Genomic DNA, 41,705 nt, shown 5'->3' with positions numbered 1-41,705 from the left:
CGAAGTCACCCGCCGCCACCACGCCGCCCTCGCCTGACCCACGGGGCGCGGAGCCCGCACCGCGCCGATGCTCCCCACCGGCAGCCCGTCGGCCCAGCGCTGTCGGAGCGGCGGCAAGACCGACACGGTCGACACGACCGACATCACGTAGAGGATCGCCTGCAGCGCCCCGAGGCGGAGACGAGCGTGCTCACCGAGGCCCTGGTGGACGTCGGACTGCTCGTCTCCCCCGCGCCCCGCCGGTACGCCTACCCCCACGACCTGCTCCGCCGCTACGCCCGCGGCCTCGCCGCCGGACGCCGACCGCCCTCCTGAGCCGGTGCACTGATGGACCCGGGGTGACGGGCACTGTCACACTGCTGCTGTCACAGCAGGAGTGTGCCAGCGCGGGAGGCGGCGGGTGGGGGAGCACGGCGGGGTGGGGGTCGGGTTGCGGCTGACGGTGGACGAGCTGGCGGCGCGGGCCGGAGTGACGGTGCGGACGGTGCGGTTCTACGGGACGAAGGGGCTGCTGCCGCCGCCGGAGCTGGGGCCGCGGCGGGTGGGGCTGTACGGGGCGGCGCACCTGGACCGGCTGGAGCTGATCGAGGAGTTGCAGCGGCAGGGGCTGACGCTGGCGGCGATCGAGCGGTACCTGGCGCGGTTGCCGCAGGACAGCTCACCGCTGGACCTGGCGATCCACCGTGCGCTGGTGGCGTCCTGGACGCCGGAGGCCCCGGAGGAGGCCACCAGGGCTCAGCTGGAGCGGCGGGCCGGGCGGGGGCTGACGGAGGAGCAGGTCGGGCGGCTCGCCGCGATGGGGGCGCTGGAGCGGACGGGGGATCCGGAGGTGTTCCGGGTGGATCCCGGACTGCTGCCGCTGGGCGTGCGGATCCTGGACGTGCCGATCCCGTTGGAGACGCTGCTGGCCGCCCGGTCGGTGGTCGTGGAGCACAGCCGGGCGACGGCCCGGGAGTTGCAGCGGCTGTTCCGCGAGACGGTGTGGAAGCCGTACCGGGAGAGCGAGCCCGCGCCCCAGGAGCTGGCCCGGATGCGGGCGCTGACGGACCACATCCAGCCGATGGTGGCGCAGGCGCTGGTCACGGCCTTCCAGCGGTACCTGCGGGAGGAACTGGGCGAGGAACTGCGCCAGGAGCAAGGGCAGGAACAGGAGCAGGTACAGGCCCAGGAGCAGGTACAGGCGTAGGGGTACGGGTAGGGGCGGAGGCCCGGTGGGGCCGTGCGGCGCACGGCCCCACCGGGATCCGAGCAGGTCGGCGGCCGGTCAGTCCGTGAAGGTCCTGCCCTCGGCCGCCACCCGCTCCAGCAGCGCCGGGGGCGCGAACCGCTCGCCGTACGCGGCGGCGAGTTCGCGGGCGCGGGCCGCGAAGCCGGCCGGGCCGCCCTCGTAGCCGTTGATGTACTGGAACACGCCGCCCGTCCAGGCCGGGAAGCCGATGCCGAGGATCGAGCCGACGTTGGCGTCGGCGACCGAGGTCAGCACGCCCTCCTCCAGGCAGCGCACCGAGTCCAGCGCCTCGCTGAACAGCATCCGCTCCTTGAGGTCCTCGAAGGGGACGTCCGCCGCCCCTGCGGGGAAGTGCTCCAGCAGCCCCGGCCAGAGCCGCCCGCGCCTGCCGTCCTCGCCGTACTCGTAGAAGCCCGCGCCACCGCTGCGTCCGGGGCGGCCGAACTCGTCGACCATCCGGTCGACCACCGCGTCCGCCGGGTGCGGCGTCCAGGTGCCGCCGACGGCCTCGACCGAGCGCCGGTACTCGTCCCGGATCTTGCGCGGCAGGGTGAGCGTGAGCTCGTCCATCAGGGAGAGCACCTTGGCGGGGTAGCCGGCCTGGGCGGCGGCCTGCTCGATGCTGGACGGGTGGACGCCCTCGCCGACCATGGCGACGCCCTCGTTGAGGAACTGGCCGATCACCCGCGAGGTGAAGAAGCCGCGCGAGTCGTTGACCACGATCGGGGTCCGGTCGATCTGCCGGACCAGGTCGAAGGCGCGGGCCAGCGCCTCGTCCCCGGTCCGCGGGCCGCGGATGATCTCGACCAGCCGCATCTTGTCGACCGGCGAGAAGAAGTGCAGCCCGATGAAGTCGCCCTGGCGCTCGACGCCTTCGGCGAGCACGCCGATCGGCAGGGTGGAGGTGTTGGAGCAGAGCAGCGCGTCGGCGTCGACCACGCCCTCGATCTCCCGGAACACCTTGTGCTTGAGCTCGGTGTTCTCGAAGACGGCCTCGATCACCGCGTCGCAGCCGGCCAGGTCGGCGGCCTCGGCGGTGGGGGTGATCCGGGCCAGCAGCTCGTCGCGCCCGGCCTCGGTGGAGCGCCCGCGCGCGACGGCCTTGTTCAGCAGCCCCTCGGAGTAGGCCTTTCCGCGTTCGGCGGCCTCGACGCTGACGTCCTTGAGCACGACGTCGATGCCGGCCTTGGCGCAGGCGTAGGCGATGCCCGCGCCCATCATCCCGGCGCCGAGCACCGCGACCTTGCGGACCGGCCGCTTCTCGACGTCCTTCGGGCGTCCGGCGCCGGAGTTGACCGCCTGCATGTCGAAGAACAGCGCCTGGATCATGTTCTTGCTGGTCTGTCCGCAGACCAGCTCGGTGAAGTAGCGGGCCTCGACGGACATCGCGGTGTCGACGTCCACCTGGGCGCTCTCCACGGCGGCGGCCAGGACGTTGCGCGGGGCCGGGTAGGGCGCGCCGTTCAGCTGCTTGCGCAGGTTGGCCGGGAAGGCGGGGAGGTTGGCCGCGAAGGCCGGGGTGGCCGGGGTGCCGCCGGGGATCCGGTAGCCCTTGACGTCCCAGGGCTGGACGGCGCTCGGGTTGGCCTCGATCCAGGCGCGCGCCCGGGCGGCCAACTCCTCGGGGGTGTCGACCAGTTCGTGCACCAGTCCGTGCTCCAGCGCCTGCGCCGGACGGTACTGGCGGCCCTGGAGCAGGAACTTCAGCAGGGCGTCGGTGATGCCGAACAGCCGGACCGTACGGACCACGCCACCGCCGCCCGGCAGCAGGCCGAGGGTCACCTCGAGCAGGCCGATCCGGCCGGCGGGGGTGTTCAGCGCGATCCGGTGGTGGCAGGCGAGGGCGATCTCCAGACCGCCGCCGAGCGCGCTGCCGTTGAGCGCGGCGACGACCGGCTTGCCGAGGGTCTCCAGCGTGCGCAGCGAGCGCTTGATCCGCATCGACTTCTCGAAGACGGCCGCGGCGCCCTCGGGGCGGGCGGCGGAGAGCATCCGCAGGTCTCCCCCGGCGAAGAAGGTCTTCTTGCCGGAGGTGATCACCACGCCGCGCAGCGCGTCCGAGGACGCCAGGGCAGCCAGCCGCGCGACGACGGTCTCGAAGTCGGCGGCGAAGGCCTCGTTCATGGTGTTGACGGACTGGGCGGGGTCGTCGAGGACGAGGGTGACCACGCCGTCCTGGTCCTGCTCCCAGCGGATGGTGGTGGTGTCGCTCATGGGTTCACGGTCTCCAGGTCTACCGGTCTGCGGAGGAGGTGCCACGCCCGGCGTGTCCCAGGAGGGGTGGCGGCGGGCGACGGGCGGGCTCAGATGCGCTCGACGATGGTGGCGATGCCCATGCCGCCGCCCACGCAGAGGGTGATCAGGCCGTAGCGCAGGTCGCGCCGCTCCAGTTCGTCGATCACGGTGCCGAGCAGCATCGCGCCGGTGGCGCCGAGCGGGTGGCCGAGCGCGATCGCGCCGCCGTTGACGTTCACCTGGTCGTGGCGGAAGCCGAGTTCGCGGATGAAGCGGAGCGCGACCGCGGCGAAGGCCTCGTTGATCTCGACCAGGTCGATGTCGGCGGCGGTGAGCCCGGCCTTGGCGAGCGCCTTGTGGGTGGCCGGGGCGGGGCCGGTGAGCATGATGGTCGGCTCGGAGCCGGAGACGGCCGCGGAGACGATCCGGGCGCGCGGGCGCAGCCCGTACCGTTCGCCGACCTCGCGGTTGCCGATGGCCACCAGCGCCGCGCCGTCCACGATGCCGGAGGAGTTGCCCGCGTGGTGGACGTGGTCGATGGCCTCGACCCAGTGGTACTTCTGGAGGGCGACGGCGTCGAAGCCGCCGGCCTCGCCGATGGCGGCGAAGGAGGGCTTGAGGCCGGCCAGGGTCTCGACGGTGGTGCCGGGGCGGATGAACTCGTCGCGTTCCAGCACGACCAGGCCGTTGCGGTCGCGCACCGGGACGACCGAGCGGTCGAACAGGCCGTCCGCCTGGGCCTTGGCGGCGCGGGCCTGGGACTCGGCGGCGAAGGCGTCCACGTCGGTGCGGGAGAGGCCCTCGATGGTGGCGATGAGGTCGGCGCCGATGCCCTGGGGGGCGAAATTGGTCTCGTAGGCGGTCATCGGGTCGGCGAACCAGGCACCGCCGTCGGAGGCCATCTTCACCCGGGACATCGACTCCACGCCGCCGGCCAGGACGAGGTCCTCCCAGCCGGAACGGACCTTGGCGGCGGCCAGGTTGACGGCTTCCAGGCCGGAGGCGCAGAAGCGGTTCTCCTGGACGCCGGCGACGGTGTCGGGCAGGCCGGCCGCGATGGCGGCGATCCGGGCGATGTCGGAGCCCTGGTCGCCGACCGGGCTGACCACACCGAGCACGATGTCGTCGATCGCGGCCGGGTCCAGCCCGGGGTAGCGGTTGCGCAGTTCGTGGATCAGTCCGACGACCAGGTCGATCGGCTTGGTGCCGTGCAGCGAGCCGGAGGCCTTGCCCCGGCCGCGCGGGGTGCGGATCGCGTCGTAGACGTACGCTTCGGTGGTCACGGTGGAACGCCTTTCAGCGGGTTTCGGGGCAGGGGGTGAGCGGGGTCGCCCAAAAGCTCGGGGGTGGAACGGTCAGCCGAGGAGGGAACGGCCGACGATCTCCTTCATGATCTCGGTGGTGCCGCCGTAGATGGTCTGGATGCGGCCGTCGGTGAACGCCCGGGCGACCGGGAACTCGCTCATGTAGCCGTAGCCGCCGTGCAGTTGGAGGCAGCGGTCGGCGGTGCGCTTCTGCAGCTCGGTGGCCCACCACTTGGCCATCGAGGCGTCCGTCGGGGTGAGCGCCCAGCGGTTGTGCTCGGTGATGCAGCGGTCCACGAAGGCCCGGGTGACGGCGCACTCGGTGGCCAGTTCGGCGATCTCGAAGCGGACGTGCTGGAGCTTGGCGAGCGGACGGCCGAAGGCCTCGCGCTGCTTGACGTAGTCGGTGGTGATCTCGACCAGGTACTCGGCGCCGGCGATCGCCGCGGCTGCGATGGTGAGCCGCTCCTGGGCGAGGTTCTGCATCAGGTGGACGAAGCCGCCGTTGAGTTCGCCGATCAGGTTCTCCTTCGGCACCCGGACGTCCTCGAAGAACAACTCGGCGGTGTCCTGGGCCTTCTGGCCGATCTTGTCGAGGTTGCGGCCGCGCTCGAAGCCGGGCGTTCCGCGCTCGACGGCCAGCAGGCTCAGCCCGTGCGCGCCGCCCTCGGGGGTGGTGCGGGCGACCACGATCACCAGGTCGGCGAGGATGCCGTTGGAGATGAAGGTCTTGGCGCCGTTGAGCAGGTAGTGGTCCCCCTCGTCGACCGCCTGGGTGCGGATGCCCTGGAGGTCGGAGCCGGTGCCGGGCTCGGTCATCGCGATCGCGGTGATCAGCTCGCCCGAGCAGAAGCCGGGCAGCCAGCGGCGCTTCTGCTCCTCGGTGGCGAGCGAGGTGAGGTACGGGCCGATGATGTCGTTGTGCAGGCCGATCGCCAGGCCGGAGGCGCCGGCCCGGGCGAACTCCTCGGCCAGCACCGCGGCGTAGCGGAAGTCCGGTGTTCCGCCGCCGCCGTACTCCTCGGGGACGGCGAGGCCGAGCAGGCCCTGGCGGCCGGCCGCGAGCCAGGCGGAGCGGTCGACGATGCCGGCCTTCTCCCAGCGGTCGTAGTGCGGCAGCACCTCCTTGGCCAGGAAGGCCCGCACGGTGGCCCGGAAGTCGTCGTGCTGCTCGGTGAAGATCTCGCGCCGCAACGCTACTCTCCTTGCTCTGCCGAAGGGTTGGGGGACGGGATGCCGGGGCCGAGTGGTGGGACGCCGGGTTCCAGGGAGGGGACGCCCCAGTCGCGGGCCACCTCGCCGGTGTCCGCGCCCGGGCGGGCCGGCGGGCGGCGCAGGGCGCCGGGGGTCGCGGAGAAGCGTGGGGCCGGGGCGGGCTGGGTGACACCGTCCGCCTCGACGTACGTCCCGCGCGCCGACAGGTGTCCGTCCACGGCGGCCTGACGCATCGTCAGCACCGGTTCCACGCAGGCGTCCGAGCCCGCGAAGACGGCCTCCCACTCGGCCCTGGTCCGGGTGGCGAAGCGGGCGGCGATCAGGGCCCGCAGCTCGGGCCAGCGGGCCGGGTCGTACTGGCCGGGCGCGTCCGGGCCCAGCTCCAGCAGCCGGGCGAACTCGGCGTAGAAGCGCGGCTCCAGCGCGCCGACGGCCAGGTGCCCGCCGTCGGCCGCCCGGTAGAGCGCGTAGAACGGCGCGCCGCCGTCGAGCAGGTTGACGCCCCGGCGGTCCTGCCAGTGACCGGCCGCCAGCAGGCCCCACAGCATGCTGCCGAGGTGCGCCGCGCCGTCCACGATCGCGGCGTCCACCACCTGGCCCGTGCCGGTGGCCCGGGCGTGGTGCAGACCGGCGAGCAGGCCGACGGCCAGGTAGAGCGAGCCGCCCGCGTAGTCGCCCAGCAGGTTGGCCGGGATGCCGGGGGCCTCCTCGGCCCCGCCCGGCGCGGCCACCATCCCGAGCACCCCGGCGACCGCCGCGTACCCGAGGTCGTGCCCGGCGGTCGCCGCCCGGGGCCCGTGCTGCCCCCAGCCGGTCATCCGCCCGTACACCAGCGCCGGGTTGCGCGCCAGGCACGCCTCCGGCCCGACGCCGAGGCGCTCCGCGACACCGGGCCGGTAGCCCTCGATCAGCAGGTCCGCCCGCTCGACCAGGTCCAGCACCCGCCCGGGGCCCTCGGGGGACTTCAGGTCGATCAGCACCGAGCGCTTGTTGCGGTTGCTGAGGTCGTACGCCGGATCGGTGCCGAGCGGCGAGGGCTCCGGCCGGTCCACCCGCACCACGTCCGCCCCGAGGTCCCCCAGCAGCATCGCCGCGAAGGGCCCCGGCCCGATCCCGGCGAGCTCCACCACCCGCACACCCGCCAGCGGCCCCCCGGCCTCCGGCGCACCGCTCGCGTCACCCACTGGCAGCTGAACCCTTCCCGACGGGTTTGACAGTAAAGCTGTAACACTCGGGATGATAGGCAAGCGACTCGCCGGTAACAAGACCTCCGCCCTCGCGCCGAACCGCCAATTCCCCCTCGGCCGCGCCCCGCTGAGACCGGCCACTCCCCGCACACCCGGAATGACGGAGGGTGGGTCAGTGCACTGACGGTGCCCCCCTGTACGGTCGTCATGCCGCAGGGGAGCGGCCGCATCGCCGAATGGGGAGGATTTCCGCACATGGGTAGCCCGAACTTCGTCACGGGACCGGTCGCACCGGCCAAGGACCCGATGCCGGGCCCGGCGTCCACGTACGCCGCGAAATCGCCGTACGCCAATCCGGCGGCGCAGCCGAGCGACACCACCGTGCCGCCGCTCCCCCTCATGCCGCCCGGCAAGGCCACCACCCGGCTGGACACCCCGTACGAGCTCACCGCCTCGGCCGCGATAGCCCGCCAGATCGCCACCGACCTCGACAACGCCAACGGCAAGGCGGGCGCGGGCGCGCACAGCCTCACCGAGTACGCGAGCACCGCGTCGACCAGGATCCGCGGCTTCTCCTTCGGCGGCGCCCTCACCGCCAGCACCGAACGCTGGCTTCAGCAGTGCAAGACCCTGCACGGCAAGCTCGGCAGCGCCGCCAACAACCTCGACCGGACACAGCAGTACTACCAGTCCAACGAAGCCGCCATCGCCGCCGGCTTCCGTCCGGGTCGGTAGAAGGCAAGGGGGAACGAAGAGATGGTGTCCTTCAAGGAACTGCACGAAGCCGACTTCTCCGGGGTGAACGAGGCCGCCGAGGCCTGGGCCGGCGTGGCCAAGGCCCTCACCTCCATGGACGGCCGGGTCGCCAAGGACCTCACCAGCACCGCCCAGCGGGCCGGCTGGAAGGGCGACGCCGCCGACGAGGCGACCAAGGCGATGCAGGGCATCGACGGCGACTTCAAGCAGGCCTCGGCCGTCGCCACCGCCCTCGCCGCGATCATGAAGACCGCCGCCGAGGACTTCGCCGCCGCCCGCCGCGACCTCGACACGGCACTCCACGACGCCCAGACCGACACCACCCTGAGCGTCACCGCGGACGGTGCGGTCAACTGGACCGTGCCGAAGGAGTCCAGGAACGACCCCGAGGCCGAACGCACCATCCGGGCCAACGCCCAGGCGATCGCCGACCGGCTCGGCAAGGCCGTGGAGAAGGCCTCTGCCGCCGACCAGCGGGCCACCGCAGCCCTCCAGGGTGACATCGGCACCAGCACCACCGCCTTCAACGCCGCCCCGTACGGCGCCGGCCCGGTCGCCGACGCCAAGCGGGCCACGGACCTGATGTCCAAGGCCGGCAGCCTCTCCGACGACCAGCTCAAGCAGCTGCAGGCCCTGATGGCCGCCAACGCGGAGAACAAGGACTTCTCCACCACCCTGCTCAACGGCCTCAACGCCGGCGGCAAGACCGGCCCCGAGGCCCTGCTGGAGTACAGCAAGGTCTACGACGGGCTCGCCCACGGCAACCACAACGCCGCGGGCTACCAGGACGTCTACAAGAACCTGTCCGTCGCCCTGGCCAGCGCCACCCGCGACGGCGGGATGGGCAAGGAGTGGCAGGACGGCCTGCTGGCCGCAGCCCGCCGCCCCGGGGCATCCGCGGCGGGTTACAACGACAACTACCCGGCGCTGACGGCACTGCTCAATGCGAAGGGGAGCTTCGACAAGGGCTTCCTGACCAAGGTCGGCACCGACCTGGTCGACTACGAGCGCGGCAGCAAGCTCAAGGGCGAGAACCTGTGGGGCCCGGACTGGAGCAACGCCTCCGGCCACCAGGGCGATCCGATGCGGGACCTCATGCAGGCCATGAGCCGCAACCCCGGGGCCTCGAAGGACTTCTTCGACCCCGCGGCCAACAAGAACCTCGACTACCTGCTCAAGGCCCGCGAGTGGCCCAACCAGGGCTACGAGCACAACCAGTTGGACCCGGTCGCGCGCAACACCTCCCGCGGCGCGTTCGGCGACGCCCTGGAGGCCGCCACCACCGGTCGCGATCCGAACGGCAACCAGCCGCCCGTCCGCCCGCACGACGCGGCGATGGCGCGGATCATGTCCGACACGATGACCCACTTCGGGGGCGACTCCGCCGGCCATGTGACCGAGCTCCCGGCCGGACTGCGCCGACCGTTCGGCAACATGATCGCCGACTATGCGGCCGACACCTACGAGATCATCGGCAAGGAAGTCAACGGGCACTCCGAGACCAGCGGGCTGACCATCGACCGGGACCGTCTCATCCGGGTCATCCGCGGGGTGTCCGACGACCCGGAGGCGTTCAGGGCCATCCACTACGCCGAGAGCCAGGAAGTGGCCCGTCGGCTCGACACCTACCCCGCCGACGCGTTCAAGCCGGACGCCACCGGGCGCCCCAAGCCCGCCATCGAAGGCTTCGTGCACGAAGCCGGCCAGCTCCTGGGTGCGCTCAGCGGCACTCAGTCGGACGTCATGACCCGTCACCACGACGACGTGGTGTTCCAGAACAACTGGCAGGCGAAGATGAACTACCACGTCATCGGCACGCCCCTGACTCCCATACCGGTCGTGGGGGACTTCGTCCAGCGCCTCGTCGACGTCGGCACGTCGGAGTGGGCGAACGGGCTCAACAGCGAGCAGGACCAGGCGACCCAGGCGAATCTGTCGAAGATGTTCAACGCCGGAGAGAACCAGCTGAAGCAGATGATCAGTACAAGAGTCGAACAGGCCGGCCTCACCAGCGCAGACGCCACCTTGACCGGTGGTGTGCCGCAGGCGCTTCTACGCGGGGTGTCCGACAGCTACGGGACGGGCGTCAACCAGACGTACCGCAATGCGCTGGGTGGGCGCTGAGATGGCGAAGGCACAACAGACTGCCGGTCAGCCCGAGGGCTCCGCCACGGGTCTCCCCGGACGCGTCGACGCCGCGCTCGACCGGAAGGGGTTCACCACCCGGGGGCTGCGGGTGCGGGCAGCGGTCGCCGTGGTGGCGGTGACCGTGGTCGTGGCAGGGGCGGGGGCGTTCCTCGTGGACAACCTGACCAATGCGTTCGGGCCGGACAGTGTGTGCGAGGGCGCCGTGAGCGCGGATCTGCTGAACGACGCACTCGGGCCCGGCAAGGTCAGTGATCAGGCGTTCGGCGACGGGCACGTGCGCAACGGATCCGCCCTCTGCATGGCCAAGGTGAGTTCCGGAGTCTTCGGCGACGAACGGTCCGTCACCGTGGAGCTTCGCAAGAACCCCGACCTCTCCGTCGTCGCGCAGGACTCGGAGGCCAGGCTGTTCGGCGCTTCGGCCAACGGCGGTGCATCCGGCGCGGCATTCGACTACCGGGCCTGGGCGCTGCTTCCCCAGGGGTGCGACAGCGGACAACGCGTCACCGTCAGGGCGGACCGCGGCGAACGACCCGGCGCCGGGAAGCTCGCCGCACTCGCCGTGTCGACGGCCGACCGCATCGCGGCGCAACAGGGGTGCGGCACGTCACCGATGCCCGCGCCGCATCAGCTGTCCCCGGCCGGCCAGGACCACGATCTCGACCGGAACGCCGTCTGCGGCCTGCCGGGGGTCACCGTCCCCGAAACCCCCGGAGGCCCCGCTTTCAGGGAAACCGTGACCACCGCGACCGACCCGCTGTGGACCTGCCTCATCCACTCCGACGCGGACCTGCGGTCCTCGATCACCTTCACCATCGGCACCGAGCCCCGGCTCCTGCTCTCGGCTCCCCCGAAAGACGAGCCGGGCGTCGGCAGGGCCCGTTGGATCAAGCCCGGTGAGATGGTGGCGACCTGCCAGGGCCGGCCCACCTACTTCCGGATGGACCTCAACGGCTTCTGGGACCTCGTCCCGGACAGCAAAACCACCTGGAAGCAGTTCCTCACCGCCGGGGGCAAGGCGATCGGCTGCGAGCCGATCGTCTGACCGACCAGCACGTAGACGAGGGAGCGAGCACACGATGGGGAGCGAAGGCGTGGACAAGGCCTCCGCAGGCCTCGCCGGGCACGTCGACGCGGCGCTCGACCGGCGGGGGTTCACCACGCGGGGGCTGCGGATGCGGGCGGCTGCCGTGGTGGTGGCGTTCTCGCTCGTCCCGGTGGGGGCGGCGGGGTTCGCGGTGTACCGGCTGACGAACGTCGGCGGGCCGGACAGCGTGTGCGACGGGGCCGCCACGGCGGACCAGTTGCACGACCTCCTGGGCTCCGGACGGATCGGCGAGCGCCGGAGAGGTTTCTCGGCCACGGAGGAATCCACCGGGAACAGCTGCACCGCGACGGTCCGTTCCGGCTTGTTCGGGACCTCCGAGAAGACCGTGCGGTTCACCCCCGTCCGCAATGCCAAGGACGGGCCGGGCGCGCTGGCCGCCTCGGACGCCCGGCTGTTCTCCGGCGGCTCGGTCGGCTCGGTGACGCCCGACGCCGCGTGGGCGGTGCTCCCCGAGGGGTGCGGCAAGGGCGTGCGCGCCGAGGTGCGCGCCGACGGGCAGGGCCACGACGAGACCAGGGCCCGGCTGGCCGTGGCCTTCGCCAATGGCCTCGCCAAGGCACGCGGGTGCGGCAGCGGGGCACTCCCGGCGCCGAAGGAACTGTCGGCGAAGGGCGCCGAGACGGACCCGGACTGGGCCAACCTCTGCGGACTGCCCGGATTCGCACCCGCCAGGAACCCCGAGGCCCAGTGGCGCATGCCGCAGCAGGTCACCACCGCCACCGCCCCGATCTGGTCATGCCGGATCGGCGGGGACCCGCGGTACAACAGCCGGGTGCAGGAATTCGCGATCACGACCGAGCCACGGACGACGGCCCTGTCCCGGAAGGACGGTGCGGGCACGTCCGATCTGGGGCGGGCCCAGTGGGTGGCGGAAGGAACAGTCGTCACCACGTGTCAGGGCAAGGATGTCTTCTTCACCGTCACGGGCGGGTACTCCTCCGGCCTCGCAAAGCCCTTCCTCTTCCCCGACCAGACGGACCTGGTGCGCCAGTTCCTCACCATCGGGGGCGAGGCGGTCGGCTGCGAGCCGATCCTGTAGCCGCGACCCTGTGGGCGGCCGGTTACCGACCGACCGCCCACGGCAGCACGCAACGATCCAGCCGCCGAGCGGCAAACGGGGAGCAACACACTGTGGAAATCAAGGACGACGACAAGCCCGACGACTCCACCGCAGGCCTCGCCGGGCACGTCGACGCGGCGCTCGACCGGCGGGGGTTCACCACCCGCGCCCTGCGCGTGCGGGCCGGGGTCGTGACATTGGCGGTGGCGGCGACGGCGGTTGGCCTGGGGATCGGCGGGTGGGCTCTGTTGCGGGACGACATGACCAACGACTACGGCCCAAAGAGCGTGTGCGACGGCACGGTGAGTTCGCAGGTGCTGAACGACGCGCTCGGGGCGGGCAAGGTCAGCGCCGAGCCGTACAGCAGCGTCACGGCGACATGCACCGTGATGGTGGCCGGCGGGATGTTCGGCGACGATCGGCACGTCATGGTGTCCTTCGGCCAGAGCAAGGACATCTTCCACCTCCCGATCGCTTCCGGCGCCCGGACGTTCGCCGCCTCGGCGAACGGCGGCGCGGTCGGTGCCGTCCGCGACTCGGAGGCCTGGGCGTTGCTCCCCGCGGACTGTCCCAACGGGCTGTGGGTCCAGGTCAGCGCCTATGGCGGCGGCCAGTTCGACCCCCTGAAGCTCGCCCGGCTCGCCGTGTCGACGGCCAATCGCACGGCGGACCAGCGCGGCTGCGGCAGGACGCCGCTGCCCGCCCTGCGCGAGCTGACCCCGGCGAGCACCGAGCGGGAACTCGACGGCGACGCCGTCTGCGGCCTGCCGGGGATCACCGTCCTGCGCGCCGCCGACAAGCGCTACAAGGAGGCCGTGACCGTCGGGTCCGATCCGCTGTGGACGTGCGAGATCACGCCGGACGGCGATCACGAGGGCACCTCCGCCCTCGTCATCGCCACCGAGCCCCGGCTCCGGCCGGACGCCGCCGACCGGGACACCTCGCCGGCATTCGGCCGAGCCCGCTGGGCGGGTTCCCTTCCCCGGGACGAGATCGTGGTGACCTGCCACGGTCGCCCCACCTACTTCCGGATCGGTACGGTCAGGCAACTCGGACACCTGTTCTCCACCTCCGACGAGGCCTGGAAGCAGTTCCTCACCGTCGGGGGCGAGGCGGTCGGCTGCGAGCCGATCCTGTAGGGGGTGGGCGGGCGGAAATGGGTGGGCGGGTGGTGTGGTAATGGCCTATCTTGCCTTAGACCTATTACGCTAGACACGGGGAAGCGCCATGACCACCACTACCGACCACGCCGACCGAAGCTCCCGCACGATCGTCGCCGCCTCCGAGCGGCTGGTACTGACGCGGCCCCAGGAGGGGGACCTGGAGGCGGTGTTCGCGATCCACGGGGATCCGGAGACCAACCGGTACAACCCGAACGGGCCGCAGCGGGACATCGCCCAGGCGCAGGAGATGCTGGACGGGTTCGTCGCCGACTGGGTGCGGGACGGGGTGGGGTACTGCGCCGTCGCCACCCGGGAGGACCCGGGGGCGGTGATCGGGTTCGCCGGGCTCTACCTGCACACCCTGGACGGGGAGCGGGTGTTCAACCTCTACTACCGGTTCCGGCCGTCCGCCTGGGGCAAGGGGTACGCGGCGGAGGCGGCCCGGGCGGCGATGGCCGAGGGGCTGCCGCGCCACCCCGGCATCCCGGTGATCGCCCTGATCCACGCGGACAACCTGCCCTCGCGCCGGCTCGCCGAGCGGCTCGGGCTGGTCGCCGACCCGGACGGCCGCACCGACGAGGAGGACCGGGTGATCCACCGGATGGCCCCGGCCCTCGCACCGGCCTGAGCCGGAGATCCCCCGCCGGGGGGAGCGGGATCGCACCGTGGGCGGAGGCCCCGGGGCGGGGCCCGGCGGGACGGTGGGGGCATGAGGATCAACGAGCACGCGGTGCGGACCGGGGCGGCGTGGACGGCGGTGGCGGCGACCGGGCCGTACCTGACGCTGAAGCTGCTCTGGCTGACCGGGCACCCGGTGGGGTCGGACGCCCCCGGTGAGATGGACCGGCTGTGGCTGGTGAACCTGCTGACCTTCGGCATGGACGCGATCGCCGTGGCGCTGGCGCTGGCGTTCGCCCGGCCGTGGGGGCGGCGGGCGCCGGCCGGACTGGTGGCGTTCCCGATGTGGGTGGCGACCGGGCTGCTCGGCACGATCCTGATCGCATTGCCGCTGTACCTGCTGAGCGTCCTGGTGCTCGGGCCGGAGCACGGCGACCCGGACGACAAGGGCATCGGCGACTGGGTCTTCCTCGTCGTGTACGGCGGCTTCGCCGTCCAGGGCCTCGCCCTGCTCACCGCCTTCGCCCTGTACGCCCGGCAGCGCTGGGCCGGGCTGCTGCGGGAGCGGATCTGCGACCTGCCCGGCTCCCCCACCCTGACCGTGCAGCGCGTCCTCGCCTGCGTCGCCGCGCTGCTCGCCGCGGGCGTCGCGGCGGTCCGCGCCTACTGGGCACTCGGCGGCACCGCCGGACTTCCGCGGGACATGGCCGAGGCCCGGAGCCGGGGCGTGGCGGTGATGGACGGGGTGGCCGCGGTGATGGCGGTGGCCGCGGCGGCGGCGCTGCTGGTCCTGGTCTTCCGGATCCGGCCGGGGCGCCGGGTGCTCGGGCCGCTGCTGGTGGTGTGGACGGCGGCCGGCTCGCTGTTCGGCTGGGGCGGCTGGCAGCTGGTGGCCTTCGGGGTGACGACGACCCGGGTGACCGAACTGCGGACGGCGGTGCCAGGGCTGACACCCCTGGTGCAGAGCGCCCAGGTGGTGGCCTCGGTGCTGGTCCTGGCGGTCGGGGCGACGGCGTTGACCGAATGGGGCGCCCGCCGGCGCGCCGCTGCCGTAGAGTCGCGCGGGTGATCACGGGGGTGGGCCGCCGGTTGCGGCGTGCGGCGGGGGCCGCGCTGGGGCGTCGGGCCCGCCTGCGCTGGGTGCACCTGGTGCTGGGCGGCGCGCTGCTGATGCCGTACTGGATGCTGTCGGTGGTGCTGTACGGGGCGCTCGACCCGGACCAGTCACCCGCCCGCCAACTGCTGATGTACGTCCTGTCGTTGCTCACCTCGCTGCCGATGGCCGCGGTCACCGCGCTGGTGCCGACGGTGCGGGGCCTGGAGGGCGCGGCCGCGCGGGCGCTGTGCGCGGTGGCCCGGCCGGAGGACCTCGCCACCGGACCGGCCCGCTCCTGGACCGCCCGCCGACGCACCGCGCTCTGGTACGTGCTGCACGTCCTGTTCGGCGGGGTGGTCGCCGGGATGACGCTGGCCGGCACCCCCTTCGCGGTGGTCCTGGTCCTCGGCTTCGCGGGGACCAGGGAGTTCGTCCGGATGTGGGAGCGGCACTTCCCCGGCTGGCTGGTCACCGGCCCGGCCCTCGGCCTCGGCGTGCTGCTGCTGATCGTCGGCACCAACGCCGCCTGCGGGGCGCTGCTCGCCCGCTGGGCGCCCGTCCTGCTCGGCCCGACCCCCGAGGAGCGGGTGGCCGCCGCCGAGCGCCGGGCCACCGTACTCGCCCAGCGCAACCGGCTGGCCCGCGAGCTGCACGACTCGGTCGGGCACGCGCTCAGCGCCGTCGGCATCCAGGCCTCGGCCGCCGCCCGGGTGCTGCGCAGCAACCCGGACTTCGCCGCCGAGGCGCTCGCGGCGATCGAGGAGACCGCCCGGGGCGCCGTCGCCGAACTCGACGCCGTCCTCGGGCTGTTGCGCGAGGAGGACCCGGAGGCCGCCGAGCCGTCCGGGCCCACCCTCGGCGGGCTCGACGACCTGCTGCGCCAGCTCGGCCGGGCCGGGGTCGCGGTGGACGCCGAGCTGGCGCCCGGGCTGGGCGACCTGCCCGCGGCGGTCTCCCGCGAGGCGTACCGGATCGTGCAGGAGGGCCTGACCAATGTGCTGCGGCACGCCGGGCCCGCGCCGGCCGGGCTCCGGGTCGGGCTGGCCGGCGACCGGCTGGAGATCGAGCTGACCAACCCGCTCGGCCCCGCCCGGCCGAGCCGCCCCGGCGGCGGACGCGGACTGCGCGGGATCGCGGAACGGGCGGCGGCCCTGCACGGCGGCAGCACGGCGGGGCCCGGCGAGGACGGAACGACGTGGAGGCTGGCCGTCTGGCTGCCGGTGGGAGGGACGACGTGAACGAGCACGAAGGCGCGGACGAAGGCGTGGGCCGGGCCGCGGACAGCATCCGGGTGGTGATCGCGGACGACGAGCGGCTGGTCCGCCTGGGCCTGCGGGTGGTGATCGACAGCGAACCGGGCCTCACCGTGGTCGGCGAGGCCGCCGACGGCGCCGAGGTCGTCCCGCTGGTGCGCGAACTGCGCCCCGACGTGGTGCTGATGGACGTCCGGATGCCCGGCATCGACGGCATCCGGGCCACCGAACAGCTCGTCAACGGGATGGCCGCGCCGCCGCGCATCCTGGTCGTCACCACCTTCGAGCACGACGACCACGTGTACGACGCGCTGCGCGCGGGCGCCGCCGGGTTCCTCCTGAAGCGGGCCCGGGCGGAGGAGATGGTGCAGGCGGTGCGGCTGGTCGCGCGCGGCGACTCGCTGCTGTTCCCGGCGGCCGTCCGCGAACTCGCGCTGCGCCACGGCGCGGACCGGCGCCGGGAGGCCGAGCGGGCGGACCGGGCGGGCCGGGGGCCGATCCGGCGGCTGACCGAGCGGGAGGGCCAGGTGTTGCGACTGATGTGCACCGGGCTCAGCAACGGCGAGATCGCGCGGCAACTGGTGGTGAGCCCGGAGACGGTGAAGACGCACGTCGGCAGCGTGCTGGCCAAGCTGGGCGCCCGGGACCGCACCCAGGCGGTCATCGCGGCGTACGAGTCGGGCTTCGTGCTGCCGGGCTGACACCCGCTCAAACGGCTTCCTCGGCGCCGCGCAAATCGAACGTGGATTCCACCCGATCGTCACCAGCGAGTAGAGTGCGGCTTTCCCCCGAAAACCTCCGATACCTCCCGTATCGCCTGGAACGAACTGGTGGCCGCATGACTGTCCGGACCCGGCCCGCGCTGTGGTGGCGCATGGGCATCGTGCTCTCGGCGGGCCTCGGCCTGATCCTCGGAACCGCGCCGCTGGTCTACTTCACCGTGCAGAGCAACGTGATCGTGTTCGGCTACTTCATCGGCGCGGTGTACTGGATGCTCAAGCGCGGCACCGTGGACGCGCCCGCGCCCCGGCTGCGCGGCGCCGCCACGCTGTACATCCTGATCACCGGGCTGGTCTCGCACATCCTGCTCGAACACGGCGCCAACCCGCTGCCCGGGCTGGTGAGCGGGCCGGACAGGCTGGCGCACTGGTCGTCGTTCTTCCTGCACTACGTGACGCCGGTCATGGTGATCGTCGACTGGCTGGTGCTCAAGCCCCGCAACGCCGCGGCCTGGAAGGACATACCGCTCTGGCTGGGCTTCCCGCTCGGCTACGCGGCGATCGTGCTCGCCCGCAACGCGCTGTTCGACGACTACCCGATGCCCTACCCCTACTTCTTCTTCGACCCGACCACCAAGGGCTACGGCTACGTCTGGGGCCAGATCGCCCTGCTGACCGTCGAGTTCGTGGTGCTCGCCGCCCTCGTCGTCGGACTGGACCGGCTCGGGACCCGGATCGCGGGCCGGCTGCGGCCCGCGCCGCAGGCCTGACGCCCGTCCGCCGCAGAGACCTTCAGCCTCGGCGACCTTCAGCCACGGAGACCTTCAGCCTCGGCGAACTCCTGCCCGACGGCGCACCGGTCCGCTGTCGAGACCACCGGGGACCATTCCTCCCTGCCCCGGATGGGCCCTGAGGAGGAAGCGGATGGGCCCGCAGGAGGAAGCGGGTGCGGCTCGCCGGATGACGCCCCGACGGTGGGGCCCGCCCTAGCGTCGGCCGGGAGCGGTGGCGGAGGGGTTCCGCGGGGGAGACCGGGGTTCGGCGGAGGCCGGAGATGACACGCAGGAGCACGGGCAGGGCGGCGGCCGCGGCGGTGGCGCTCGCGGCGGCGGTGGGGTTGGCGGCGCCGGGGGCGGCCGCGGCCCAGGAAGGGCGGGCGAACCCGCTGGACGGGGTCTGGCGGACGGAGGGCTACGGCCTGCTGGTCGCGGTCTCCGGGGACCGGCTCACCACCTACGACGTGACGGCGCACAGCTGCGTGCCGGGGTGGATCACCGGGACGCGGACCGCGGCACCCGGACCGGACGGCACCACCCGCTACGGCATGGGCGACAACGCCCTGACGCTCACCCCCCGGGGCCGGAACCGAGCGGTGGAGCACGAGGAGGGCGGGGTCGGCAGCAAGACGCTCAACCGTCTGGACGCCCTGCCGCCGCTGTGCGCCACGCCGGCTGCGAACGACCCGCCCGCGGTCTTCGACCGGTTCTGGGAGAACTTCGAGGAGAACTACCCCTTCTTCGCCGCCAAGGGCATCGACTGGCACGCCGTCCGGGACGAGAAGCGGCGCACGATCACCCCGACGACGACCGTCGACCAGTTGCAGGCCGTCCTCGTGGACATGCTCCGCCCGCTCGGCGACGCCCACACCTCACTGGCCCGGGTGGTCGACGGGCACCCCGAGTTGGTCTTCGGCGGGCAGCGGCCCGGGTCGACCGAGGAGACCGAGGAGCTGACCGCCCGCGCCCGGCAGGCCTCGGCCGCCCGGCTCACCGGTCCGGAGCAGCCTTTCGCCAACGGCCGGCTCGGCGTGGGCCGGCTCCCCGACGGCATCGGCTACCTCCGGGTGAGCAGCTTCGGCAGGTACGCCGCGGGCGGCCACCAGAGCCAGCTCGACGAGCTGGACCGCGCGCTGGACGCCCTGCTGGCCGGCCCGGACCGCCCGGCCGGACTGGTCGTCGACGTGCGGCTGAACGGCGGCGGCTCGGACGCGCTCGGGCTGCACATCGCCGCCCGGCTCACCGACCGCCCCTACGTCGCCTACCGGAAGGTGGCGCGCAACGACCCGGCCGACCCGGCGAAGTTCACCCGGCCCGAGCCGGTCACCGTGCACCCCTCGGCGGGCACGCGCTTCAACGGCCCGGTGGCGGTGCTCACCTCCTCGATCTCCACCAGTGCGGCGGAGACCTTCACCCAGGCCATGATGGGCCGCTCCCCCAAGGTGCTGCGGGTCGGCGAGAACACCCAGGGCGTCTTCTCCGACGTGATGATCAAGAAGCTCTCGCCGGACCTGATGGTCGGCCTGCCGAACGAGAAGTACCTCACCCGGAACGGCGGCACCTTCGACGGACCGGGCATCCCGCCGAACGTCCGCACCCCGGTGTTCACCCCGGACGAGCTGGCCGTGCTCAGGGACTCGGCCCTGAGCACGGCCCGCCGGATGCTCGTCGAGGACGCCCGGGGCCGACAGGACGCCCGGGGCCGACAGGACACCCAGGGCCGGCAGGACGCCCAGGGCAACCGGGCCGACCAGAGCGCCCAGGGCGACCGGGAGTAACAACGGCAGGCACGGCAGCGACGCCAGGCGCTACATCGGCTCCACCGCCCGCAGTTCGCCGTCCAGCTCCAGCCACCGGGTGAGCCCCAGGCCGCGCAGGAACGGCAGGTCGTGGCTGGCCACGATCAGCGCCCCCCGGTAGGCGGCCAGCGCCTGGGTGAGCTGGCGGACGCTGGCGAGGTCCAGGTTGTTGGTCGGCTCGTCGAGCAGCAGCAACTGCGGCGGCGGGTCGGCCAGCAGCAGGGCGGCCAGTGTCGCGCGGAAGCGCTCGCCGCCCGAGAGGGTGGCGGCGGGCCGGTCGGCCCGGGCCCCGCGGAACAGGAAGCGGGCGAGCCGGGCGCGGACCGCGTTGTCCCCGGTGCCGGGGGCGAACAGCTTGACGTTCTCCACGACCGAGCGCTCGTCGTCCAGCAGGTCGAGCCGCTGCGGGAGGTACCGCAGCGGCACCGGGGTGATGACCTCCCCCGCCAGCGGGGCGAGTTCGCCCGCGATGGTGCGCAGCAGGGTGGACTTGCCGGCGCCGTTGCGGCCGACCAGGGCGATCCGCTCGGGCCCGCGCAGGTCGAGGTCGGCGGTGGCGCCGTAGGGCAGCCGGACCTTGTCCAGGGTGAGCACGGTACGGCCGGCCGGGACGGCGGTGCGCGGCAGGTCGATCCGGATCTCGGCGTCGTCCCGCACCGCCTCCTCGGCCACGCCGAGCCGCGCCCTGGCCTCCTCCAGTCGCTCGGTGTGCATGCCCTGGAGGCGGCCGGCCGTCTCCTGGCCCTTGCGCTTGAGCATCCCGGCGAAGATGTGCGGGTCGTTGCGGGTGACCGAGCGCTTTTTGCCGTACGCGGCGCTGCGGTCCAGCCGGACGCGGGCCTCGGCCAAGTCCCGCTTCTGGCGCTGGACGTCGGCCTCGGCGTTGCGCAGCAGCCGCTCGGCCGTCTCCTGCTGGGCCGCGAGGGTGCGTTCGTAGTCGTCGAAGTCGCCGCCGTACCAGGTGACTTCGCCGTCCCGAAGGTCGGCGATCCGGTCGACGTGCCGGAGCAGTTCGCGGTCGTGGCTGACGATCAGCATCACGCCGTTCCAGCCGGCCACCGTCTCGTAGAGCCGCTCGCGGGCGGCCCGGTCGAGGTTGTTGGTGGGCTCGTCGAGCAGCAGGACGTCGGGGCGGGCCATCAGCAGGGCGGCCAGCCGCAGCAGCACCACCTCGCCGCCGGAGAGTTCGCCGGTGGTGCGGTCGAGGCCGAGGCGGTGGAGGCCGAGCCGGTCGAGGGTGGCGCGGGCGCGCTCCTCGACGTCCCAGTCGTCGCCGATCACGTCGAAGTGGCGCTGGTCGGTGTCGCCGGACTCGATGGCGTGCAGGGCCTCGCGGGCGCCGCGGACGCCGAGCGCCTCGTCCACCCGCAATGTGGTGTCGAGCGTCAGTCCCTGTGGCAGGTAGCCGAGTTCGCCGTCGACCCGGACGGTGCCGCCGGTGGGGGTGAGCTCGCCGGCGATCAGCCGCATCAGGGTGGACTTGCCGGCGCCGTTGAGACCGATCAGGCCGGTGCGGCCGGGGCCGACGGCGAGCTGGAAGCCGTCCAGGACGGGCTTGCCGTCGGGCCACTCGAACGAGAGCTCGGTGCAGAGGACGGCGGTGGTGGTGGGTTGGTGTGCCATACAGGCCTCCCGGGGTGGTTGCCGAAGGGGTGGTGAGCAACACGGGGAGACACCGCGGGTGCGGAACCGGGGACGGCCGGAGGAGAACGAAGGGGTGGCGTCACGAAGAGGAGCGCCACGGGCCGTGACTGAGGTCGCACACTCGCGCACCGCGCAACGGCAGCAGGGCCTGCGCGGCGGGGGCGGTGTCCCGGGACCTCAGTAGAGCAACGGCCTTCTCCTTGTCTGGCTGATGACCCGGACCACGTTAGGCAGCCCGTACGCCACCCGCAACCGATTTACCGGCCCCGAGGCCGCGGCGGGGACGCACCCCCGACGAAGGTCGCGGCGGGGACCCGGCCCCGACGGAGGTCGCGGCGGGGACCCGGCCCCGACGAAGGTCCGACGGGGACCCGGCGGGGGCCCGGTGCCGATCCGGTGCCGATCCGGTGCCGTCCCCGTCCCGGTCAGGGGCGGATGTCAGGAGTCCCCCGGCCGCATGGCAGACTCCTCACCTGCCATGCCGGCGGCCGAAGCGGGCCGCACCCGGGGATCGGGTCGCATGGCGGTAGTCAACAGGGGGATTTGAACTCATGTCACCGATATCCCGGCCGGGCCGTGCCGTCCTGGGCGCTTCCGTCGCCGCGCTGACCATGGTGGTCGCCACCGCGTGCGGCCCCGACAACGCCGATCCGGCCGTGACCGCGGCTCCCAGCGTCGCGGCCAGCGCCGCCGGCACCCCGGGCGCGGCGCCGATCAAGCTTCCGACGCTCGAAGAGCTGAAGACCTGGAAGCTGGAGGACTGGGACAAGTGGGCCCAGGCGAACGTGATCACCCCGGCGGTCAAGGGCTACTGGACCCTGCAGAAGCTGCTGGAGGCCAAGCCGAAGCCGCTGCCCCAGCCCGCCCCGGAGGGGACCCAGCCGCCCGCGCAGCCCACCGGCGCCGCGTCGGCCACCAGCGCGCCCACCGCCGCCCAGCCCACCGCGGCCCAGCCGGGCGGCGGCGCGGACCAGCTGCCCGCTGTGGTCCCGGCCAAGCCCGTGGCGCACCCGTTCCCGAAGAACATGCACGTCAACGGCAAGATCTTCTTCAAGGACGGCAACGAGGACTACGTGTGCTCCGGCACCGTCGTCTCCGACCCGGCCAACCCGGGCAAGAGCAACCTGGTGTGGACCGCCAGCCACTGCCTGCACGGCGGCAAGGGCAACAAGTACTACACCGACATCACCTTCGCCCCGGCCTTCAACAGCAACGGCGTGCTGAGCAACGGCAACAAGCAGGCCAAGCTGGAGGACGCCGAGCCGTACGGCGAGTGGACCGCCACCTCCGGCATGGTCTCGCCGCAGTGGGCCGGCGAGGCCGACCCGGAGAAGGGCGGCCCGTGGAGCCAGTACGACTTCGGCATCATCAAGGTCTCCAACCCCAACCCGGGCGGCAAGTCGCTGGAGGAGACCGTCGGCGGTTCCGTCCCGCTCTGGTTCAACGCCCCGCGTGACCAGGTCGGCGCCGTCAGCAACTACGGCTTCCCCGAGGGCAAGCCCTTCGACGGCGTGGAGCTGGAGCACTGCGACGGCGGCAAGCCGTCCAAGAAGACCGGCGACCCGAGCCGCCCGGCGATGCTGCTGATCGGCTGCAACATGACCGGCGGCAGCAGCGGCGGCGGCTGGTACGCGACCAAGGACGGCAAGCCGGCGCTGGTCAGCGACACCTCCATCGGCAACGGCGCGAACACCTACGAGGCCGGTCCGTACCTGGAGGACGTGGCCCAGCACATGTTCGAGTACTTCTCGAAGAAAGCCAAGTGATCAAGGCCCGGTGATCAGGGCCGGGTGACTCAGGGGGCCGCGGCAGGACTGCCGCGGCCCCCGCTTTTTCCGTCGCACGGGCCGCTCCTCCTACAATCGGCCCCATCATGAGCGCGACACTCGTAGTCAAGGACCTCAGCGCCGGCCACGGCGAACGCACCCTCTTCTCCGGCCTGGACCTGGTCGTCGCCCCCGGCGACGTGATCGGCCTGGTCGGCGTGAACGGTGCCGGCAAGTCGACCCTGCTGCGGCTGCTGGCCGGCCTGGACGCCCCCGAGGGCGGCTCGCTGCGGCTGAGCCCGGCGAGCGCCAACGTCGGCCACCTGCCGCAGGAGCCGGAGCGGCGCGGGGGAGAGTCGGTGCGCGACTTCCTGGCCCGCCGCACCGGGGTGGCGGCCGCGCAGGCCGCGCTGGACGAGGCCACCGAGGGCCTGGTCGAGGGCCGGGCGGGCGCCGACGACGCGTACGCCGTCGGCCTGGAGCGCTGGCTGGACCTCGGCGGCGCCGACCTGGAGGAGCGCGCCGAGGAGGTCGCCGACTCGCTCGGGCTGAAGGTCTCGCTGGACCTGCCGATGACCGCCCTGTCCGGCGGCCAGGCCGCCCGGGCCGGCCTCGCCTCGCTGCTGCTCTCCCGCTACGACGTCTTCCTGCTCGACGAGCCCACCAACGACCTCGACCTGGACGGTCTGGAGCGCCTGGAGGCCTTCGTCAAGGGCCTGCGCACGGGCACCGTGCTGATCAGCCACGACCGCGAGTTCCTGGCCCGCACCGTGACCAAGGTGCTGGAGCTGGACCTGCACCAGCAGCAGGTCAACCTGTACGGCGGCGGCTACGAGGCGTACCTGGAGGAGCGGGCGGTGGCCCGTCGGCACGCCCGCGAGGAGTACGACGAGTACGCCGACACCAAGGCCGGGCTGGAGGCCCGGGCGCGGATGCAGCGCGGCTGGATGGAGAACGGCGTGCGCAACGCCCGCCGCAAGTCCTCCGACAACGACAAGATCGGGCGCGCGATGCGCACCGAGTCCACCGAGAAGCAGGCCGCCAAGGCCCGGCAGACCCAGCGGATGATCGAGCGGCTGGACGTGGTCGACGAGCCCCGCAAGGAGTGGGAGCTGCGGATGGAGATCGCCACCGCGCCGCGCTCCGGCTCGGTGGTCGCCACCCTGCGCGGGGCGAGCGTGCGACGCGGGGACTTCGCCTTCGGCCCGGTGGACCTGCAGATCGACTGGGCCGACCGGATCGCCATCACCGGCGCCAACGGCGCGGGCAAGTCCACCCTGCTGGCCGCCCTGCTCGGCCGGCTGGAGCTGGACGGCGGGAGCGCCTCGCTGGGCTCCGGCGTGGTGGTCGGCGAGGTGGACCAGGCGCGCGGCCTGTTCCTGGGCGGTGAGCCGCTGCTGGAGGCCTTCGCGGCCGCCGTGCCGGAACTCGCGCCGGAGGACGTGCGCACGCTGCTGGCCAAGTTCGGCCTCAAGGCGGTGCACGTGCTGCGTCAGGCCGCCACCCTCTCCCCCGGCGAGCGCACCCGGGCCGCGCTGGCGCTGCTACAGGCCCGCGGGGTCAACCTGCTGGTGCTGGACGAGCCCACCAACCACCTGGACCTGCCGGCGATCGAGCAGCTGGAGTCCGCGCTCGGCTCGTACACCGGCACCCTGCTGCTGGTCACCCACGACCGGCGGATGCTGGACACGGTGTCGGTGAACCGCCGGATCGAGGTCCGGGACGGGCGGGTGCACGAGCTCTGAGCCGGCACCGACCCGGCGATTGGTCTCTACCTTCCGGTCTGTACCTATCGGTCTGTACCTCTTCCCGGAGGGGCCGTCATGTGCTGTGCTGTCCGCCATGGTTGACAGCACAGACAGCGCCGTGGCGGGGACGTCCCACCCGACCGTCCCGCTCGCCCCCATGACGGTGCCCGCCCACGAGGCCGAGGCCCGCAGCAGGTCCTTCCACGACGTGATGGCCCGGCGCCGGACCGTCCGCGACTACTCCACCCGCCCGCTCCCGGACGGGGTCGTCGAGTGGGCGATCCGGACGGCCGGCACCGCGCCCAGCGGCGCGCACGTCCAGCCCTGGCGGTTCGTGGTGATCACCGACCCGGAGCGCAAGCGGCGGCTGCGCGAGGCGGCCGAGACCGAGGAGCGCGAGTTCTACGGCCACCGGGCGTCGGAGGAGTGGCTGGCCGCCCTCGCTCCGATCGGCACCGACTGGCGCAAGCCGTTCCTGGAGGACGCGCCGGCCGTGATCGTGGTGTTCGAGGTGCACAAGGGCCCCGACTCGCCGCGCCCGTACTACACCAAGGAGTCGGTGGGGATCGCCGTCGGGCTGCTGCTGGCCACGCTGCACCAGGCCGGGCTGGCCACGCTGACCCACACCCCGAGTCCGATGAAGTTCCTCAACGAGGTGTGCGACCGCCCGGCGGAGGAGCGCGCGGCGTACGTGATCCCGGTCGGCTACCCGGCCGAGGGGGCGCGCGTGCCGGACCTGCGGCGCAAGGAGCTCGACGAGGTGATGGTCCGGCTCTGACGCGCCGGGGCGCGGGCGGGCGCGCCCGCCACCGGGGGGACACCGGATGGTGACAGGTCCCGGCCAAGGACATAATCGCCGTCATGAGCCAAGCACAGTCGCGGTCCTGCGGCCTCGCCCCGCCGGTGGCGGCGGTGACCACCGGGCGGCCGCCGGAACGGCTGCGGCTGCCCGGCGGCCTCTGGCTGCGGCGCCGCCGCAGCACCCACGCGGCCGCGCTGAACCGGGCCGTCCGCGCCAACCTGGACCACCTGCGGCCCTGGATGGAGTGGGCGGCCGAGGCCCCCTCCCGGGCCCGGACCGCCGAGCTGACCAGGGCCGGCGCGGCCGCCTGGGAGGCCGGCACCGACTTCATGTACCTGGCCGGCCTGGACGCCGAACCCGGCGGCGTGATCGGCGCCTTCGGCCTGCACGGGCGGATCGGGCCGGGCGCGCTGGAGATCGGCTACTGGGTCGCCACCGGGCACGTCGGCCGCGGCATCGCCACCGCCGCGGCCGGGGCACTGACCGAGGCCGCGCTGGCACTGCCCGGGATCACCCGGGTGGAGATCCGCTGCGACCGGGCGAACGGCGCCAGCGCGGCCGTCCCGCGCAAGCTCGGCTACCGGCTGGACCGGGTCGCCGAGACCGCCGTCCGGGCTCCGGGCGAGACCGGACGGCAGCTGGTGTGGGTGATGGAGCGCTGACTCCCGGCGCGGCACCGGCTCCCGGCGCGGCACCGGCTCCCGGCTCCCGGCGGGCCACCGACCCCCGGCGCGGCACCGCCCGCGCTCGCTGCGCCGCCTCAGTAACGCTCGCCGGTCGCGGCCGGGAGCGCGTCCAGCTCGGCCAGGTCCGCCGCCGAGAGCTCGATCCCGGCCGCGCCCACGTTGTCCACCAGGTAGCGCGGCGTCCGGGTGCCCGGGATCGGGAAGACGTACCGGCCCTGCGCCAGCACCCAGGCCAGCGCCACCTGCGCGGGACTGGCACCGGTCCGTCCGGCGACCGCCCGGACCTTCTCGACCAGCGCCAGGTTGGCCTTCAGCGCGTCCTGCTGGAAGCGCGGCAGCCGGCGGCGGAAGTCGTCGGCGGACAGCTCGTCGAAGGAGGTGATGCCGCCGGTCAGGAAGCCCCGGCCGAGCGGCGAGAACGGCAGGAAGGCGATGCCCTGCTCCTCGGTGTACGGCAGCACCTCGGCCAGCACGTCCCGGGTCCACAGCGACAGTTCGGACTGCACCGAGGCCACCGGGTGCACGGACTGCGCCCGCTTGATCTCCTCGACCGTCGGCTCGGAGAGCCCGATGCTCCGGGCCTTGCCGGCCGCGACGGCCTCGGCGAACGCGCCCCAGGTCTCCTCGATCGGGACGTCCGGGTCGACCCGGTGCAGCTGGTAGAGGTCGACGTGGTCGGTGCCCAGCCGGCGCAGGCTCTCGTCGATCGAGCGGCGCACGTGCTCGGGCCGGCCGTTGCGCTCCTGCTGGCCCGCACCGCCCGGCACGATGCCCACCTTGGTGGCCAGGAAGGCGCGCTCCCGGTACGGCCCGGCCAGCGCGGCGCCGACCACCTCCTCGTTGGTGTACGGGCCGTACATGTCGGCGGTGTCGATCAGGCCGACGCCGAGGTCCAGCGCCTGCCGGATCACCCGGACGGAGTTCTCGTCGTCCCGGCTCCCCATGTCGTAGGCCCAGGTCATGCCCATGCAGCCGAGGCCGATGACGCCGATCTCGGGGCCGCCGGTACCGAACGGGGCGTTGCGCATGAGGGTGCTCCCATCGTGGGTTTCGCGGCTTCCGTGGCGGTGGCCGCAGCAGTGGTTCGCGTGGTGGTGCGTTCGATGCCCTCAGCTTTCACCTTGGAGTGCACTCCAGGTCAAGTCCCTTTCGAAGCCCGCCCCGTCGCCGTCTTAACCGTTCCTAAAACCTGCCCCCGGTGAGGCGTCCGGGGCCGGGAAGTGCTTGACGTGCACAGCTGGTCTAGTCCAGTTTGATGCTCAGCACCGCGCTCCCCCGCACCGCGCTCCCCCACGCCCGGAGCACCCCAGGCCGCCGCCCGCCCCGTGTCTCCCCCCTCGCGGCGCGGGCGGCCCCACCACGTCCCGAGAGGCACCCCCATGCCCAGCGCGCCCCTGCACGCCCCCACGCACCGCCGCCCCACCGGCCGGACCACCCTGCTGAGCCTCGCCGCAGCCACCGCGCTCGCCGCCGGCGGCCTGGCCGTCCTCGCCGGGAACGCCGGCGCCGCCGACGGCAACCTGCTCGCCAACGGCGGCCTGGAGAGCGGCGCGGTCAGCCCCTGGAGCTGTTCCGCCGGCACCGGGAGCGTGGTCAACTCCGGTGCGCACAACGGGACGTACGCACTCAAGGGGGCGGTGGGCGCGAGCGACACCGCGCAGTGCGGCCAGAGCGTCGCCGTCCAGCCCGACACCACGTACACCCTGAGTGCCTGGGTGCAGGGGCAGTACGTCTACCTCGGCGCGACCGGCAGCGGCTTCACCGACCCGGCCACCTGGACCGCCGGCGGCCCCGGCTGGCAGCAGCTGTCCACGAGTTTCACCACCGGGCCCGCCACCACCAGCGTCACCGTGTACCTGCACGGCTGGTACGGCCAGGGCGGCTACCTCGCCGACGACATCGCGCTGACCGGCCCCGGCGGCGGCAACCCGACCAACCCGCCGCCGAGTTCGACCCCGCCGGGCCCGACCGGCACCCCGACCGGCACGCCCACCGGCGGACCGACCACCCCGGCGCCGAACGTCGCGCTCCCGGTCGCCCCGTACATCGACATGGGCGCCTGGCCCACCCCCTCGATGCCCGACCTGGCCAAGGCCGGCGGCCTCAAGGGCTACACCATGGGCTTCGTCACCGGCGTCGGCTGCAAGGCCAGCTGGTTCAACGCCTACGACCCGCGCACCGCCTGGGCCAAGGACCAGGTGGACGCGCTGCGCGCGGCCGGCGGCGACGTCAAGGTCTCCTTCGGCGGCGCCGCCGGCACCGAACTCGCCGCCGCCTGCACCACGGTGGACTCGCTGTTCGCCGAGTACGACGCCGTGGTGAACGCCTACAACCTGCGCTACGTCGACTTCGACATCGAGGGCGCGGCCATCGCCGACACCGCCGCCAACGACCGCCGCTCCGCCGCGCTCGCCAAGCTCCAGCAGGCCCACCCGGGCCTCAAGGTCTCCTTCACCCTGCCCGTCCTGCCGGAGGGCCTGACCGCCGAGGGCGTCGCCATCGTCAAGTCCGCCCGGGACGCCGGGGTGGCCGTCGACGTGGTCAACATCATGGCGATGGACTACTACCGGAGCGGGACCGACTACGGCAACGCCGCCGTCCAGGCCGCGCAGTCGCTGTTCGGCCAGCTCAAGGCCCTCTACCCGGCGAAGACCGACGCCCAGCTGTGGGCCATGGTCGGCGTCACGCCGATGATCGGCGAGAACGACGACCACCAGGTCTACAACCAGGCCGACGCGCAGCAGTTGGTGGCTTTCGCCCGGCAGAACCACCTCGGGATGGTGTCCTTCTGGGACGCCACCCGGGACGCCAACGCCTGCACCGGCGGCTCGCTGTCCACGTGCACCAACATCCCGCAGCAGCCGTACGAGTTCGCGAAGATCCTCGGCCAGTACGCGGGCTGAGCCCACGCCCCCCGGCGACGGCCCCGGCCGCGGACCCGGCGTCCGCCGCCCACCAGCCACCAGCCACCAGCCACCAACGGAAATTGGCATCTCATCGTCCCGGACCGTCCACTACAGTCCCTCCCACCTGTACGGCACGAGGGGGCGGACATGACGGTCCGGGACGACCATCACCAGCTGGTCACCATCCATCCGGCGAGCGACGCCGCCGGTGCGGCGGGCCTCACCGCCGAGGAACTCGCCGCGTTCAGCCGCACCCTCGGCCGCCTGCGCGCCCTCCCCGCCCACGACCGCACCCGGCTGCACGCCGAGCGGCAGCTCGGCTCCTTCGTCATGGAGAGCCGCAAGCGCCGCCGCCAGGAGGCCCGGCAGGCCGTGCGGCAGGCCGACGCCGACCTGCTCGCCACCACCGCGACCGGCAGCCGGACCCGCCGCGAGGACGCACCGCTGGCCGCCGCGGACGGACCGGTCGGCGAGCTGCTGGTCCCGCGCAAGTGCTACGTCTGCAAGCAGGCCTACCGCTCGGTCGACGGCTTCTACCACATGCTCTGCCCGGACTGCGCGGCCGACAACACCGCCCGCCGTGCCCTGGGGACCGACCTGCGCGGGCGCCGGGCGCTGCTCACCGGCGGGCGGGTGAAGATCGGCTTCCAGCTCGCCCTGATGATGCTGCGCGACGGCGCCGAGCTGATCGTCACCAGCCGGTTCCCGCAGGACACCGTCCGCCGCTTCCGCGCCGCCGAGGGCAGCGGGCAGTGGTGGGAGCGGCTCAGCGTGGTCGGCATCGACCTGCGCGACCCGCGCCAGGTCATCGGCCTGACCGACCGGCTGCGCGCCGACGGGCGCCCGCTCGACATCCTGGTCAACAACGCCGCCCAGACCCTGCGCCGCCCGCCCGAGTCGTACGCGCCACTGGCGGCGGGCGAGCAGGACGCCCTGCCCGCCGCCGACCGCCGGGCGATCGAGCACGCCCCCGGGTTCCGGCCGGTCGCCGGCCTCGCCCGGCTCTCCTCCGGCGCCGGGTCGTTGCTGGACCTCACCGACGAGTCCGGGCTGCTGCCCGACCTCGCCCCCGCCAACTCCTGGTCCGCCGTGCTCGGTTCGCTCGACCCGGCGGAGGTCCTGGAGACCCAGCTGGTCAACGTGCTGGCCCCGGCCCTGCTCTGCGACCGGCTGCTGCCCCTGCTGCTGGCCTCCCCCCACCCCGCCCGCTACATCGTCAACGTCACAGCGGTGGAGGGCCGGTTCGCCGTCCGCAACAAGACCGCCCGGCACCCGCACACCAACATGGCGAAGGCCGCGCTCAACATGCTCACCCGTACCAGCGCGGCCGAACTCGCCCCCCGGGGCGTGCACATGTGCGCCGTCGACACCGGGTGGATCACCGACGAGAACCCGGCCCCGAAGAAGGCCCACCTCGCCGCCCAGGGGTTCCGCACCCCGCTCGACATCGTGGACGGCGCGGCCCGGGTCTACGACCCGATCGTCCGCGGCGAGGCCGGGGACCCGGTGTCGGGGGTGTTCCTCAAGGACTACCGGGTGGCGCAGTGGTGAGGCCCGGACGGGCCGGGGCGGCCGCTCAGGTGTCGTAGTGGCCCGCGCGGCGCGGGGCGGAGCGGGGCGGAGCGGGGCGGGGCGGGGGCGGACTCACGCGGTGCCCGGCCGCCGGCGGCGGTGGTGGTAGGCCCAGGCGAGGGCGAGGGTGATCGGGCCCCAGAACATCGCCGTCGAGGTGCAGATCCGGCCCAGGAGCATCCACCAGCCGTTGCTGTAGCCGACGTCCGCGAACACGCCCAGCCAGGCGAGCGGCATGCCGTCGAAGAGGGCCACCAGGGTCAGGCCCCCGAGCACGGCCGGGACGAGCGCCGCGAGCGGCGGCACCCGCCGGCCCCGCAGCACCGGCACCCAGCGCGGGAACACCTCGCCCCAGCCGCTGACCAGCCCCAGGGTCAGCAGCGTCAGCGCCTCGGTGACCACGCTCAGACCGATCACGTACGGGGCGGCCCACCAGACGTAGGGCGGGGCGGCCGGGTCGACGGTGCCCATCCGGAAGTCGAAGGCGAACGGCAGCCGCCACAGGCAGTGCGGCAGCACGATCAACGGGAGGGCCTTGGCCAGTCGCAGGGCCCAACGGGGAACGGGGCGTTCGGTGTCGCCCACCGGAATGTCCATCAGCATGGCTCCACCGTCCCGGACACCACCCCCGCCGCACGTCCACCGCACGGCCCGTCCGCCTCCCCCGTGCGAGCCAACCCGCCCTCGGCCCAGCGGTGGAGAACGGACGTCAGCCCTTGGACCCCAGGCCGTACGCGGTGGTCAGCAGCCCGAGGAGGTACAGGGTCTCGGCGCCGTTCAGCGCGGTCGGGTCGACCGAGTACACGACCTCGCGGGCGAGGTCCCGGGTGGCGAAGACGCCACTGGTGGAGCCCGGCCGGGACCCGGTCTTGCCCCAGACCACGATGCCGCCGGCCGTGAGTCGTTCGAGGCCCGTGCTCATGCAGGCCGTGCCGTCCGGGCAGTGGCCGCCGTGTCCGGCCATGGACACCGCCGGGACCGTGAACAGCAGCTCCTGCTGGGCCGGTGCCAGGAGGCGGCCCCGGAACAGCGCCGTCATGAAGCGGTCCAGGTCGGGGGCGCTGGAGATCATGCCGCCCTCGGCCCAGGGCCACGGGCTCTGCTCGGTCACGTCCACCCGGCGCGAGCCGCCGTCCGCGTCGGGGACGGTCAGGTACGGGCGGGTCGCGGGGTGCCGCAGCCGCGGGTCGTCGGCGTCCGGGAGGGAGGTGTCGCGCAGGCCGAGCGGGCGGACGATGCGGTCGCGCAGCTCGTCGGCGTAGCGGTGGCCGGTGACCTTCTCCACGATCAGCCCGGCGACGAAGGTGTTCATGCCGTTGTACTGCTGGGCGCTTCCGGGCGTGAAGCCCAGCGGCTGCCCGGCCATCGTGGCGAGGACCTCCTCGGGGGTGAACGAGTCGAACCGGTGCTCGGCGAACCAGCCGGTGGTGCCGTCACCCCAGGGCACGTCGGAGCCGCCGGGCAGTCCGCTGGTGTGGTTGAGCAACTGCCCCACCGTGACCGGCGCGTAGGGGAAGTCCGGGAGGTACTGCCGGACGGCGCCGTCGAGGTCGATCCGGCCCTCGCCGGCGAGCTGGAGGACGACGGTGGTGGTGAAGACCTTGGAGATCGACCCGATCCGGAACCGGCCGTGCGGGTCGACCCGCATCCCGCTCTCCCCCGAGCCGCCCTCGAAGCTCCCGGCGGAACCGGTGACCCGCAGGAACGCGGCGGAGACGTCGGCGGCGGGCCGCTGGGCGAGGGCGGCCCGGAGCGCCGCCGGTTCCAGCGGCGGCAGTGCGGACGGGCTCGCCGCCGCCGAGGTGCCGACGGAGGGCGTCGTGGCGAGGGCCGGGCTGCCCGCCCCGACCGTCAGCGCGGCCGCCAGGGCGCCGGCGGCGGCCAGGACGGCCCAACGGGTGCGGTTCGTGTGCGCGTTCATGCGGGTCCGGCTCCAGGATGGTCGTCGTCCGGACCGGTGCTTCCCGGCCCGGTGACGAGTCTTCCGGCCCCGTCCGCCCCGGACATCAGGGGCGGGGAGCCGTCGTTCCCCGACCTTCCGTCAGGGTCGGCCCGGAGGGGTTGCACAGAGGGCGGCCGGTCGTCAGCGCAGGAGGCGCAGGAGGCGCAGCCACCGTCGAGTGAAGGGCACACCGCTGCCGCGCCACCAGATCGACCGGTTCGCCACCACGGGAGCGGATCCGGCTTCCCGTTGACCTGGGGCCGTCACGCCCGGCTCCGCAGCGCCCGCTCGATCGGGACGTCCGCAGGCTCCGTGAGCAGATGGAGCAGGCTCGGGAAAAGACCTGCCTGACCGTCACATCCCGTGCCACAGTGGACGATCCGGCGCGCCGATCTCGTGCGAGCCGGAAGGATTCTCGAAGGTCTGGGGGACGAGTGGGATCCGGAACCGACATGACCGGCGACGGCCGGCCGACCGTGCTGGTGCGTGACGTGGTGCGATCGGTCGTGGAGACCCTCGCACCGGAGGAACTGTTCCTGGTGGAGGGGCTCCGCCGCTTCGACGACGCCACGGTGGTGCGGCGGCTGAGCCGCGGTGGAGGGCGGCGCGAGCCGCTGGGGTTCGGGATCGGGGAGGTCGCCGCCCTGGTGACGCCCGTCGTGTGGCTGGTGCTCGACGAGGTGGCGCAGCGGATGGTGGCCACGACCGTGGACCGCGCCTCACGAGGGGCCACGGGCCTGGTGCGGCGGCTGTTCCGGCGACCGGCCCCCCGGCCGAGCTCCAGCCGCTGACCCGGGAGCAACTGGTCGAGGTGCGGGCCCTGGTCCTGACGGCGGGCGAGCAGCGCGGTCTCGTGCCCGAACGCGCCGAGGAGATCGCCGACGCGGTCGTGGCCCGGCTGGCCCTGTCCCGCGCACTGGACCCGCCCGCTCCGTCCACCCCACCGGCACCGGAGCCTCCCACCGACCCCACCGGCACCGGGCAGGACTAGGTGAACGCCACCGGGGCGCCGCCCGGACGGCTGCGGATCGACGAAAGGGTTCTCGGCGCGGGCACGGGCCCCCGGTTCGTCGTCCTGCTGCTCCTGATGCTCACCGCCGGCGGCGCCATGATCCTCGAAGTGGTCAGGGTCCTGGCCGACGGGGACGAGTCCGGGTGCAGCCTCGCCGCGGGCGTGGACCCGGCTGACGGCAGCTACTGGAAGACCTCGCTCAGCATCTCCGGCCAGGTCACCGCCTCCCGCTTCTGTCTGTCCCTGTGGGCGCCCGCGCCGCCGTGGTGGCAGGTGGCCGCCTGGCCGCTGCTCCTGCTGGTGGTGGCCGCCCTGCTCTTCGCCGCGCTGCCCCGGTGGAAGACCCGGCGCAGCCGCGTCATCCCGCTGGCCGCCGTCGATCCGGACGGCGAACTCCTCGCCCTGCTCACCGAACTGTGCACGGCGACGGGCGTGGCGCCGACGCCCCGGGTGGTGGTCGACCCCGCGGCCGCCTCGGTCAGCGCGGTGGTCTTCGGCCGCACCCGCCGCCCGGTCGTCTGCCTGCACGGCGGCCTGCTCGCCGTCCGGCGGCGCGATCCGAAGCGGTTCCGGGCGGTGCTGCTGCACGAACTCGCCCACATCGCCAACCGGGACGTCACCCTGACGTACCTCACGGTCGCCCTGTGGCGGGTCTTCCTCGCGCTGGTGCTGCTGCCGTACGTGCTCTGCCTGGGCTACGTGATCTACGGCGTGGCGGCGGACGGCCGGGTGCCACAGCTGGACCGGGCCGTGGCGCTGGCCGTCGTCATGGTCGTACTGCTGTACCTCGCCCGCTCCGACGCGCTGCGCAGCCGGGAGATCTACGCCGACCTGGCCGCGGTGCGCTGGGGCGCGGACCCGCACGGCTGGTCCGTCAGCGCCGCACCGTCCGGGAGCGCGGTGCGCCGCCTGCTCGACGCTTTCCTCGACCTGTGGCGCACCCATCCACGGTGGGGCCTGCGCCAGGGGGCCCTGGTCGATCCCGCCCCGCTGTTCCGCACCTCGGTCCTGCCGCTCTTCCTCATCGGCACCGTGCCCGTCCTGGCCGTGCAGCAGGTGCTCCGGCAGATCGCGCCGTACCGCGTGAACTTCACCAACAACCTGATGACGCTGCTCGTCATCGTTCCCGGCGCCCTGGTGACCGGCGTGATCGTCGTCGCCCTGTGGCGGGCGGTGGTGTACGCCGTCCTGACCGGAACCCGGGTGCCCTCCGGGGCGTGGGCCGGGGGGTGGCTGGGCGCCGGCATGTCGGCCGGCCTGGTCCTCAGCGGCTGGGGCGCGGGCTGGGCCTGGCAACCGCAGCGGCCGCTGGTCCTGCTGGTACCGGTGGCGGCGGGAGCGGCCTTCGGCTGGTGGACCACCCAGTGCGCGCACCTGTGGACCCGCACCTCACGAGGCCGGACCCCGCGCCCCGCGCTCACGCTCTGCCTGGCCGCCGGCTGCGTCGCCATGACGTCGTGGCTCACCTGGTGGATGCTCGCCGGAGCCACGGCGCTGAACCGGGACTTTCCGGGCGCCCAGTCCGTCGCCCAGTCCGTCCTGCAGTGGCTTCCTTCCAAAACCCCGACCGGGGACCTGACCAGGATTCCCGGCCTCGCCACGGTGCTGCCGCAGCTGTCGAACGTCGCCGACACGCCGATGGGCTCACTGGCCGTCATCGTCCTGTGGGTCGTACCGCTGCTCGCCTGGGCGTCCGGCACGGCTGGCCGGACCCCGCGTTGGATGCCGGACCGGGCACCCCGGCCGGAAGGTCCCGTGGCACCGCTGCGCAAGGTCATGCTGCCCGGACTGCTGGGTGGAGCACTGGCGAGCCTGGCCGTCGTCGGCGTCCAGGCCTGGATGCACAGCGGGCAGCCGGCACCGGACGCCCGGGGCGGGCTCTACGCCCTGCGGTACGCGGGCCTCCTGCTGTCGGCGCTCTGCCTGCCCGCAGGCCTGGCCGCCGCCCTGGCGAGCGCCGCCGACCGGCGCTTCCGGCTGCTGGGCGCCCTGATCGCCGCCGGGACGGCAACCGTGCTGGGGGCCGCCGCGATGACGCTCCTCGTCTCGGTGGACGGCTGCGTCACCCCGCTCAACGTCCTCTCGGACAGCTGCGCCTGGCGGCCGGCCTGGTGGAGGCCGTTGTTCCCGTTCACATTCGTGCTGAACAACGCCCTCGTCCTCTCCGGGCTCACCGCCGCCGTCACCGCGCTCACCACTGTCGCCGTCACGGCCGTCCGCCGTCGACGGCCGTCCGCCTCGCGCGCCACCCACCGCCCCGACACCCGGGCCGGCGAACCTCGGGCCCGTGGACCGCGCGCACGCCGCCTCGCGGTGATCCTGCTGTGCGTCGTGGCGGTCGCGGGCGCCGCGACGGACGGCGGCTTCAGGAGGTACCAGCTGGGCTTCATGGTCAACGAGCTCACGTCCCAGCGCTCCCTGGTGCAGTTCTGGGGGCTCCCGGACCCGCCGCGGTCGGAGTTCACCCGCGTGCGGCAGATCCGGGCCTGGTACCGCCTCAGCGGCGACGATCTCATCGACATGGCGGTCTCGTACGACAGTCGCCTGACCGCCGCCGTCCGGGAGGCCCAGGCCGCCAAGGACAGTTGGGACGCGCTGGACCGCCGCCTCCGGCCGGCCTGCACCCAGTGGGGGAGCGCCGCCTGGTTCGAGACGGTCTGGTTCCGCGTGCCCGCCGACCCGCGCCTACGGGCCGACTGGCACGCGCTGACCACCAAGGCGGACAACGGCAGTCGCGGCTGCGCCCAGGCGCTGACCGCCCGCGACCAGGCTGGTCTGAGAAGCGCCCTGCTCGACCTGTATGCGGCCCGCCGCTGCGCGGAATCGGTCAACGCCGGGATCGACGGGATCCTCCGCGCGGGCGGCTTCCGGGGCACCACCCGCCCGCCCGCGCAGGGCACCGCGGCGGTCTGCGACCGCCCTGGCTCCTAGGTCCTGTCTCTTCGGCCACCTGCCGGACCGGACGAGGAGCCCGATCTCCGTCGGTGACGACCGGCGAGCCGGGGGGCTGTGCCCGGGCGGCGGTCAGCCCTCCACCGGCCGCAGCACGTTCTGCCGGTAGACGGCCGGGTCGTCGACGTTGCCCGGCTCCTTGTACAGACACACGATGTACGACTCCAGGCCGTCCTTGGTGTCGGCCGTCCCCGCGCCGGCGGCCCGGGCACAGCCGATGCGGGTCGTGGCCTTCCACACCACCTGGGTGAACCCGCCCGTCCCCGGGTTCTGGTCGTAGCCGGGCTGGTCGTACCGGTAGTCGCGGCCCTGCTGGTACCAGCGGTCCACCGCGACCTGTGCAGCGGCCGGCTCGGTGTCCGGCTCGACCGATCCGATCCAGCCCCACCAGACGTTCTCCCCCACGCCCTTGACCCGGCCCTCGTTCACCAGGTCGAGCTTGTGACCGGTGCTCAGGCGGGTGACGCGCTGCTCGGCGTACCCGACGAGCTCGGGATCGAGCGTCAGGGGCGGGGCGCTGTGCGCGGCACGGAACCGGTTGTGCGTCCGGAGGGCCTCGTCCTGGAACGCCTGGTCCGTGACGAGGGGAAGCGCGGGGCGGGGAAAGGCCTCGGCGGCCCGGACCGGCTGCGCCGGCACGAGCACACCCATGACCGCCGCCGCGCTGCACGCTCCCAGGACGGCGTTGCGGATTCGACGTCGTTCCACGGCGGTCTCCTTCGCGCTCCGAGTGATCGTCACCGGGTTAACGCCACCGGGGGCGGCGAGGGCACGGGGCGCCGGGCGGAATGCGCGCGTTCGCCCCAGCGGCGGCACCGGGCCCGGTACTGCCACGAACGGGCGCGACACAGAAGGGAGTGGGAAGTCGGACCGGCCGACTTCCCACTCCCTTCCCTGTGGCCCCTTGGGGTGCTGGGGCGCTCGGGGCGCCAGGGACCGCGGAGGCGGTCAGCCCCCCATGCAGGCCCTCCACTGGCCGCGGGCGAAGGCCGCGCCGCCGGACCAGTAGTTGACGCTCCACGCCGCCTCGCACTGCTCCCGCTTGGACAGCTGCCGCGGGTAGGCGTTCGCCTGGGTCCCGGTGGCCAGGACGAGCACGGGGGCCAGCACTGCCGCGGCGATCGCGGTGGCGGCCAGTCGACGGATCTTCATGGGTGTGGATCTCTCTGCCGGAGGGCCGGGTGCTCCGGCGCAGCCCCGCGACAGCCCGCGGAACCCGAACTCCGAAGCCCGGCCGGAGCGTTCGGCTCCGTGCGCCACATCCTGGCAGCGGCGGTCGGCCTGGGGACATCCCACAAACCTGGGATGGTCCGGGCCCAGGGCGCCGACAGGAGGAGTGGGAAGTCGGACGGGCCGACTTCCCACTCCGGGTGGCTCGGAGGACCGGTGGGGTATCGCGGGGTTCAGAGGGCGTCGGGGGCGTCGGGGGCGTCGGGGGCGTCGGTGGCCTCGGCGAGGTCGAGTTCGACCCAGACGGTCTTGGAGTTGGGGTGGCGGGGGATGGTGCCCCAACGGTCGCAGAGGGCGTCGACGAGGGTGAGGCCGCGGCCGGTCTGGGCGTTCGGGGTGTGGACGGCGGGGAGGACGGGGAGCCTGTCCCCCCGGGGGTCGCTGATCTCGATGCGCAGGGTGGTGCCCCGGCGCACGGAGGTGGTGAGCGAGAGGTGCACCTCGAACCCGCGCCCCGCAAGGCGCCCGTGCGTGATCGCGTTCGCGGCCAGCTCGGCGACGATCAGCAGCGCGCAGTGGAACGGCTCGGCGTGCGTGGAGTTCAGCCCCCAGTCCGAGAGTTGACGCCTCGCCAGGCGACGGCAGATGGCAGCGCCCTTGGGGGAGGCGGTGAGGACGGCGGTACGGGACCGGGGGTTGTCGAGGGGGATTTCGGTCGTCATGGGAGATAAGCGTGACGGGGCGGAAGTACCCTGGCCAGGAGCCCGGCGGGCACGGAGAGTGCCTGTACGGACACGGAGGGCCGACTCGTCGGTCGGCTCGGATCAATCGGTCGCAAGGGCGGGTGGTACACATGGCTGGCGTCGAACGCACGGTGTTCGATGACGGTGAGACGGCGGAGAACTCGGACGGGGTCGCGGAGTTCTACAGCGCGGTGGGCAAGCTGATCAAGCACTTCCGCGAGAAGGCCGGCATCACGCAGAAGCAGTTGGCGGCCCTGACGGGCTACAGCGAGGACCAGATCGGCGCGATGGAGCGCGGGGTCCGGACGGCGAGGATCGAGTTCCTGACGACGGTGGATCCGCTCATCAACGCCGGTGGCGCCCTGATGGCCGTCGCGGAGGACGTGATGAAGGCCAAGATCCGGGTGAGTGAGCGCCATCCGGCCTACTCCAAGGCCTTCACCTCGGAGGAGGCCCGGGCCATCGAGATCCACAACTACGACACGATGGTAGTCCCGGGACTGCTCCAGACCGAGGCGTACATCCGCGCCTTGTACGAGATGCGTCGGCCGATCCTCTCGCCCGAGCAGATCGACGAGTGGGTGGTGGCGCGTTTGGCCCGGCAGGAGATCCTGACCCGCTGGCCCCTGCCGGTGGTGACGTGGGTGATCGACGAGAGCGTGCTGCGACGCCCCCTGGGCGGCTGGGACGTGCACAAGGAACAGCTCCAACACCTGCTCAAGGTGGGACAGATGCGGGGCCCCGAACTCCAGGTCATGCCGCTCGACCGGATGAGCCATGCGGGCATGGGCGGTTCGTTCTCGCTGCTGACCCCGCCCAACCGGCCGCAGATCGGCTACGCCGCGGCGCAGCATGTGAACCGTCTGATCACGGATCCGGCGGAAGTCCGTAATATGGCCGCACGGTACAGCAGTATCCGGGCCCAGGCCCTGGGGCTGAGGGAGTCCCTGGCCTTGATCGAAGCGATTCTGGGAGAGCGGTAGGCATGGCCGAGCTGGCGTGGTTCAAGAGCAGCTACAGCACCAACGAGGACGCCAACTGCGTCGAGGTCGCCGGGACCCCCGGCACCGTCCACGTGCGTGACTCCAAGGACAAGAGCGGCCCCCGGCTCAGCTTCTCCCCCACCGCCTGGCAGGCGTTCGTCGCCTTCGCCGCCACCACCGAGGCCGCCTGACCCCACCACCCGACAGATTCACTCTGTACGGGTCTCGGCCAGCAGGCAGACGTACGAGCGGTCGGCCCTCTGTGGGTTCGGCTGTTCGAGGCGGGCCGTGACGGTGAAACCGGCCTGTTCGAGGAGTTCGACGAGCTGTCCGGCCGGGACGAGGTGTGAGACGTACGACACCGGGTGGCCGTACGCCCGGGCCGGGCGCAGCAGTTGGGCCTCGCCGACGTGGCCGCCGAGGAGGAGGTGGCCGCCGGGCGCGAGGACTCGGGCGAACTCGGTGAAGAGGTCCGGCAGTTGCCCCGCCGGGGTGTGGTGGACGGAGTACCAGGCGAGGATGCCGCCCAGGGCGGCGTCAGGGAGGTCGAGCGCCGCCATCGAGCCCTGGACGAAGCGCAGTCGGGGGTGGGCCCGCCGGGCGAGCGCGATCATCCCGCCGGACACGTCCACCCCGAAGGCCGACAGCCCCAGGCCGCTCAGGTATGCCGTCACCCGCCCCGGTCCGCAGCCGAGGTCCGCGACCTCGCCGCCGCCCGACTCCCGTACCAGCTCCGCGAAGGCGGTGAGCATCGCCCGGGACACCGGGTCCATGCCCTCCGGCGGGACGACGAGGCGGAGGTAGTCGGCGGCGACGGTGTCGTAGGACTCCCGGACGGCGGCGAGGTGCGCGGGGTCGGTCAACGCTCGGCCTTGGCGGCCCTGGTGGCGCGCTCGGCGAAGACCTTCTCCCGGCGGTCGGCGGTCTGCTTCATCATCCGCTTGCGGTCGCGGGCGGAGAGCCGGTCGATGTAGAGCCCGCCGTTCAGGTGGTCGGTCTCGTGCTGGAGGCAGCGGGCGAAGTAGCCGGTGCCCTCGATGGTGACGGGCTCGCCGTGCTGGTTGACGCCGCGCACCACGGTCCGGGCCGGGCGGGCGAGCCCGGTGTTGGCGCCGGGGACGGAGAGGCAGCCCTCGGTCTCCTCGATGAGCGTGCGCCCGGGTTCCTGCTCCTCGATCACCGGGTTGAGGATGTGGCCGGTGTGCCGGACGCCGTCGTCGTCGGGGCAGTCGTAGACGAACAGGCGCAGGTCCACGTCCACTTGGTTGGCGGCGAGGCCGCAGCCGTCGGCGACGTGCATGGTGATGAACATGTCGTCGATCAGCCGGGCGAGGCGCTCGCTGCCGAAGTCCTCCTCGGTGGCCGGGCGGCAGGTGCGGCGCAGGATCTCCTCCCCCACCTCGGTGATCCGCAGGACGGTCGGACGGTCGCGCAACTCGGACACAGGCACTCCCTCGATGGACTTGCTGTCAGCTTTGCAAAGTAGCAGACTTTGCAAAGTGACCGAAGACCTCGTCAGAACCGGCTCCCTCCCCGAGCACGCCGTCCGCACCGCGCTGCTGGAACTGCTCGCCGAGCACGGCACCGTCACCTCCACCGAGGCCGCCGCCCGGCTCGGCCTCAGCTCGGGCCTCTGCTCGTTCCACCTGCGGCAGCTGGCCCGGTACGGGCTGATCGAGGAGGCCCCGGCCACCGACGGACGGGCCCGGCCGTGGCGGCTGCCGACAGCCCGACGGGCGGAGACGGACGGCGGGTTCGGCGAACTGGCGCGCGGCCTGGAGGACGAGAGCCACCGGCACTGGCTCGCCCGGCGCGCCGAGGCCCCGGCCGAGTGGCAGCAGGACGAGGCGTTCAGCGCCGTCGTCCATCTGACCCCCGCCGAACTGGCCGCCGTCGCCGAGGAGTTCCGCCGGGTGCTGGCCCGCTACCGGGGCCGCGACACCGACCCGGCCACCCGGCCCGCCGGGGCCCGCCCGGTCGCCGCCGTCGCCCGGCTCTTCCCGCTCCTCGACCAGTAGCTCAGGCGGTGCGCGCCCGCACCGCCCGCACCAGCGGCCCCGCCACCAGCCCCAGCACCGCCCCCAGAGCGACCCCCTGCGCCCCGTCCCAGACGTCCT

The 41,705-nt window shown here is 73.3% G+C and carries 39 protein-coding genes (1 of these 39 only partly in view); 25 read left to right on the top strand and 14 right to left on the bottom strand.

Features of this window, described 5'->3' with window-relative positions; translation table 11 throughout:
* Positions 1 to 186 precede the first annotated feature (186 nt).
* Entirely contained in the window at positions 187 to 315 is a 129-nt protein-coding gene (locus ACZ6EM_RS27710) for a hypothetical protein (protein ID WP_465773485.1), read from the top strand.
* Positions 316 to 400: 85 nt separating this feature from the next.
* On the top strand, positions 401 to 1,186 hold the full coding sequence (locus ACZ6EM_RS27705) for a MerR family transcriptional regulator (protein ID WP_452177215.1): 786 nt from the start codon (positions 401 to 403) through the stop codon (positions 1,184 to 1,186).
* A gap of 78 nt (positions 1,187 to 1,264) precedes the next feature.
* Here ACZ6EM_RS27705 and ACZ6EM_RS27700 read toward each other — a convergent pair whose 3' ends face one another.
* The 4 genes from ACZ6EM_RS27700 to ACZ6EM_RS27685 all read right to left on the bottom strand — a co-directional run bounded on the left by ACZ6EM_RS27700 (position 1,265) and on the right by ACZ6EM_RS27685 (position 7,166).
* Positions 1,265 to 3,442: a 3-hydroxyacyl-CoA dehydrogenase NAD-binding domain-containing protein gene (locus ACZ6EM_RS27700; RefSeq protein ID WP_465773484.1), complete on the bottom strand. Its 2,178-nt coding sequence runs from the start codon at positions 3,440 to 3,442 to the stop codon at positions 1,265 to 1,267.
* A gap of 89 nt (positions 3,443 to 3,531) precedes the next feature.
* Complete coding sequence (locus tag ACZ6EM_RS27695) at positions 3,532 to 4,746, bottom strand: acetyl-CoA C-acetyltransferase (protein ID WP_359900090.1); 1,215 nt, start codon at positions 4,744 to 4,746, stop codon at positions 3,532 to 3,534.
* 72 nt (positions 4,747 to 4,818) lie between these two features.
* Positions 4,819 to 5,961, bottom strand: a complete 1,143-nt coding sequence (locus ACZ6EM_RS27690; RefSeq protein ID WP_465773483.1) for an acyl-CoA dehydrogenase family protein — start codon at positions 5,959 to 5,961, stop codon at positions 4,819 to 4,821.
* 2 nt (positions 5,962 to 5,963) lie between these two features.
* Complete coding sequence (locus ACZ6EM_RS27685; protein ID WP_465773482.1) at positions 5,964 to 7,166, bottom strand: CaiB/BaiF CoA transferase family protein; 1,203 nt, start codon at positions 7,164 to 7,166, stop codon at positions 5,964 to 5,966.
* 258 nt (positions 7,167 to 7,424) lie between these two features.
* On the opposite strand from ACZ6EM_RS27685, the gene ACZ6EM_RS27680 reads away from it, so the two are divergent.
* The 11 genes from ACZ6EM_RS27680 to ACZ6EM_RS27630 all read left to right on the top strand — a co-directional run bounded on the left by ACZ6EM_RS27680 (position 7,425) and on the right by ACZ6EM_RS27630 (position 19,641).
* Entirely contained in the window at positions 7,425 to 7,904 is a 480-nt protein-coding gene (locus tag ACZ6EM_RS27680) for a hypothetical protein (RefSeq protein ID WP_465773481.1), read from the top strand.
* 21 nt (positions 7,905 to 7,925) lie between these two features.
* Positions 7,926 to 10,049: a hypothetical protein gene (locus ACZ6EM_RS27675; protein WP_465773480.1), complete on the top strand. Its 2,124-nt coding sequence runs from the start codon at positions 7,926 to 7,928 to the stop codon at positions 10,047 to 10,049.
* Position 10,050: 1 nt separating this feature from the next.
* A complete protein-coding gene (locus ACZ6EM_RS27670; protein ID WP_465773479.1) occupies positions 10,051 to 11,115 on the top strand; it encodes a hypothetical protein in 1,065 nt (354 codons plus the stop codon).
* A 34-nt stretch (positions 11,116 to 11,149) separates the two neighbouring features.
* Positions 11,150 to 12,217: a hypothetical protein gene (locus tag ACZ6EM_RS27665; protein ID WP_465773478.1), complete on the top strand. Its 1,068-nt coding sequence runs from the start codon at positions 11,150 to 11,152 to the stop codon at positions 12,215 to 12,217.
* A gap of 92 nt (positions 12,218 to 12,309) precedes the next feature.
* Positions 12,310 to 13,377, top strand: a complete 1,068-nt coding sequence (locus ACZ6EM_RS27660) for a hypothetical protein (protein WP_465773477.1) — start codon at positions 12,310 to 12,312, stop codon at positions 13,375 to 13,377.
* Positions 13,378 to 13,465: 88 nt separating this feature from the next.
* A complete protein-coding gene (locus ACZ6EM_RS27655) occupies positions 13,466 to 14,029 on the top strand; it encodes a GNAT family N-acetyltransferase (protein ID WP_465773476.1) in 564 nt (187 codons plus the stop codon).
* Positions 14,030 to 14,110: 81 nt separating this feature from the next.
* Positions 14,111 to 15,088, top strand: a complete 978-nt coding sequence (locus tag ACZ6EM_RS27650; protein ID WP_465773475.1) for a hypothetical protein — start codon at positions 14,111 to 14,113, stop codon at positions 15,086 to 15,088.
* Positions 15,085 to 16,353: a sensor histidine kinase gene (locus ACZ6EM_RS27645; RefSeq protein ID WP_465773474.1), complete on the top strand. Its 1,269-nt coding sequence runs from the start codon at positions 15,085 to 15,087 to the stop codon at positions 16,351 to 16,353. The genes ACZ6EM_RS27650 and ACZ6EM_RS27645 overlap by 4 nt, the downstream gene beginning before the upstream one ends.
* On the top strand, positions 16,350 to 17,069 hold the full coding sequence (locus ACZ6EM_RS27640; protein WP_465773473.1) for a response regulator transcription factor: 720 nt from the start codon (positions 16,350 to 16,352) through the stop codon (positions 17,067 to 17,069). Before ACZ6EM_RS27645 ends, ACZ6EM_RS27640 begins: the two co-directional genes overlap by 4 nt.
* Before the next feature lie 137 nt (positions 17,070 to 17,206).
* Positions 17,207 to 17,857 carry a Pr6Pr family membrane protein gene (locus ACZ6EM_RS27635; protein WP_465773472.1) on the top strand — a complete coding sequence of 217 codons (651 nt, stop codon included), beginning with the start codon at positions 17,207 to 17,209 and terminating at the stop codon, positions 17,855 to 17,857.
* A gap of 284 nt (positions 17,858 to 18,141) precedes the next feature.
* Positions 18,142 to 19,641 (top strand): S41 family peptidase, encoded by a 1,500-nt coding sequence (locus ACZ6EM_RS27630; protein ID WP_465773471.1) that lies wholly within the window; start codon positions 18,142 to 18,144, stop codon positions 19,639 to 19,641.
* A gap of 30 nt (positions 19,642 to 19,671) precedes the next feature.
* Here ACZ6EM_RS27630 and ACZ6EM_RS27625 read toward each other — a convergent pair whose 3' ends face one another.
* Positions 19,672 to 21,285 (bottom strand): ABC-F family ATP-binding cassette domain-containing protein, encoded by a 1,614-nt coding sequence (locus ACZ6EM_RS27625; RefSeq protein ID WP_452177224.1) that lies wholly within the window; start codon positions 21,283 to 21,285, stop codon positions 19,672 to 19,674.
* Between the two features lie 572 nt (positions 21,286 to 21,857).
* Here ACZ6EM_RS27625 and ACZ6EM_RS27620 point away from each other — a divergent pair.
* The 4 genes from ACZ6EM_RS27620 to ACZ6EM_RS27605 all read left to right on the top strand — a co-directional run bounded on the left by ACZ6EM_RS27620 (position 21,858) and on the right by ACZ6EM_RS27605 (position 26,284).
* Positions 21,858 to 23,072, top strand: coding sequence for a trypsin-like serine peptidase (locus ACZ6EM_RS27620; RefSeq protein WP_465773470.1), 1,215 nt, complete (start codon positions 21,858 to 21,860; stop codon positions 23,070 to 23,072).
* 107 nt (positions 23,073 to 23,179) lie between these two features.
* Positions 23,180 to 24,817 carry an ABC-F family ATP-binding cassette domain-containing protein gene (locus tag ACZ6EM_RS27615; protein WP_465773469.1) on the top strand — a complete coding sequence of 546 codons (1,638 nt, stop codon included), beginning with the start codon at positions 23,180 to 23,182 and terminating at the stop codon, positions 24,815 to 24,817.
* A gap of 97 nt (positions 24,818 to 24,914) precedes the next feature.
* On the top strand, positions 24,915 to 25,598 hold the full coding sequence (locus ACZ6EM_RS27610) for a nitroreductase family protein (RefSeq protein WP_359900059.1): 684 nt from the start codon (positions 24,915 to 24,917) through the stop codon (positions 25,596 to 25,598).
* An 83-nt stretch (positions 25,599 to 25,681) separates the two neighbouring features.
* Positions 25,682 to 26,284, top strand: coding sequence for a GNAT family N-acetyltransferase (locus ACZ6EM_RS27605; RefSeq protein WP_380538722.1), 603 nt, complete (start codon positions 25,682 to 25,684; stop codon positions 26,282 to 26,284).
* A 98-nt stretch (positions 26,285 to 26,382) separates the two neighbouring features.
* Here the strand turns inward: ACZ6EM_RS27605 and ACZ6EM_RS27600 are convergent, their stop codons facing one another.
* Entirely contained in the window at positions 26,383 to 27,336 is a 954-nt protein-coding gene (locus tag ACZ6EM_RS27600) for an aldo/keto reductase (RefSeq protein ID WP_401051442.1), read from the bottom strand.
* A 351-nt stretch (positions 27,337 to 27,687) separates the two neighbouring features.
* On the opposite strand from ACZ6EM_RS27600, the gene ACZ6EM_RS27595 reads away from it, so the two are divergent.
* Both ACZ6EM_RS27595 and ACZ6EM_RS27590 read left to right on the top strand, forming a co-directional pair.
* Positions 27,688 to 29,211 carry a carbohydrate binding domain-containing protein gene (locus ACZ6EM_RS27595; RefSeq protein WP_465773468.1) on the top strand — a complete coding sequence of 508 codons (1,524 nt, stop codon included), beginning with the start codon at positions 27,688 to 27,690 and terminating at the stop codon, positions 29,209 to 29,211.
* Positions 29,212 to 29,361: 150 nt separating this feature from the next.
* Entirely contained in the window at positions 29,362 to 30,765 is a 1,404-nt protein-coding gene (locus ACZ6EM_RS27590; RefSeq protein ID WP_465773467.1) for an SDR family oxidoreductase, read from the top strand.
* Positions 30,766 to 30,858: 93 nt separating this feature from the next.
* Here ACZ6EM_RS27590 and ACZ6EM_RS27585 read toward each other — a convergent pair whose 3' ends face one another.
* A complete protein-coding gene (locus ACZ6EM_RS27585) occupies positions 30,859 to 31,383 on the bottom strand; it encodes a hypothetical protein (RefSeq protein ID WP_401054910.1) in 525 nt (174 codons plus the stop codon).
* A 112-nt stretch (positions 31,384 to 31,495) separates the two neighbouring features.
* Positions 31,496 to 32,707, bottom strand: coding sequence for a serine hydrolase domain-containing protein (locus tag ACZ6EM_RS27580; RefSeq protein ID WP_465773466.1), 1,212 nt, complete (start codon positions 32,705 to 32,707; stop codon positions 31,496 to 31,498).
* A gap of 473 nt (positions 32,708 to 33,180) precedes the next feature.
* Here ACZ6EM_RS27580 and ACZ6EM_RS27575 point away from each other — a divergent pair, with 473 nt between their 5' ends.
* From ACZ6EM_RS27575 to ACZ6EM_RS27565, 3 genes are read left to right on the top strand one after another with little or no spacing between them, the layout of a single operon-like run.
* Positions 33,181 to 33,519, top strand: a complete 339-nt coding sequence (locus ACZ6EM_RS27575; protein ID WP_465773465.1) for a hypothetical protein — start codon at positions 33,181 to 33,183, stop codon at positions 33,517 to 33,519.
* A 20-nt stretch (positions 33,520 to 33,539) separates the two neighbouring features.
* The gene (locus ACZ6EM_RS27570; RefSeq protein ID WP_465773464.1) at positions 33,540 to 33,719 is read left to right on the top strand and encodes a hypothetical protein; all 180 of its coding nucleotides are present in this window, start codon (positions 33,540 to 33,542) and stop codon (positions 33,717 to 33,719) included.
* A complete protein-coding gene (locus ACZ6EM_RS27565) occupies positions 33,720 to 36,671 on the top strand; it encodes a M48 family metalloprotease (RefSeq protein ID WP_465773463.1) in 2,952 nt (983 codons plus the stop codon).
* Between the two features lie 93 nt (positions 36,672 to 36,764).
* On the opposite strand, the gene ACZ6EM_RS27560 is transcribed toward ACZ6EM_RS27565, so the two are convergent.
* The 3 genes from ACZ6EM_RS27560 to ACZ6EM_RS27550 form a co-directional block, all read right to left on the bottom strand.
* Entirely contained in the window at positions 36,765 to 37,400 is a 636-nt protein-coding gene (locus tag ACZ6EM_RS27560; protein WP_465773462.1) for a CAP family protein, read from the bottom strand.
* A 240-nt stretch (positions 37,401 to 37,640) separates the two neighbouring features.
* Complete coding sequence (locus tag ACZ6EM_RS27555; RefSeq protein WP_452177232.1) at positions 37,641 to 37,844, bottom strand: hypothetical protein; 204 nt, start codon at positions 37,842 to 37,844, stop codon at positions 37,641 to 37,643.
* Positions 37,845 to 38,095: 251 nt separating this feature from the next.
* Complete coding sequence (locus ACZ6EM_RS27550; protein WP_465773461.1) at positions 38,096 to 38,584, bottom strand: ATP-binding protein; 489 nt, start codon at positions 38,582 to 38,584, stop codon at positions 38,096 to 38,098.
* Positions 38,585 to 38,715: 131 nt separating this feature from the next.
* On the opposite strand from ACZ6EM_RS27550, the gene ACZ6EM_RS27545 reads away from it, so the two are divergent.
* Positions 38,716 to 39,588, top strand: coding sequence for a helix-turn-helix domain-containing protein (locus ACZ6EM_RS27545; RefSeq protein WP_401049075.1), 873 nt, complete (start codon positions 38,716 to 38,718; stop codon positions 39,586 to 39,588).
* A 2-nt stretch (positions 39,589 to 39,590) separates the two neighbouring features.
* Positions 39,591 to 39,779: a DUF397 domain-containing protein gene (locus ACZ6EM_RS27540; RefSeq protein WP_401049073.1), complete on the top strand. Its 189-nt coding sequence runs from the start codon at positions 39,591 to 39,593 to the stop codon at positions 39,777 to 39,779.
* A gap of 18 nt (positions 39,780 to 39,797) precedes the next feature.
* Here the strand turns inward: ACZ6EM_RS27540 and ACZ6EM_RS27535 are convergent, their stop codons facing one another.
* Together ACZ6EM_RS27535 and def are read right to left on the bottom strand one after the other, a co-directional pair.
* Complete coding sequence (locus ACZ6EM_RS27535) at positions 39,798 to 40,451, bottom strand: class I SAM-dependent methyltransferase (RefSeq protein WP_465773460.1); 654 nt, start codon at positions 40,449 to 40,451, stop codon at positions 39,798 to 39,800.
* Positions 40,448 to 41,038: a peptide deformylase gene (def, locus tag ACZ6EM_RS27530; RefSeq protein WP_465773459.1), complete on the bottom strand. Its 591-nt coding sequence runs from the start codon at positions 41,036 to 41,038 to the stop codon at positions 40,448 to 40,450. Before def ends, ACZ6EM_RS27535 begins: the two co-directional genes overlap by 4 nt.
* A 49-nt stretch (positions 41,039 to 41,087) precedes the next feature.
* Here def and ACZ6EM_RS27525 point away from each other — a divergent pair, with 49 nt between their 5' ends.
* A complete protein-coding gene (locus ACZ6EM_RS27525; RefSeq protein ID WP_359915464.1) occupies positions 41,088 to 41,606 on the top strand; it encodes a winged helix-turn-helix domain-containing protein in 519 nt (172 codons plus the stop codon).
* 1 nt (position 41,607) lies between these two features.
* Here ACZ6EM_RS27525 and ACZ6EM_RS27520 read toward each other — a convergent pair whose 3' ends face one another.
* Positions 41,608 to 41,705: the 3' end of a hypothetical protein gene (locus ACZ6EM_RS27520; RefSeq protein WP_465773458.1), read on the bottom strand. 430 nt of this gene lie beyond the right edge of the window; only the last 98 of its 528 coding nucleotides appear in the window; its start codon lies beyond the right edge, outside the window — the gene reads right to left on this strand; its stop codon occupies positions 41,608 to 41,610.

It is taken from the genome of Kitasatospora sp. NPDC041917 (assembly GCF_055589745.1).
Note: the sequence above shows the minus strand (reverse complement) of the source record. Positions and strands in the feature narration are given on the sequence as shown.

Coding starts and splice junctions, on each gene's coding strand:
- ACZ6EM_RS27700 (WP_465773484.1), bottom strand. CDS start 3,442: ATGAGCGACACCACCACCATCCGCTGGGAGCAGGACCAGGACGGCGTG.
- ACZ6EM_RS27680 (WP_465773481.1), top strand. CDS start 7,425: ATGGGTAGCCCGAACTTCGTCACGGGACCGGTCGCACCGGCCAAGGAC.
- ACZ6EM_RS27675 (WP_465773480.1), top strand. CDS start 7,926: ATGGTGTCCTTCAAGGAACTGCACGAAGCCGACTTCTCCGGGGTGAAC.
- ACZ6EM_RS27670 (WP_465773479.1), top strand. CDS start 10,051: ATGGCGAAGGCACAACAGACTGCCGGTCAGCCCGAGGGCTCCGCCACG.
- ACZ6EM_RS27665 (WP_465773478.1), top strand. CDS start 11,150: ATGGGGAGCGAAGGCGTGGACAAGGCCTCCGCAGGCCTCGCCGGGCAC.
- ACZ6EM_RS27655 (WP_465773476.1), top strand. CDS start 13,466: ATGACCACCACTACCGACCACGCCGACCGAAGCTCCCGCACGATCGTC.
- ACZ6EM_RS27650 (WP_465773475.1), top strand. CDS start 14,111: ATGAGGATCAACGAGCACGCGGTGCGGACCGGGGCGGCGTGGACGGCG.
- ACZ6EM_RS27635 (WP_465773472.1), top strand. CDS start 17,207: ATGACTGTCCGGACCCGGCCCGCGCTGTGGTGGCGCATGGGCATCGTG.
- ACZ6EM_RS27630 (WP_465773471.1), top strand. CDS start 18,142: ATGACACGCAGGAGCACGGGCAGGGCGGCGGCCGCGGCGGTGGCGCTC.
- ACZ6EM_RS27625 (WP_452177224.1), bottom strand. CDS start 21,285: ATGGCACACCAACCCACCACCACCGCCGTCCTCTGCACCGAGCTCTCG.
- ACZ6EM_RS27620 (WP_465773470.1), top strand. CDS start 21,858: ATGTCACCGATATCCCGGCCGGGCCGTGCCGTCCTGGGCGCTTCCGTC.
- ACZ6EM_RS27615 (WP_465773469.1), top strand. CDS start 23,180: ATGAGCGCGACACTCGTAGTCAAGGACCTCAGCGCCGGCCACGGCGAA.
- ACZ6EM_RS27610 (WP_359900059.1), top strand. CDS start 24,915: ATGGTTGACAGCACAGACAGCGCCGTGGCGGGGACGTCCCACCCGACC.
- ACZ6EM_RS27605 (WP_380538722.1), top strand. CDS start 25,682: ATGAGCCAAGCACAGTCGCGGTCCTGCGGCCTCGCCCCGCCGGTGGCG.
- ACZ6EM_RS27600 (WP_401051442.1), bottom strand. CDS start 27,336: ATGCGCAACGCCCCGTTCGGTACCGGCGGCCCCGAGATCGGCGTCATC.
- ACZ6EM_RS27595 (WP_465773468.1), top strand. CDS start 27,688: ATGCCCAGCGCGCCCCTGCACGCCCCCACGCACCGCCGCCCCACCGGC.
- ACZ6EM_RS27590 (WP_465773467.1), top strand. CDS start 29,362: ATGACGGTCCGGGACGACCATCACCAGCTGGTCACCATCCATCCGGCG.
- ACZ6EM_RS27585 (WP_401054910.1), bottom strand. CDS start 31,383: ATGGACATTCCGGTGGGCGACACCGAACGCCCCGTTCCCCGTTGGGCC.
- ACZ6EM_RS27580 (WP_465773466.1), bottom strand. CDS start 32,707: ATGAACGCGCACACGAACCGCACCCGTTGGGCCGTCCTGGCCGCCGCC.
- ACZ6EM_RS27575 (WP_465773465.1), top strand. CDS start 33,181: ATGACCGGCGACGGCCGGCCGACCGTGCTGGTGCGTGACGTGGTGCGA.
- ACZ6EM_RS27555 (WP_452177232.1), bottom strand. CDS start 37,844: ATGAAGATCCGTCGACTGGCCGCCACCGCGATCGCCGCGGCAGTGCTG.
- ACZ6EM_RS27550 (WP_465773461.1), bottom strand. CDS start 38,584: ATGACGACCGAAATCCCCCTCGACAACCCCCGGTCCCGTACCGCCGTC.
- ACZ6EM_RS27545 (WP_401049075.1), top strand. CDS start 38,716: ATGGCTGGCGTCGAACGCACGGTGTTCGATGACGGTGAGACGGCGGAG.
- ACZ6EM_RS27540 (WP_401049073.1), top strand. CDS start 39,591: ATGGCCGAGCTGGCGTGGTTCAAGAGCAGCTACAGCACCAACGAGGAC.